The following is a 55,968-nucleotide window of genomic DNA, read 5'->3' as shown; positions in this document are numbered from 1 at the left end:
AACCGCGCCGAGGGCGCCGAATGGTCCCCCTTCCGCCTGCCGGGCTATGTCTGCCGCGACACCACCATCGCCGCCAACACCAAGGGTGTGGCCGGGGTGCAGGTGGTGCGCCGGGGGCAGGGTGCGCCGCAATGGGCCGCTCATGACACCGATATCCTGTTCACCTTCGTGATGAACGGCACTGTGACGCTAGAGGGCGAGGGGCGCGATCCGTACCCGCTGGAACAGGGCGATGCTTTTGTGATCCCGCCCGGCATGCGCACCCGGCTGTCCGACCCTTCCGACGATGTCGAACTGCTCGAGGTCACTTTACCCGGAACCTTCACCACCACACTGGGCTAAAGCCGCTTCATTTCGCCAAAAATACTCCGGGGGAGTCCGCAGGACGGGGGCAGCGCCCCCTTGCCCGGCGGTTCCCCTCGCGCGCGGATACGGGATGGGGTATGCATTTCCGACCAGATGATCAAAAACCGGGGAATCGCTATGAGCCTCAAATCCGCCGCCCTTTCCGTTCGTGAAAACGCCCACGCGCCCTATTCCCGGTTCAAGGTGGGCGCGGCGATCCGGGCCGCCTCGGGCGCGGTCTATGCCGGCTGCAACGTCGAAAACATCGCCTATCCCGAAGGCACCTGTGCCGAAGCAGGCGCCATCGCCGCAATGGTCGCCGCCGGCGAGACCCGCCTGACCGAGGTCTATGTGGTCGCCGACAGCCCGACGCCGGTGCCGCCCTGCGGTGGCTGCCGCCAGAAACTGGCCGAATTCGGGAATCCGGATGTTGTCGTGACCCTGGCCAATCTGGACGGCGTGGAAACCGCGATGACCATTGGCCAGCTTCTGCCCGGTGCCTTTGGCGCCGCCCATATGGACAAAAGCTGAGCCATGGATGCCCGCGCCATCATTGCCCGGCTCAGGCGACACGAGGTGCCCGGTGCGGATGAGTTGACCTGGTTTGCCCAGGGCCTTGCCGATGGCAGTGTCAGTGATGCCCAGGCGGGCGCCTTTGCCATGGGCGTTTGCATGGGGAGGCTTGGCCCCGAGGGGCGCGCGGCGCTGACGCTGGCCATGCGCGATACCGGCGATGTGCTCAGCTGGGATTTTGACGGGCCGGTGATCGACAAGCATTCCACCGGCGGGGTGGGCGATTGCGTCAGCCTGGTGCTGGCGCCCGCGCTTGCCGAATGCGGCGCCTATGTGCCGATGATCTCGGGCCGGGGGCTGGGCCATACCGGCGGCACGCTCGACAAGATGGAAGCGATCCCCGGCGTCACCACCCAGCTCGGGCCCGACCGGCTGGCGCAGGTGGTGCGCGACACCGGGGCCGCCATTGTCGGCGCCACCGCCCGCATCGCACCCGCCGACAAGCGGCTTTATGCCATCCGCGATGTGACGGCCACGGTCGAAAGCCTCGATCTGATCACCGCCTCGATCCTGTCCAAGAAACTGGCCGCCAGCCCCGATGCGCTGGTTCTGGATGTGAAACTGGGCAGCGGCGCTTTCATGAAATCCGTTGAAGAGGCGCGCGCCTTGGCCCGCGCCCTGACCGAGACCGCCAATGCCGCCGGGTGCCGGACCTCGGCCCTGATCACCGATATGAGCCAGCCGCTGGCGCCCAGCCTCGGAAACGCGCTCGAGGTGGGTGAGGTGATGCGGGTGCTGACCTCTGGCCGTGCCGACGACCCGCTTACGCAACTTTCGGCGGAACTGGGCGGTGTGCTGCTGGCGGACGCAGGGCTGGCCCCGGATGCGGCCAGCGGGGCCGACCTAATCCGGGCCATCATCGCCGACGGGCGCGCGGCCGACCGCTTTGGCCGCATGATTGCCGCTGTCGGCGGGCCGGTGCAGTTCGTCGAGAACTGGCAGCGGTTCCTGCCCGAGGCGACCGTCATCCGCGAGGTTCCCGCCCGCGCCTCAGGCTATGTCACCGCCATCGACGGCGAGGCGCTGGGCCTTGCCGTTGTGGCGCTGGGCGGCGGGCGGCAGGTCGAAAGCGATACCGTCGATCCTTCGGTCGGCCTGTCCCGGGTGATCCGTCTGGGCGCACCAGTCAGCGCAGGGACCCCGCTCGCCACCATCCATGCCGCAAGGCAAGAGGCGGCAGAGGCCGCCGAGGCAACCCTGCGCGCGGCGATCACCATCGGGGCCGAGCCGGTGGCCGCGCCACCGCTCATCCATGAAAGGATTACGCCATGACCCGCGCCTTTCTGGTGGTGATGGATTCGGTCGGCATCGGCGGCGCGCCGGATGCCGATACCTTCTTTAACGGCGAGCGGCCCGATACCGGTGCCAACACGCTGGCCCATATCGCGCAGGCCTGTGCGCGGGGCGAGGCGGAAGAGTGGCGCAGCGGCCCGCTGCATCTGCCCAATCTCGACCGGCTGGGGCTGGGTGCGGCCACCCGGCTCGCCTCGGGCGCGGCCACACCGGGGCTGGCGGCGGACCCTTCGGGCCTCTGGGGTTGCGCCCGCGAACACAGCCGGGGCAAGGATACGCCCTCGGGCCATTGGGAACTGGCGGGCCTGCCAGTGCCGTGGGACTGGCACTATTTCCCCGACACAACGCCCGCCTTTCCGGATGATCTGGTTCAGGCGGTAGCCGAGGCCGCCGGCAGCGACGGCATCCTGGGCAATTGCCATGCCTCGGGCACGGTGATCATCGACTGCCACGGGGCCGAGCATATGCGGACGGGCCGACCCATCTGCTATACCTCCGCCGATAGCGTGTTCCAGATCGCCGCGCATGAAGAGACCTTTGGCCTCGACCGCCTGCTGGCGCTGTGCAAGGCCATCGCGCCGCGCCTGCATGCGATGAAAGTCGGGCGGGTGATCGCGCGGCCCTTCGTCGGCACGCCTGAGGCCGGGTTCACCCGCACCACCAACCGCAAGGATTTCGCTATCACCCCGCCCGCGCCGGTGCTGACCAACTGGGCACAGGATGCGGGCCGCCGCGTGCATGGGGTAGGCAAGATCGGCGATATCTTCTCGATGCAGGGGATCGACGATGTGGTCAAAGGGTCGGATGCCGAGCTGATGACCCATCTCGCCCGGCTGGTCGCCACCGCCGAAGAAGGCAGCCTGACCTTCGCCAATTTTGTCGAATTCGACAGCCTTTATGGCCACCGCCGCGATATCAGCGGATATGCACGCGCGCTGGAATGGTTTGACCGCGAGATCGGGAAAATCCTGCAAAGCCTGCGCCCCGGCGATCTGATGGTTCTGACCGCCGATCATGGCAACGACCCCAGCTGGTCTGGCACCGATCACACCCGCGAACAGGTGCCGGTGCTGGTCGCCGGGCGCGGGGCAGGGCAGATCGGACAGGTGAATTTCGCCGATATCGCCGCCTCGGTTGCGGCGCATCTGGGTATTCCGGCACAGGGACCGGGGAGGAGTTTTCTGTGAGCGAAGAACAACCCCCGGTCGCCGACCTGCCCAAGGTCGAATTGCACCTGCACCACGAAGGCGCCGCACCGCCGGCCCTGATCCGGCAGATGGCACATGAGAAAAAGATCGACCTGCGCGGCATCTTCAACCCGGACGGCTCCTACGATTTCCGCGATTTTGCCCATTTTCTGAGCATCTACGAGGCCGCTTCCTCGGTGTTGACCGGACCCGAGGAATTCCGCCGCCTGACCTGGGCCATCCTGGAACAAAGCGCCGAAAACGGGGTGGTCTATTCCGAGACCTTCCTCAGCCCCGATTTCTGCGGCGGCGGCGATGTCGCCGCCTGGCGCGATTACCTCGCTGCGATCCGCGATGCGGCGGACGAGGCCGAGGCGAAACTGGGCATCACCCTGCGCGGCATCGTCACCTGTGTGCGCCATTTCGGCCCAGATCAGGCCAGACGCGCCGCCCGCTGCGCCGCCGAGACGGCGGGCGACTGGATCGTCGGGTTCGGCATGGGGGGCAACGAGGGCGTGGGCAAACAGGGCGATTACTCCTGGTCTTTTGACTGCGCGCGCGAGGCGGGGCTGCGGCTCACCACCCATGCGGGCGAGTTTGGCGGGCCGGACAGCGTGCGCGACGCGGTGCGCGTGCTGGGGGTCGAACGCATCGGCCATGGCGTGCGCGCCATCGAGGATCCCGATCTGGTACATGAACTGGCCGACCGGGGCATCACGCTCGAGGTCTGCCCCGGCTCGAACGTGGTGCTGGGCCTCTACCCCTCGTTTGCGGCCCATCCCATCGCGCGGCTGCGCGATGCGGGCGTCCGCGTCACCGTATCCACCGACGATCCGCCGTTTTTCCATACCACGATGCGGCGCGAGTATGAGATGCTGGCCCGGGCCTTTGGCTGGGGGGCAGAGGATTTCGCCGACCTGAACGCCATCGCGCTTGGCGCGGCATTCTGCGATGAAGACACCCAGAGCCGGGTTGCAAAGAGACTGGAGACATCATGAGCCAACATCTGACCGTCGTCGACCACCCGCTGGTGCAGCACAAGCTGACGCTCATGCGGGACAAGGGCACCTCGACCGCCTCTTTCCGCCAGCTTCTGCGCGAAATCACCCAGCTTCTGGCCTATGAGGTCACGCGCGAGATGCCGCTGACCACCCGCACCATCGAAACCCCGCTGGAAGAAATGGACGCCCCCATCCTGGCGGGCAAGAAACTGGCGCTGGTGTCGATCCTGCGGGCGGGCAACGGCATGCTGGATGGGGTGCTGGAATTGATCCCTTCGGCGCGGGTCGGCTTTGTCGGGCTTTATCGTGACGAAGAAACGCTGCAACCGGTGCAATACTATTTCAAGGTGCCCGAAGGATTGCAGGACCGCCTGGTGATCGCTGTCGACCCGATGCTGGCCACCGGCAACAGTTCGGCCGCCGCCATCGACCTGTTGAAACAGGCGGGTGCCACCGATATCCGGTTCCTGTGCCTGCTGGCCGCGCCCGAAGGCGTGGCGCGGATGAAAGAGGCGCACCCGGATGTGCCGATCGTCACCGCCTCGCTCGACCGGGCGCTGAATTCCAAGGGCTATATCATGCCCGGCCTGGGCGATGCCGGGGACCGCATGTTCGGCACGAAATAGGGCGAAACTGCGGCAAGTGCCGCTTTACTATCAATGGGTTTTGCGGCATCCTGCCTTCCATATCTTGTGGGGGCAGGCATGAGAGTTACCAGAATTATTGCAGTTTCGGTCATTGGGTTGAGCATCGGCTTCAGCTCGTTGAACGCTCAGACCCTGCGCGTTGCCACGCCTCCGGCCGAGTACCCGCCCGCGTCCTACAAGGGAAAACAATATGTTGACAGCCGCGGCTGCATCTTCATCCGGGCCGGTATCGACGGCAATGTGACCTGGGTGCCGCGCGTGTCGCGTGAACGCAAGCAGGTCTGCGGGTTCCAGCCGACCGCCGTGGCGGGCAGCACCACCAGCGCCCCGCGGCAAGCCGCGCCTGAGCTCATCACGCTGGATCAGCCGTCGACTGCAACCGCCTCGGCCCCGCCCCCGAAACCCAAAACGGCCAAGGCGCAACCTCAGGTCCGCACCGTGGCGGCCCCGGCCCCCCGGTCGGCGCCACAGGCGGCCAAGCCGGTGGCGGTGAAACCGGTTGTGGTTCCCTCCACGCGCACCACTACGGCCCGCCCGGTCCCGGTCCCGGTCGCGCCGGTCACCACCTCTACGCCCAGCCAGGTCACCCCCCGCACCGTCGCTCCGACCGCTGCGTCGACGTCGAACGGTGGCTGCCCGGATGCTTCGGCGCTCAGCCAGCGCTACATCAACCAGACCGGCGTTCGCTGCGGCCCTCAGCCCGAGCCGCCGATCACCTATGGCCCCTTGCGCAAAAACTCGTCTCTGGATACCGGAAAGCCCGGCTCGGGCAAGACAGGCGTGCCGGTTTCGCTGGAAACCCGGATCGTGCCGAAACATGTCTATGACAAGCGCCAGAACACCACCAACGTTGTCGTTCCGGCCGGGTATCGCAGCGTGTGGGCTGATGACCGCCTGAACCCGCACCGTGCCGAGCGCACCCTGCGGCCCGCCATCATCCAGAGCACCTATGTCACGCCGCAGGGGTTCCGCCCCGTCGATCGCAAGGATGGCCGGTTGAACCCGATGCGCGGTGTTCGCACCGCCGAAGGCGATGCTCAGATGAACGCGCTCTGGTCGAACGATCTGCCGCGAACTTTGTTGCCGGTGGACACCGCGCCGCGGACCATCACGGTGACCCATAGCGAACGGTCTTATCGGAGCATTGCCAAACCACCGTCCCATATCCGGCTGTCCACCCGCAATGCGCCTGGCGCCGTCTATCAGCCGACGCAGACGCCGAAACGTCCCAGCCGCTGATATCAACCGGGTAGGGGCCCCTTTGGCGGCCGATGCTTCGTCAACTGCCGCAGATGCCCTGCAACCGCACCCAATCGCGGTCGGCCAGCACCGGTTCCAGCGTGCGGCCGGTCATCGGGTCGGCCTCGATCAGCCCCAGAACCGACTCGCCGGTGATATCCCGGGCATAGGCATAGGGCGAAGATGGGATCGCGGCCTGCGAAAAGATCGCCAGCAGATCCTCGTCAGGCACATCCGGGCGCGGCTCGGCCAGAACGCGCTCGGCATAGCTGTCCAGGATCTCGGGCGTCAGCCCGCCCGTGGTCAGCAACCGGAACGAGGCCATCGGCCCCGCCCGGTACAAGAGCTCGTCCATCGGATCCCGCGCCAGTGCGCGGGACCGCTCAGCCAGGATGAATCCGGCAACAACCGAACTGTCCTCGAAATCCTCGATCAGGGTGTGGTTCAGAACGACGATGCCACCGGGCAGATAGAGGCTGGCCGCCAGCCCGCCGGGCACCACCACCAGGCGACGCACGCCGGTGCGCTGGGCCAGCTTGGCCAGCACCTGATCGGTCTCTTCGTTGCCACAGGTCCGCCCGGTCACCCGCTCGATCCGGCCCAGCACCGAACGGCCGATGTCCTGCCGCTTGATGTCGGGCACGACCGAGACGACATGCCGGCGCATCGCGCCCGGCAACCACAGCGTCAGGACAGCCAGAACCACCGCCACGACCACCCCGACCGAGATCCAGCGGATCCGCCCCGGATGCGGGCGCGCGGTCTCGATCGCGCGTTGCAACCGGTCGATAGCGGCAATCATCGTCGTTTCCGTCTCGGCCAGTTCCAGCGTCTCGCCCGGGTCGCCATCGGGGTTGTAGACCGCCGGGTATTCACCGGGATTGCGCCGTTCCAGCGCGGCCAATGACCAATGGGTCAGGGCGCGATCATTGAAGTCCGAGATCGTTAGAGTCGCTTCGCCGATCGACACCACGACTTCGCGGCGCTGTTCGTCCGGAGCCGGCCGCCACAACCCGGTGGCTTCGATCCGCTCGTATTGCTTGAGGGCTGTCATGCAGGGGTCTGGGTTGCTCGTCTTTGTTTTTTTGCAGAGTACACGCAAGCTGCGCCAGCATCAAACGCCTTGCGTCACCCGGTGGTCGCAATTCCAGAGCGGATGTCGCTGGCGGGCAAGTTCCGCAGACCATCTCTGATTACTCCATGAAGATGCAGGCAGAATCCCCATCCGCTCCGATTGCCGCGGCCTTTCTGATGGTTGCGGCAATGTCGATCATCGGCGTGATCGACAATTATGTGATCCGTCTGGCCGAAACCATCGGGCTGTGGCAGTTTCATTTCACCCGGGCCGCGATGATGCTGCCGCTGGTACTCCTCATGTCCATACTGGGGCTGGGCACCATGAGGCCCCTCCGGATGAATTGGGTGATCCTGCGCAGCCTGCTTCTGACCGTGGCGATGCTGTTCTACTTCAGCGCACTGTCGTTGATGTCCATCGCCCAGGCACTGGCGGGTCTCTTCACCTCGCCGATCTTCGTTCTTCTGATCACCGCCTTTGGTTTGCGCCAGCGGATCGGTCCCTGGCGGATCATCGCCGTTGTGATCGGCTTCGTGGGTATTCTCTTTGTCCTGCAACCGGATCCGGCGACATTCGACGCCACCATTCTGGTGCCCGTCGCGGGCGGTTTCTTCTATGCCCTCGGCGCGGTGGTGACACGGGCCAAATGCGCGCAGGAAAGCACCGCCGCGCTGTTGGGGGCGATGGTCACTGCGTTGGGCCTGACCGGGCTGGCGGGGCTTGGCTGGCTGGCACTGTTCCCTGCCACGGCGGCAGAGGGCGCGGCGGGATTTGTCACGCGCGGCTGGGTCTGGCCGATGACCGATGCATTGCCCTGGGTGGTGATGCAGGCGGTCGGTTCGGCCACCGCCGTATTCATGCTGATCAAGGCCTACCAACTGGGCGAGCCGTCTTATGTGTCGGTCTTCGAATTCTCGGTGATGATCTTCGGGCCGCTCTTTGCCTGGTTAGTCTTCGGCGTAGGGCTTGGCCCATGGCAGATCCTCGGGATCGGCCTGATCGTGGTGGCGGGCGTGATCATTGCGCTCAGATCGGGTTGAGCGCCGCCGTCCACCCGGCTAGCGTGACGCCATGATCATTTCACCCGGTCGCGGCTATATCTTCGTGCATATCCCCAAGACGGGTGGCACTTCGCTGGCCATTGCGCTCGAAACGCGCGCGATGAAGGACGATATCCTGATCGGCGATACGCCCAAGGCGATCCGGCGGCGTGGTCGCCTGAAAGGGGCGCAGACACGCGGGCGGCTCTGGAAACACTCGACCCTGGCCGATATCGATGGGTTGCTCGCACCCGGGGCCTTGGAGGGGCTGTTCGCCTTTACCCTTGTGCGCAATCCCTGGGACCGGGCGGTCAGCTACTACCACTGGTTGCGGGGGCAGCGGTTCGACCATCCTGCGGTACATCTGGCAAAACAGCTTTCGTTCGACCGCTTCGTGACCGACCCGGCCACGTTGGCCACATTCGCCGCCAATCCGGCGGCCAGCTACATGCGCCGCGCCGACGGGGTCGAGCAATGCGCGGCCTATGTCCGCCTGGAACACCTGTCCGAGGATCTGGCGCCGCTCACCCGCCATCTGGGCTTCGCTCTGGACCTGCCGCATGATAACCGCTCGGATCGGGCGGCGGACTATCGCAGGTACTATACCGAGGACAGCGCCGCAGTGCTGGCGCGGGCCTGCGCCGAAGACATCGTCCGGTTCGGCTATGCTTTTGGGTGAGTTGGTGGGCTGTTGCTCGCCTGTCATCAATCCCGCCGGGCCGACAGGAATTACCCGGACAGCGCCGGACAATGCCCGCGTATTGCCCCGTTCCCGGCCTTTTTAGATCGTTCGAATCGGATTTCCTGTCTGGGCAACATGGTTAATCCGGCAAGCGAAGATCTTGCTGCTGCCACAACAAGGATGGGCGCGCGTGTTCGGATGGAAGACGAAAAGACCGGGTGAAAGCCCGGCAATGGTCGAGTCGATTGCGGCTCTGGATGGATTGCTCATAACCGGGCATTCGGGGTTGCTGGCTGGAACCTGCATCGCCTCGACGCTTGGCTGGAAGCCTGTCGAGATGCTCAGGGTCGGCGACAAGGTGCTGACCTTCGACAACGCGATGCAACCGATCGCCGATATTCAGCGCGAAAGCCTTGTCGTGCCCGATACCGGCCTGCCGCCACGCTACCGGCCCATGCGGGTGCCCGAAGGGGCCCTGTATAACCGGCGCGACATCTGGCTGATGCCAGACCAGGGGATGCTGATCGAATGCGAGGCGGCTCTGGATACCTGCGGCGATCCCTATGCCGTTGTTCCCGCACGCTGCCTGCGCGGTTTTCGCGGTATCGCAGCCGGCATTCCCCCCGGCACGTTCGAGGTGACAACGCTGGCGTTCCGCCAGGACGAGGTAATCTATGTCGAAGGCGGGCTGCTCGCCTATTGCCCGCAACCGCGGCAGCTGCTGGAGGATTTCGGCTCGGGTCGCGGACAGGTGTACGACACGCTTGTCGGCCCGGCGGCGCAGTTTCTGGTCAATTGCCTGATCGACGACGATGATGGTGATGCGCTTGGCGGCAATCCCGCAGATGTCCCGGGACTGCCCCGGGGGCCGATCCGGCCCGGCCGCCCGATGGCCCCGAACCCGTTCGGCTGATCGTCGGACCCGTGGCCGCGCGGCGAATTGTTGACCGGCGCGGCAACCGATGGCATCCCATTCTTTAGCGCAGGCAATGCGCCGGACCGATGCACAGGGAGCGCGAGAGTGACAGAGACCGCCAAAGCCACCGTTACAGCCGCCGATGCCGCACAGGTCAGGGCCTGGCTGGATGAGGACAAGATCCTCCTGGTCGATGTCCGGGAAACCTCGGAGTATGAGGTTGAACACATCTCAGGCGCCCTGCTGCTGCCCCTGTCCAGCTTCGACCCCGAGCTTTTCCCCTCGGTCCCCGAGAAAAAGGTCGTCCTGCATTGCGCGGTCGGCAAACGGTCCGAAGCGGCAGGAAAGATGCTGCTGAAAGAGGGCCATCGCGATGTCGTCCATATGGAGGGCGGTATCGAGGCGTGGAAGGCCGCAGGCTTTGCCACCGAAGTGCAGATCCTGCCGCCTGACGCGCAAAAACCGAAACCCGTCTTCATGTGCCCGCCGCCGGGGCGCGTCCTGCAAGAGGAATACCTCGATCCGCTCGGAATATCGCCCCGGGAACTGGCGCTGGCCACCGGCCTGCTCGAAGGCCGGGTGAACGACCTGCTGGCCGGGACCTCTCCGATCGGGGTCGAGGCCTCGTTGCGGCTGGCCCGCTATTTCAGCACCGCTGGCGATTTCTGGGTCCGCTTGCAGCTGGAACACGACATGGAGCGCGCCCGCCATTCGGTGGGCGAACAGATCCGCCAGCAGATCACGCCGCGCACCGCCGCCATGTAACGGCCAATGGGGCGGGGGACGATCCGGAGGAACGGAAATCAACTCCCACCCCTTGGATCAGTGCTTTGTGATATCGCATTTCGGGACTAACCTGCGGGCATGACCGGCAACCTCGAGAAAAGACGAGCCCTCTTGGCTGAGTATTTGGCGGGCGTGCAGTCCATGGACCCGGTGCGTGCAATGCGTGCCGCCGCGCCCGGCTATCTCTGGTATGATGGCATGGTCCCCGAGCCGATAACCAGGGAACGCTTTGCGGATTACCTGCTCAGCTGGGAGGATCGCATGAAATCCATAGGTGGCACGGGCCGTTACGAAGTTTCCGACGAACTTGCCGCAGATCGTGACGGATACATTCTGCGTTGGGCCTGGTGGAAATTCGTCGGCACGGACGTGGGCGGATCTGCCCTTCTCAAGGTCGGCGACGAAGGCGTGATCTATGAGAAGATCGCCTACTTCAAGCCGGTTTGACTCCCCCTGACTTACCCGTAATGCAAACCGGCGCCCCCTTGCGGGAGCGCCGGTCATGCTAGTCATCCTGACAGATCAGGCCGCCGATTTTGCCTCGGGGTTGAAACGTCCGTAAAAGGTCTGGCCCTTGTCGGCCATCTCGCGCAACAGCGGCGGGCAGGCGAAACGCTCGCCGTATTTCGCTGCCAGCTGGTCACAGCGTTCGGCCGCATAAGGCGTGCCGATGATGTCGATCCAGCTGAGCGGGCCGCCCGACCAGGGGGCAAAACCCCAGGCCAGGATGGCGCCCACGTCGCCTTCGCGGATGTCTTCCAGCACGCCTTCTTCCAGCGCGCGGACCGCTTCCAGCACCTGCGCGAACATCAGCCGTTCCTGAACCTCGATCAGGTCGGGCTGCTCTTCGGCCAGCGGGTACTTGTCCTGCATGCCTTTCCAGTAGCCGGTGCGCTTGCCCTTGTCGTCATAGTCGAAGAAGCCCGCATTGGCCTTGCGGCCCATCCGCCCCAGCTCTTCCATCCAGAAGATCAGGTCGTCCGCCGGGCTTTCGGGATAAGCATTGCCCATCGCCGCCTTGGTCGCCCGCGCGATCTTGGCGCCGAGGTCGATCGAGGTCTCGTCGGTCAGCTGGATCGGACCCACCGGGAAACCCAACTGCCGCGCCGCATTGTCGATCAGCACCGGCGACACGCCTTCGGTGATCATCCGCGCACCTTCGTTGACATAAGGGATGATGCAGCGGTTGCAGTAGAAGAAGCGCGCATCATTGACCACGATCGGGGTCTTCTTGATCTGACGCACGTAATCCAGCGCCTTGGCCACCGCGCGTGGTCCGGTTTCCTTGCCTTTGATGATCTCGACCAGCAGCATCTTTTCGACCGGCGAAAAGAAGTGGATGCCGATGAACTGCTCAGGCCGCACGCTTGCCTTGGCCAGACCGGTGATCGGCAGGGTCGAGGTGTTGGAGGCAAAGATGCAATCCTCGGGGATGATCGCCTCGACCTTCTTGGTCATTTCGGCCTTCACGCCCGGATCCTCGAACACCGCCTCGATGATCAGGTCACAGCCTTTCAGCGCGTCCAGATCCGGGGTGGCGGTGATCAAGCCCAGCATCGCCTCTTTCTTTTCGGCGGTGACCTTGCCGCGCTTCATCCCCTTGTCGAGGTAGGCCGCGGTATAGGCCTTGCCCTTGTCGGCAGCGGCCTGATCACGGTCGATCAGAACGACCTCCATGCCGGCCTGCGCGCTGACCAGCGCGATGCCCGCGCCCATCATGCCCGCGCCCAGCACGCCCAGCTTCTTGACCCGCTGGTCGGGGATGTCCTTGGGCCGCACCGCGCCTTTCTCCAGCGCCTGCTTGTTGATGAAGAGGCTGCGGATCATGGCCGAGGAAGAGGGGTTCATCAGCACATGGGTGAACCAGCGTGCCTCGATCCTGAGCGCGGTGTCGAAATCGACCAGCGCGCCCTCGTAGATGGCGCTCAGCAGTGCCTTGGGCGCGGGGAAGGCACCTTGGGTCTTGCCGTTGACCATGGCGGCCGCGCCGACAAAGGTCATGAAGCCCGCCGGGTGATAGGGTGCGCCGCCGGGCATCTTGTAGCCCTTGGCGTCCCAGGGTTTCACCAGATCGGCATCCTTGGCGTTCAGCACCCATTCCTTGGCTGCGGCGACCGGATCGTCCGACACCGCGTCGACCAGCTGCGCACCCTTGGCCTTGGCCGGGTCCATCATCTTGCCTTCCAAGAGGACCGGGGCCGCCGCCATGGCGCCCACCATGCGGGAATAGCGGATGGTGCCGCCGCCACCCGGGAAGATGCCCAGCAGGATCTCGGGCAGGCCGATCTTTGCCTTGGGATTGCTGGTCATCACCCGGTGATGACAGGCCAGCGCGATCTCGGTGCCGATCCCGGCGCAGGTGCCGTTGATGGCGCAGGCAACCGGCTTGCCGCCCTTCTTGGTCTTCGCGTCCATGCCCGCCAGTTCCAGCTTGCGCAGGATGCGGTGGCCGCCCATGACAAAATCAAACAGACCCTGAGCCGGGTTGTCTCCCGCTTCCTCGCGGATCACCGCCAGCGTGTTCAGGTCCATGCCCCCGGCAAAGTCGGACTTACCGCTGGTGATGACGATACCCTTGACCGCGTTATCGGCCAGCGCCTGATCGACCAGCCCGTCGACCAGCTCAAAGGCTTCGCGGGTCATCACGTTCATGGATTTGCCTTCGGCGTCCCAGGTGATGAAGGCGACGCCGTCCGCGTCTACGGAGTATTTGAAATCAGCCATGTGTTCTCTCCTTACACGCGTTCGATGATGGTGGCCGCGCCCATGCCAGACGCAATGCAGAGCGTTGCCAGACCGGTTTCCAGATCACGACGCTCCAGCTCGTCCAGCAGGGTGCCGATGATGATCGCACCCGTGGCGCCCAGCGGGTGACCCATGGCGATCGAGCCGCCGTTGACATTGACCAGTGCGGGATCGACATCGAACGCCTGCTGGAACCGCAGGACGACCGATGCAAAGGCTTCGTTCACCTCGAACAGGTCGAGATCGCTGATCTTCATGCCGTTATCGGCCAGGATCTTCTCGGTCACCGGCACCGGGCCGGTCAGCATGATGGTTGGATCGGTGCCGATCTTGGCGGTGGCCTTGATGCGCGCGCGCGGCTTCAGCCCATATTTCTCGCCGAATGCCTTGTTGCCGATCAGCACGCCAGCAGCACCATCGACGATGCCTGAGGAGTTGCCCGCATGGTGGATATGGTTGATCCGCTCCAGATGCGGGTACTTCAGCATCGCCACCTTGTCGAACCCGGGCATCTGCTCGCCCATCATCTGGAAGGCGGGGTTGAGGCCACCCAGCGACTGCATGTCGGTGCCCGGACGCATGTATTCGTCATGATCGAGGATCGGCAGGCCGTTCTGGTCGCGCACAGTGATGACCGACTTGGCAAAGCGGCCCTCGTCCCAGGCCTCCTTGGCGCGACGCTGGCTCTCCATCGCCAGCGCGTCGGCCTGGTCGCGGGTGAAGCCGTATTCGGTCGCGATGATATCGGCCGAAATGCCCTGCGGCACGAAATACCGGTCCATCGCCAGGGTCGGATCGACGGCAATGGCGGCACCGTCGCTGCCCATGGCCACACGGCCCATCATCTCGACCCCGCCAGCGATATAGGCATCACCGGCGCCGCCCTTGACCTGGTTGGCGGCCAGGTTGACCGCCTCCATGCCGCTCGCGCAAAAGCGGTTGATCGCCAGGCCCGGAATACGCTCATCCAGGTCCGAGGCCAGCACCGCCGAACGGGCAAGGCACCCGCCCTGTTCCATCACCTGGGTCACGTTGCCCCAGATCACGTCCTCGACCGCGTGGCCTTCGAGATTGTTGCGCTCTTTCAGCGCGTTCAGCGTCAGCGCCGACAGACGCACCGAGGTCACCTCGTGCAGCGCGCCGTCCTTGCGGCCCTTGCCGCGCGGCGTGCGCAGGGCGTCATAAATGTAAGCTTCGGTCATAGTGGTCTCCTCAAGCTCGATCCGACGGATTGCCGGGCATCAGGTCATAGGGGTGTTTCCAGCCGGGCAGGGCAGAGATACGGCCCAACCAGGCGTCGATATGGGGCCAGTCGGCACGGTCGAAACCGAAAGGCTCGGGATAGTAGAGATAACCGCAGCAGCTGAGATCGGCATTGGTGACGCCATCGCCCACGATCCAGTCGCGGCCTTCGAGATGGGCGTTCAGCGTGGCATAGGCGGCCTTGAGCCGACCCTGGTTAAACGCGATCACCTCTTGCGGGCGCTTGTCCTCGGGCAGGAAGTTCATCAGGAACCGGGTCAGGCCGGCCATCGAGCTGAGCTTGTGGTTGTCCCACAGCACCCAGCGCAGGATGTCATAGTTCTCCTCGCGGGTCTTGCCGCCGAACCGGCCCGATTTTTCGGTCACATAGGCCTGGATACAGCCCGACTGGCTGGTGTGGAAATCGCCATCCACCAGCACTGGCGCCTCGCCCATCTCGTTGACGGTGGCGCGGTACTCGGGCGTGCGCGTCTCGCCCTTGAAGAAATCGACAAACACGGGTTCCCAATCGAGACCCGAGAGTTGCAGCGCCAGCGCCGCCTTGTAGGAATTGCCGCTTTCTCCAAAGCAGTAGAGTTTGATCGTCATCGAAGCCTCCCTTTGGCCAGTGTCAGAGCGGGGGTTTCACACCCCCGCACCCCCGTGGAGTATTTCCGGCGAAATGAAGCAAGGGCCTCTTTACCGGGCATTAAGGTTAATCTTGTCTGTTCCCGGCTGCGGTACAGGCTGGAGAGCCGATGACCGTGCGAGGTGAAGCCCCGCCGTCCCGCCTGCGTTCCGCCCGGCGGTCGGGCCGGATGGCGGGGTGGACGCCCATGGTCTTCATCTCGCTGCAAATACTCTCGCCGAAGGCGTCTTCTACCGCTTGCGGTCGTCGAGTTCGGCATTGAAAAGGCGCAGCCGGTGGATCAGGTTCTCCTCGTTTATCACGCTGTTGAAATTCTCGAACAGGAAGGACAGCGCCTCGCCTTCATCGAGACCGGCCTCCTTGCTGAACGCCTTGAGGCGGCGAAAGCCGTCTTCGGTCATGGCGACAGTGAAGCGGCGGGTCAGGCGAAAGCGTTTGGGCATCCGGGTGCTCCCATCAAGGCGGGGTAGGGTGGGCATTCCTGCCCACCGCTGGCTCAGAAGTTGGCGGCATCCAGTGCCATGACCGTGTCGGCGCCGGTCTGGATGCGGGCCAGGTGCAAGGCCGTGGCCGGCAGACGGCGTGCCATGTAGAAGCGGCCTGTGGCGATCTTGGTCTCGTAGAACGCGGTGTCCGAGGCGCCTGCGGCCAGCGCGGCACGCGCCGCCTTGGCCATCTGAGCCCACATCAGGCCCAGGCAGACATGGCCGAACATGTGCATGAAGTCATACGAGCCCGACAGCGCGTTGTTGGGGTTCATCATGCCGTTCTGCATGAAATACATACCCGCTGCTTGGAGGTCCTTGGAGGCCGCCTTCAGCGGTTCGATGAAGGCCTTGTCATAGGCCTCGTCTTGGCCCGCGTTGTCCTTGCAGAAGCTTTTGACCAGCTCGAAGAAGGCCATCACGTGCTTGCCGCCGTCCTGGGCGAGTTTGCGGCCCACCAGATCCAGCGCTTGCACGCCATTGGCGCCCTCATAGATCATCGCGATGCGGGCGTCGCGGGTGTATTGCGACATGCCCCATTCCTCGATGTAGCCATGGCCGCCATAGACCTGCTGCGCCTGCACGGTCATGTCATAGCCCTGATCAGTCAGGAAGCCCTTGATCACCGGTGTCAGCAACGACACCAGCCCATCGGCATCCTTGTCGCCGGCGCGATGGGCCGCGTCGATCATCGTGGCGCCCCACAGGATGAAGGCGCGTGCACCCTCGGTGAAGCTCTTCTGGTCCATCAGGTTGCGACGGATGTCGGGGTGTACGATCAGCGGATCGGCCGGGCCATCGGGGTTCTTGGCCCCGGTCACGTCGCGGCCCTGAAGCCGGTCCTTGGCATATTCCAGCGCGTTCTGGTACGCCGCATCGGCCTGAGCGAGGCCCTGCATGCCGACGCCCAGCCGGGCCTCGTTCATCATGGTGAACATGGCGCGCATGCCCTTGTGTTCCTCGCCCAGCAGATAGCCGGTGGCGCCGTCATAGTTCATCACACAGGTCGAATTGCCGTGGATGCCCATCTTTTCCTCGATCTTGCCGACCGAGACCGCGTTGCGCGCGCCCAGGCTGCCATCCTCGTTCACCATGAACTTCGGGACAATGAACAGCGACACGCCCTTGATGCCTTCGGGGCCGCCCACGATCTTGGCAAGCACCAGATGCACGATATTGTCGGCCATGTCGTGATCGCCCGACGAGATAAAGATCTTCTGCCCGGTGATCTTGTAGGAGCCATCCGCCTGCGGTTCGGCCTTGGTGCGCATCAGGCCCAGGTCGGTGCCGCAATGGGGCTCGGTCAGGTTCATGGTGCCGGTCCATTCGCAGGACACCATCTTGGGCAGATAGGTATCCTTCTGCTCGTCCGTCCCATGCGCCAGGATCGCCGACGCGGCGCCATGGGTCAGGCCCTGGTACATGGTGAACGCCTGGTTCGAGGCCGAGAACATCTCGCCCACCGCGGTGCCGATCACATAGGGCATGTTCTGGCCGCCATATTGCTCGGGCATGTCGAGCCCGGTCCAGCCGCCTTCCTTTACCTGCTCAAAGGCGTCCTTGAACCCGGTCGGGGTATAGACCACGCCGTTTTCCAGCCGGCAGCCCTCGGTATCGCCAACCGCGTTCAGCGGGTGCAGCACGTTCGAGGCGATCTTGCCGGCTTCTTCCAGCACGGCGCCGGTGAATTCGGGGTCCAGTTCGGCATAGCCGGGAATGTCGGATTCCGAGACCTTGAGCACTTCGTGCAGGATGAACTGCGAATCCTTGGTCGGCGCGGTATAGATGGGCATGTAACGGCTCCCTGAAGTCGTAAGTCGGATATCTGTGGTCGGAGAAGCGGCGGGTTATTCCGCCGCCTTCTTGGCGTCTTTCATCGAGGCGATCACCTTCTCGCCCCAGCGCAGCTGCTCCCTGAGGTCTTCGATCGCCTCGGTCAGCTCGTCGCGCTGCGCTTCCAGATCGGCCAGGCGCTCGCGTGCAATGTCATAGGTGCGGCTCAGCTGCATGTGCTGCTGGTCGCCGATGTGATAAAGGTCCAGCAACTGCCGGATCTGTTCCAGGCTGAAGCCGAAGCGCTTGCCGCGCAGGATCAGCTTCAGCCGCGCGCGGTCGCGTTTGGTGAACAGGCGTTTCTGGCCTTCCCGGATCGGGAACAGCAATTCCTTGGCTTCGTAAAACCGCAGCGTGCGCGGGGTTACGTCATAGGCATCGCACATCTCGCGGATGGACATGAGGTCTTCGGTCATCGGTTCAAACTCTCATCGCTGGCGTCATGGCGTCGATTTGGACAGCTTGCAGACCGTTTACAACATTCAGTTGACGTTTACGTAACTCAAACGCTACGTCACTTTGTGGCGTGACGTGGGATCAAATCGAATTGAGCGCGGGACTGGTCAAAACCATGACCCGGCCGCGCGAAACGCGCATGCGGCCGACCGGGGTTTCATCGTCCGGTCGCCCCGCCGCGCGGCCCCTGGTACCGGGCACGTTTGGCCTCGCGTTCCGCCTGGACCTGGCGATCCCAATCCGCCTGCGACACGCCGGGCGGGGCGGTGCCATAGCCGTTTGGGCCTACGTCGCAGGCCGAAAGGCCGACAAGGGAAGAGACAAGAAACAAGAGACGGAAACAGGCGGTCATGCGGCTTCTCCGGTCAACGGAACCGGACATGCCGGTTCCTTGCCGGGTCAGCTTGCGCGCTCTGCCGGTCGCAATCAATGGCCGGACAGGGCGCCTGACGAAAAGTTCATCGCGGGGTCACCCGATACTGCGGATCGCCTGCTCGCGCAGTTGCTGCAACTCGGTCATGGCCTCTTCCAGCTGCATCTGCTGCTGGCGCAGCTCGTTCATCTGCCGGTCGGCCATCTCGACAAAGGCCGCCATCTGCGCCTGGTTGCCCTCATCCTCGTAGATCAGCAGCCACTGGCGGATTTCTTCCAGCGGAAAGCCGAATCTGCGGCCCCGCATGATCAGTTTCATCCGGGCGCGTTCGCGGGCCCCGTAAAAGCGCGCGCGGCCCTCGCGGTCGGGCTGCAACAGTTCAATGTATTCGTAATATCTCAAGGTGCGCGGCGTCACGTCGAACTCGGCGCACATCTCCTTGAATGACAAACGCGTATCGGTCATGGCCAATCTCCTCGCCCGCAACCTAGGGGCTTGCGAATAACAGCGCAACAGGCGGGCTTGCCCTTTATGTCGCGGCCTGATCATAAAGGACCAGACCCAAGGCAGGATCTGTAAGTCATGACCGACAAGGCAAAACTCGCGCGGCAGTTCATTCAGGCGATACCGCACGCCAAGGCGCTGGGCCTCGATCTGACCCATATCGCCGAGGGAGAAGCTGTCATAACCATGCCCTATAATGCCGATCTGGTGGGTGATCCCCGGACCGGCGTCATCCATGGCGGTGCGGTTTCGGCGATGATGGACACCTGTTGCGGCGCGGCGGTGATGAGCCACCCGGCCGCCCCCGGTGGCACCGCGACAATCGACCTCAGGATCGACTACATGCGCGCGGCCACGCCCGGGCAGGCGATCACCACCCGGGCCACCTGTTATCACATCACCCGCAACGTCGCCTTTGTGCGCGCCGTGGCCACCGACGACGATACCGACCGGCCGGTGGCCACCGCCGCCGGGTCCTTTACCGTGGAGGGGCGCTGATGACCCGCAAACGTCCCGAACCGATGCAGGTGGTCAAGCAGCGCCGCGATGCGGCGCTGAACGCGCTGGTCAGCGGCGTGCCCTATATCCGCTTTCTCAACATCACCTTCGACCGGCGAGGGGACGAGCTGACCGGGGTTCTGAATTTCGACGAAAAGCTGATCGGCAACCCGTTCCTGCCCGCCATCCATGGTGGGGTGACGGCGGCGTTTCTTGAGGTGACGGCGGTCATCACCCTCAGTTGGTCGCATCTGTTCGAGCGGATCGAAAGCGGTGATCTGGCGCCCGAGGATATCCTGGGCGATGAGAGTGTCCGTTTTCCCAAGACCATCGACTTTACCATCGACTACCTGCGCTCGGGCCTGCCGCGCGATGCCTATGCGCGCGCCACGATCAGCCGGGCCGGGCGGCGCTACGCCTCGGTCCGGGTCGAGGCATGGCAAGATCACCACGACAAGCTTTATGCGCAGGGGAGCGGGCATTTCCTGATGCCGCAGGACCCCAACCCCGAAAGCTGAGCGGCGCATGTCCGAGGCCGCCCCGATCACGCACCGGCGGGTTCTGAAGATCGCCGTTCCGATCATGCTGGCCAACATGACCGTGCCGATCCTCGGTGCGGTCGATACCGCCGTGGTGGGCCAGATTCCCCAGGCTGCGCCCATCGCCGCTGTTGGCGTCGGCGCGATCATCCTGTCGGCGATCTACTGGATTTTTGGCTTTCTGCGCATGGGCACCGCCGGGCTGACCGCGCAGGCGCACGGCGCAGGGCACGAGGGCGAGGTTGCGGCCCTGCTGACCCGCTCGCTGATGATCGGCGTGGCGGGCGGCGTCGCACTCATTCTACTGCAACTGCCGATCTACTGGGGCGCGCTGGCCATCAGCCCGGCCAGCGCCGAGGTCGAGACGCTGGCGCGCGGCTACATGTCCATCCGCATCTGGTCGGCCCCCGCCGCCATCGCGATCTACGGCATCACCGGCTGGCTCATCGCGCTGGAGCGCACCCGCGCGGTGCTGGTGCTGCAACTGTGGATGAACGGGCTCAACATGGGTCTTGACCTGTGGTTCGTCCTTGGCCTCGGCTGGGGGGTAAACGGGGTTGCCTTTGCCACTTTCCTGGCCGAGTGGACCGGGCTCGCCTTTGGCCTCTGGCTCTGCCGCGATGCCTTCCTGAACCCGCGCTGGCGCGACTGGGCGCGGGTGTTCGAGGCCGCCCGCCTGCGCCGCATGGCTGTGGTCAACACCGACATCCTGATCCGCTCGATGCTGCTCCAGGCGATTTTCGTCAGCTTCCTGTTGCTTGGCGGGCGGTTCGGCGACGTGACGCTGGCCGCCAACCAGGTGCTGCTGCAATTCGTGCATATCACCGGCTATGCGCTGGACGGCTTTGCTTTTGCCGCGGAATCCTTGGTGGGTCAGGCCTTTGGCGCCGGAGCCGTGGCCCGACTCAGGCGCGCGGCCTGGATGACCAGCCTCTGGGGGCTGGTGCTGGCGCTGCTGCTGGCGGTGGTGTTCTGGGCACTCGGCCCCTGGCTGATCGACGTGATGACCAAGGACCCTGCGGTGCAACTGGCGGCGCGCGGCTATCTGGCCTGGATGGTGGCGGCGCCGCTTTTGATCCTGGCGCTGGTGATGTTCGATGGCATCTTCATCGGCGCCACCCGCTCGGCCGACATGCGCAACATGATGGCACTCTCTGCGGCGATCTATTTTGCCGCTGTCTGGCTGCTGATCGAGCCATACGGCAATCACGGCCTGTGGATGGCGCTGACGATTTCCTTCATCGCGCGCGGCATCACGCTGGGCCTGCGCTATCCAGCGCTGGAGCGCGCTGCGGTCAGTCCAGCAGGCTGAGCAGATCCTCGGGCGGGCGACCGATCACCGCCCGGTCTCCCTTGATCGCCAGCGGCCGTTCGATCAGCAACGGGTTTTCGGCCATGGCGGCCAGCAGCACGTCGTCGGGGTCGCTCTTGCTGAGACCCAGTTCCTTGAACCGCGCCTCGCCCGTGCGCATCATGTCGATAGCCGGAACCCCCAGCGCCGCCTGCGCTGCGCGCAATTTCTCCAGGCTCGGCGCCTCCTCCAGATAACGCCGGACGTCGATCTCGGCGCCGCGCTCTTCGAGCAATGCCAAGCCCTGCCGCGATTTCGAGCAGCGCGGATTGTGCCAGTATTCGATCACAACCAGTCCTCTCTATTGGTTCCCACCGCCTCGGCGACCGAGGCGAAGCCGTCGCGCGCCAAAATCGCATCAAGCCCGTGCGCGATCTCAGCCGCCAGCGCCACGCCGCCATAGACCATCGCGGTATAGAACTGCACCACCGAGGCGCCGGCGCGGATCTTGGCATAGGCCTGTTCGGCATTGCCGATGCCGCCGACGCCAATCAGCGGGATCGTCCCTTCGGTCAGCGCCGACAGCCGCGCCAGAACGCGGGTCGATTTGTCAAACAGCGGCGCGCCTGACAGCCCGCCCGCCTCGCCTTTGTGGGCGCTCAGAAGACCCTCGCGCGACAGGGTGGTGTTGGTGGCGATCACCGCATCCACACCCGTATCGCGCGCCACAGCGGCGATATCGGCGATTTCGGCCTCGTTCAGATCCGGCGCGATCTTCAGGAACACCGGGATCGGGCGGGCCAGCGCATCGCGCGTCTCGATCACGCCAGAAAGCAGCGCCGTCAGCGCCGCGCGCCCTTGCAGGTCGCGCAGTTTCTCGGTGTTGGGCGAGCTGACGTTGACCGTCGCGAAATCCAGATGCGCGGCGCAATGCGCCAGCACGCGGGCGAAATCGGCGGGCCGGTCGGTGCTGTCCTTGTTGGCCCCCAGATTGAGACCGATGACCGCATCGCGGGGGCGTTTGGCCAGCCGCACGGCAATCGCCTCCATCCCCTGATTGTTGAACCCGAACCGGTTGATCGCGGCGCGATCTTCGGTCAGGCGGAACAGGCGCGGGCGCGGGTTGCCCGGCTGCGGGCGCGGTGTGGCCGCCCCCACCTCGATAAACCCGAACCCGGCGCGCGCCAGCGGCGCCAGCGCCTCGGCATTCTTGTCAAAGCCGGCTGCCAGCCCCACCGGGTTGGGCAGGTCCAGCCCCGCCACCCGCGTCCGCAAACGGGGCGAGGTTACCGGGCCGGGCAGGGGTACCAGCCCCGCTTTCAGCGCCTTGATCGAAATCCCATGTGCGGTTTCCGGGTCCATCAGGTGCAGGGCCGCCAGCCCCAATTTCTCGATCATCTTCATCCGAAGCTGGTGCCCCCTGTGCCGGGTTTGGTGCGGATCAGGCGCGAGGTTGTAACCGCTGCCTGCCGGTGAATCACCGCCTGACGATAGGCGGGGTCGGTCACCATCTCCAGAAACGCATGTCCGCTGGGATAGCGCGCGATGAACATCTCGTCCCAGATCTCGTCGCCCGGGCCGATCAGCACGGTCTGAAACGTGCCGCGCCAGACAATCGAGGCGCCCAGCCGCGCGATGATCGGTGCGGTGTCGCGGCCATAATTGCGATAGGCCTCCGCCCCGCTCAGCCCGGCATCGGCCAGCGCATGGCCTTCGGGGTACAAAGCCCGGTCGCGGAACCTGACAAGGTTCAGCATCTCGATCGGGTGGTCGCGGTCCAGCGCCTTGAACGCTTCGAACTGGGCGCGCTCGGGGTCGATGTAACCTGTCATGTCATCTCCTGCGGGAACTGATGCACGCCATCCACCAGCGGCAGCGGCTGCGACCAGGCCACATCCGACAGCCGCAATTCGCGGTAAAGATGCGGAAACAGCGCGCCACCGCGCGACACTTCCCATTTCAGCGCATCGCCCATGGCATCCGCCTCGCAGGCCAGCAGAACCAGCCCCTCGGCCCCGGCGAAATGCTTGGCCGCCGTTTCCGCCGCCTGCTGGGCGGTCGAGAAATGCACGAACCCATCAGCCAGGTCCACCGGCGCCCCGGCGCTCTGGCCGTCACGTGTCAGCGCCGCCCATTCGTCGGCCCGTAAAATCTTGTAGATCAGCATGGCCCGGTGATGCCTTGGGCAGGGGGAGGAATCAAGCGCGATTTCCCTCACGAGACCTTTGACTCCGTTCAATTCCGCGCGCACCATCGCGGGCAATAACAACAGGGAGCAATTCGATGATCACCCGTTTTCTGACTTCGGTCGCGGCGCTGAGCCTGACCGCGGGCATGGCCGCCGCCGACTACAAGCTGACCATTCTGCACACCAATGATTTCCACGCCCGGTTCGAGCCGATCAGCAAGTACGACAGCGGCTGCAAGCCCGAGGACAATACCGAGGGCAAATGCTTTGGCGGCACCGCCCGCCTGGTGACCGCGGTCGAGGCCGCCCGCGCTCGTGCAGGCAATTCCATCCTTGTCGACGGCGGCGACCAGTTCCAGGGCACGCTGTTCTATACCTATTACAAGGGCAAGGTCGCGGCCGAGTTCATGAACAAGCTGGGCTATGACGCGATGACCGTGGGCAACCACGAATTCGACGACGGCCCCGAGGTGCTACGCGGCTTCATGGATGCGGTGAATTTCCCCGTGCTGATGTCGAATGCCGATTACAGCGGCGAGGAGTTGCTCGCCACCAAGCTGCTGAAATCGACGGTGATCGAGGTGGGCGGCGAAAAGATCGGGCTCATCGGCCTGACACCCGAGGATACCCACGAACTGGCCAGCCCTGGCCCGAATATCTCGTTCTCGGACCCGGTGCCTGCCGTGCAGGCCGAGGTCGACCGGCTCACCGCCGAAGGGGTGAACAAGATCATCGTGCTCAGCCATTCTGGCTATGGCACCGACCAGCGGGTCGCGGCGGAAACGACCGGCGTCGACGTGATCGTGGGTGGTCATTCCAACACCTACCTGTCCAATGTCTCGGACAAGGCGTCAGGCCCTTATCCAACCGTGGTCAACGGCGTGCAGATCGTGCAGGCCTATGCCTATGGCAAGTTCCTGGGCGAGCTGAACGTTACCTTTGACGACGCCGGAAACGTGACCGAGGCGGTGGGCGAGCCGCTGATCATGGACGCCGCCGTGGCCGAGGATACAGCCACCGTCGCCCGCATCCAGGAACTGGCGGTGCCGCTGGAGGAAATCCGTAACAAGGTCGTGGCCAGCGCCGCCGAAGCCATCGAAGGCAATCGCGATGTCTGCCGGGTGCAGGAATGCCAGATGGGCAACCTCGTGGCCGATGCCATGCTGGACCGTGTCGCCGATCAGGGTGTCACCATCGCCATCGCCAACTCGGGTGGGCTGCGCGCCTCGATCGACGCGGGCGATGTGACCATGGGCGAGGTGCTGACCGTGCTGCCCTTCCAGAACACGCTGTCGACATTCGAGGCCACCGGTGCTCTGATCGTCGAGGCGCTGGAAAACGGTGTCAGCCAGGTCGAGGAAGGCGCGGGCCGCTTCCCGCAGGTTTCGGGCCTCACCTATACTTGGGACGGCGCCCAGGCTCCAGGCAGCCGCATCGTCGAGGTGATGGTCGCCAGCGAGGACGGATATGTGCCGATCGACCCGGCGGGCAGCTATCTGGTGGTGACCAACAACTATGTCCGCAACGGCGGCGACGGCTATGCGATGTTCTCGGGCGACGACAAGAACGCCTATGACTTCGGCCCCGACCTTGCCGATGTGACAGCGGAATATCTCGCTGCCAACGCGCCCTACCAGCCCTATCTCGACGGCCGCATCGTCAAGAAGTAACGGTCAGGCCCCGGCTCAGCCCAGCTCGGGCCAGAGCCGGGGATCGAGCCCCGCGAGAAACGGCGCAAGCAGGACCGCATGCTTGCGCCATTTGCCGACCGAGCGCGCGTGCACCGGCTGGCGCAACTGATTGGCACTCAGCGTCAGCACCTGGCCCGCCGCCTGATCCGGCCGCGCCATTTCGGGCACCCAGTCCAGCCCCAGATGCGCCGCCAGCCGACGGCTGGCGCCCTCCACATCCGCCACCAGGTCCTCATAGGCCAGATCCAGGATCCGGCCCGGGAACACCGCATGCCAATGCGCCATCATCCGGGCGTAAAGGTTGAACCGATGCGCCATGGCCCGCAGGTCATAGGCATAGTTCAGCGCCGATCCTGCCAGATGCGCCTGCCACAGCGACAGCGCCACATCGCGCGGGTCGCGCCGCAGGTGGATCACCCGCGCATCCGCCCGTGCCGCCAGCAGAAACCCGGCCAGCCGGTAATTCTCCGGCATCTTGTCGGTGTAGAACCGGGTGCCCTCGGGCAGGGCGGGCAGGCTCTCGGCCTCGCCGTGCCGGAATGCCGCTCGTGCGCCTGCATCAAACGGCAGCCCGCCGTCGATCAGCGGCGCCAGCAACCGCCCCGGCGCGATCCGCTCGCCCAGGGGGCGCACCGCCGGATGCGCGCCCAGCATCGCCTCGGTCAGCGAGGTACCCGACCGGGGCAGGCCCAGCACATAGACCGGCGCCACTCCGTCGCCCGGCCCGTCGCCTTCCGTGCCGGGCTCGAACCGCGCCATCAGCGCTTCGCTCAGCCGCGTATCGGCCCCGGCGTCATAGGGCATCAGCCGCGCCATCACCGCATTGGCCCGGGTCAGGTGTTTGGCAAACCCGTCCTCGTCACCCGCTTGCCCGGCAATCCGGGCCAGCGCAAAATGCAACTGCCCCCTGGCGGGTCCGTTGTCATCGACGTTCTTCAGCGCCGACAGCACCTGCGGGGCCAGCACCGCGTTTTCCGCGCCTGAATTGATCTGCGCCAGTTGCTCCAGCGCCTCGGCCTGTCCTGGCGCGATCTCCAGCACCGCCCGGTACTGTTCCTTTGCGGCCTCGGTCTCTCCCTGTTCCACCAGCCGCATCGCCAGCACCAGCCGGGCCGGAACATGCCCCGGGGCCAGTGACACCGCCCGTTCCGCCGCCGCGCGCGCCGCATCGGGCCGGTCGACCCGCGCCAGCGGCAGCGACAGCGCGATCTGTGCCTCGACATTGCCCGGTTCCAGCTCTGCCGCCCGTTCCAGATCGGCCAGCGCCGCCGCCTCCTCGCCCACCTGTCCCAACAGCCGCGCCCTGAGCAAATACCCGCGTGCCTGCCCCGGATGCAGGGCTATGACCCGGTCCACCGCCGTCCGTGCCGCCGCACCATCACCCCGCGCCATCTCGACCTGTGCCAACAGGGCCCAGGCGACATCGTCCTGCGGGTTTGCCTGAGTCATCCGGTGCAAATGCCCCACCGCCTCCTCGGCTCGCCCCAGCAGCAGCAGCGTCTGCGCCAGATTGCGCCGCGCCTCGTGGAAATCGGGCGCCAGTTTCAGCGCCAGTTGGAAATGCGGCAGCCCCGCCTTGGGCCGTCCCATGCCGCATTCGGCGATTCCGGCGATGTTCATCCAGCCGGGATGCACCTTGTCAGCCTTCAGCCCCTTGCGGGCCAGCCGCTGCGCGGTGCGGAAATCGCCGCTCTGAACGGCGCGCAGCGCCTGCGAGATGTCGTTTTGCATCGAAACCTGCCTCTGATGCGGGATGGGCACAGGTTTACGGTGCAAGACGCGGCGCCGCAATGGCCGCACGCCCCAGGGACAAGCGGGTTGACGCAGGGCAGGGCGATAGGGTAATTAACAAAAGGGTTAAATAAAAGGTGCCCCATGAAACTGCATGTCTTTCCCCCGTCTCCGAACTCCCGCAAGGTGCTTGTGGTCAACGCCCATCTGGGTCTGGACCTGCCGCTTGAAATGGTCAACCTCGCCACCGGCGAGCAGCACGCCCCCGGCTTTGTCGCCCTCAACCCCAATGCCAAGGTGCCGGTGCTCGAATATGCGGACGGCGGCACGCTGTGGGAATCGAACGCCATCATGGCGCGGCTCTGTGCTGAGGTCGACACGCCGCTCTGGCCGAAATCCGACATCCGCTATGACATCCTGCGCTGGCAATATTGGGAGACGGCACATTGGACGCCCGCGCTCTCGCCCTTCATCAGCCGCCATATCTTTGGTCAGATGGATGCCGATCTCGACACTGCCGCCACGCAGACCGCCAAATACGGGGCGGTGCTCGACACCCATCTGGCCGGGCGCGACTGGTTGGTGGGCGACGGGGTGACGCTGGCCGACATCTCGGTCGTCTCTATCCTCAGCCTGCGCGCGCAGTGCCACTATCCGCTGGACGGCTTTGCCAATATCCAGCGCTGGATCGCCGCTATCGAGGCGCTGCCCGCCTGGCAATCCGCCGAACGGATCGTGCAGGCGACGCTGGCCAAGGTGCAGGCGGCCTCGTAATCTGGCGTCCATGTGCGGACGTTTTGCCATCACCCTGCCCACCGACGCAATGGCGCGCCTGTTCCAGGCGCGCCCTGCCAACGACCTGCCGCCGGTGCCCAATTACAACGTCTGCCCGACCAATCAGGTGCATGTCATTCGCTCAGTCGAGGGGGGCCGGGAGCTTGTACAAAACGGTTGGTCCTTCCTTCCGCACTGGTACAAAACGGTCAATTCGGGGCCTTTGCTGATCAATGCACGGGCCGAGACCCTGGCCGAGAAACCGGCATTTCGCGACGCCTGCCGCCACCGCCGCTGCCTGATCCCGGCGACCGGTTTTTATGAATGGACCAAGGATGCCGAGGGCAAACGCCTGCCCTGGTATATCCATCGCCGTGACGGTGCGCCCATCGCCTTCGCCGGCATCTGGCAGGACTGGGGTCAGGACGAAGACCGCCGCCCCACCTGCGCCATCGTCACCACCGCCGCCAACCGGCATTTGGCGCAAATCCACCATCGCATGCCCCTGATTCTCGAAGCCGCCGACTGGCCGCTCTGGCTGGGCGAGGCAGGCCACGGCGCCGCCCGGCTGATGCAGCCGGGGGGTGAAGAAGTATTGCAATTTCATAGAGTTGGGGTGGAGGTCAACTCCAATCGCGCCAGCGGCCCGCAGTTGATCGAGCCCATTTCGACCTGACCTTTCGGATTTGTACAAAGCGCGTTAAACGGGGGCATGGCTCTCGAATTCACCACGCTTCCCCAGCTTTATGCGCACGGCTTCGACACCGTGATCGACGTCCGCAGCCCGGCCGAACATGCCGAGGATCACCTGCCCGGTGCAATCAACCTGCCGGTACTGGACAACGAGGAGCGCGCCCGCGTCGGCACCATCTACAAACAGCAGAGCCCGTTTCTGGCGCGCAAGCTGGGCGCGGCGCTGGTGTTCCGTAACGCCGCCGCGCATGTCGAACAAAGCCTCAGCCACCACGACGGCGCCTGGCGCCCCCTGGTCTATTGCTGGCGCGGCGGCCAACGCTCCGGCTCCTTCACCTGGGTGCTGCAACAGATCGGTTGGCGCGCCGAGGTCATCGCGGGCGGCTATCGCACCTATCGCCGTTTGGTGAACCGCTATCTCTACGATGATCCGCTGCCGCATCGGCTGGTGGCGCTTGACGGGTTCACCGGCACCGCCAAGACCGAAATCCTGGGCCATCTGCCAGACCATGGCGTACAAGTGCTTGATCTCGAAGCACTTGCCAATCACCGTGGCTCGCTGCTGGGCGGCCGTCCCGGCGGGCAGCCCAGCCAGAAAGCCTTTGAATCAAGGCTCGCTGGTGCACTCTGCGCGCTTGACCCGGCCCGCCCCGTGGTGGTCGAGGCGGAAAGCTCCAAGATCGGCGAGCGGATCCTGCCACCCAGTCTCTGGTCGGCCCTCTGCGCCGCGCCCCGGATCGAGATTGAGGCCCCGATCGCGGCGCGCACGGCCTATCTGACAGCGGCCTATGACGACATCCTGTCGGACGCTGAGACGTTGATCGCCAAGCTCGACCCGCTGCGCTATCACCGCGGTCACGAGGTGGTGGACGGCTGGTTGCAGCTCATCGCCGCGGGCGACAAGGCGGGCGTGACCCGCGCGCTGATGCAGCAGCATTACGACCCCGCTTACCTGAAATCCCGCCGGTCACACGAAACCGACCACCTGGCCACCGTTTCTGCGAGATCGCTGGATGTTGAGGGGATCGCCCAGGCGGCCAGTGACGTTGCTCAGGCACTGAACCGAACCCCGTCACTACACGCAGTATAACCCCTTTATTTCGCTAGAAATACTCCGAGGATGCGCCGTAAGGCCATGGCGGCGGCGGCGCCTCAGGACTTGAGCCGCAAACCCGGTGCCTCGGACAGTTGCCCGATGATCGCCGCCGGATACCCTGCCACCTGCAATTGCTCCAGAAGCGGGGTCGCCTCTTCCGGCGTGACAGCGGCCAGCAATCCGCCTGCGGTTTGCGGGTCGAACAGCAACGCCGCCTTGCCGGTTGCGGGCAATTCCGGCACCAGCATCCGGTTTTCACCAAAGATCGACGAGCGCACCCCCGCCTGCGACAGTTCCAGCGCACCCTGCATCACCGGCACGGCTTCCAGGTCGATCTCTGCTCCGGTACCAGACATCTCGCAAATGCCATGGAGATGTCCGGCCAGGCCAAAACCGGTCACGTCGGTCATCGCATGGGCACCGCGCAGGATCTGCGCGGCCTGTCCCTGTCCCTGTGTCATCCAGCCATAGGCGGCCGCTACATCAACGCCCGCGGCCTGTCCGGCCATCTCACCCGCCATCAGCACACCACTGCCCAAGGGTTTGGTCAGGATCAGCACGTCACCCGGTCGCCCGCCGGCAAGTGTGATCGGGTCGCGTTGGCAAAGCCCGGTCAGGGTAAAGCCGATGGTCAACTCGTCGCCGACGGAACTATGGCCGCCGACGATTTCCGCCCCGGCGTCGCGCATCACTTCGGTCGCGGCCGCCATGATCTCGGTCAGGCTGCGCTGCTGTAATTCGGGCGATAGCCGGGGCAGGATCACCGTCGCGGTGGCCGCCTGCGGCTCGGCCCCCATGGCCCAAATATCGCCCAGCGCGTGATGGGCCGCGATCCGGGTCATCAACACCGGGTCCTCGGTCAGCCCGCGCAGATGGTCCGACGTCATGACCTGGCGCACCCCACCCGTGGTCAGCAAGGCCGCGTCGTCGCCGGGCAGGGGCGTCACGTCGCCCCGAGTTGCGCCGGGCAGCGGTGCAAGGGCCGCGCGCAATGCCGCTCGTCCGACCTTGGCGCCGCATCCGCCGCAGAGCGGCTTGTCCCCCAGCGCTTCGATCAGACCTTGGGCATGGAGTTCTGGCAAGGCAGGCTGGCCCATGCGCGGCAGGTCACGGAAACGCTCCATGAAGGTTTGGTCGATCCGGTCCTTCCACCGCCACATCAGAGGCCCTGAGAACACCATGCCCCATTTCTCGGCCAGGGCTGCCTTGCTGCCCAAAGATATCAGTTTCAGATAATCCCTTTGTGGCCGATAGGGGCGCATGTTACCCGCGCCAAAGGCGGCGCGCAGGTTATCGTAGAGCACCGGCGCCTCGCGCACGGCATAAACCCCCGCCTTGGGCCGGGGGCTGTCCAACAGGTGGGCGCAATCGCCAGCGGCGAAGATGGCCGGATCGCTGGTTTGCAGACACGCATCGACGGCGATGAACCCGTCATGGGTGGCCAGGCCGCTATCGGCCATCCATGGATAGGGGCGTGCCCCGGCGGCGCCAGTCACGAACCGGGCCGGGATTATCCGGCCATCGGCCAGTTCGACCCCCTTTGCCTGCACCTGCGCGATCTCCGTCCCCTCGACCAGGGTCACGCCAAGGGATTTCATGGCCTGCCGCACCCGTGCGGCCGCCTTGTCGCCCATGGCGCCCAGAACCCGGAAATTGTCGATCAGCGCCACTTCGGCCGTGCGGTTGCGGGCGCGAAGGGCGTGGGCCATCGCCATCACCAGTTCGGCCCCGGCCACACCACCCCCAATCACCGCCACCTGCGCCGGGCCTTCGCCGGCAAGGTACTCGGCCCAGCGAGCGGCGAACGGCCCCAGCGGCTTGGCGGGAACACCATGCTTCGCGAAACCGGGCAGGTCCGGCATCGCCGAGGTAATGCCGACGTTGACCGAGGCGATATCAAAAGCGACCGGTGGGCGCCCAGGCACCAGCACCTCGCGCCGGTTCAGGTCGATGCCCTGCACCTCGCCCAGAATCACCCGGGCCCCGGCGAACCGGGCCAGTTGTACAAGGTCGATATCCAGATCGCCGCGCGCATAGTGGCCTGCCACAAAGCCGGGCAACATGCCGGAATAGGGGGCGGTGGGGCCGGGATTGATCACCGTCACCCGGACACCCGCCAGCGGCATCATCCCCCATTTGCGCAGCACCAGCGCATGGGTGTGCCCGCCCCCGATCAGAACAAGGTCGCGGGTGCGGGGCAGGGGAGGGGTGTGCATTTACTCAGGTCGCCGTGTGGTCGGGTATCTCTTCGTCGGTCTGTACCGCATGGGTTGCCCATTTGCCATCCTCGCCCGCATTGGGCAGGCTGTCCGGCGTTTCATGCCGGTGAATGTGCCATTTGGCAATGAACAGGGCTGTGACCGGCGCCGTGAGGAACAGAAACAGCGTGATCAGCAACTCGTGCAGCGACAGCCGATGCTCCAATGCGAGCGAGTGGAGGATAGAGGCGATCAGCACGCCGCCCACGCCCAGTGTGGTCGCCTTGGTCGGTGCATGCAGGCGCGACATCGGATCCTTGAGCTTGATCATCCCGAACGAGCCGACAAAGCCGAAGATGCCCGAAATGATCAGGAAGAAGGCGATGACGATTTCCCAGAATTCTGTCATGTCGCCCTCACTCGATGATGTTGCCGCGCAGCATGAAGCGCGCATAGGCGACGGTCGAGACAAAGCCCAGCATGGCAATGATCATGGCCGCCTCGAAAAAGATCTCGGTTCCCAAGAGCAGGCCGTAGAGAACCATCAGGGCGATGGTGTTGATTACCATCGTGTCCAGCGCCAAAACCCGAGTGCCAACCCCGTCAGCGGTGATGATCCGCCACAGGCACATCATGACGGCCGCCCCGAAACAGGCAAAGGTGAAGTAGATCGCATAGTCCATGATGATCATTCGAAAATCTCCTTCAGGCGGCGTTCATAACGGTGCTTGATCTCGTCGCGCACCGCGTCGGGATCGGGGGCGTCCAGGCAATGCACCAACAGGTTGTGACCTTGTGCAGACAGGTCGCAGCTGACAGTTCCTGGGGTCATGGTGATGGTACCCGCCAGCACGGTAATCGCCTCGGGGCTGCGCAGTTCGAGCGGGACGCAGACCCAGTTCGGCTGCCGGTCGGCATCACGTTTGAACAGGATGATTCGGGCGACGGTGAAATTCGCCACCACGATGTCCCACAGAACGACCAGGATGTACTCCACCACCATCGGCCAGTTCCGCAGGATCGGGCGGTCTGGCCAATAGGGCTGGGTGATGAACGGGATCACGATCCCGAGGATCAGGCCGAACACGACCGAATTAAGCGACGGCGCGTTTGCCAGCAGCACCCAGACGATCGTAAGAAGGATGGTGAGATGCGGGTGCGGGAACACCCGGCGCAACAGTTTCATTGCTCGCCTCCCTTCAGGACTGCGTCGATATAGTGGTCCGGCGTATAGAGCTGTTCGGCCATTGAGCTTGTGTATTCCATCAAGGGGCCGGCAAACAGCGTCAGTCCGATCAGCCCGGCAACCAGCCCGAAAACGGCCGAAAAGGTCAGGACCGGCATCGGTTCGGGGGGCGGCAGGTGGATCACCTTGTCCTCGTTTTCTGGGTCAGGTTCGTTGTTGTGGCGGGCATCGTGGCTTTGCCAGAAGATGAGCGATCCGGCCCGCGCGAGCCCGACGATGGTGATGAAGGAACTGACCAGAATCACCGCCCAGATCGCGGTGAAATCGCCTGCGTCACGGGCAGCGTCCATCACCAGCAGCTTGCCGACGAACCCCGACAGGGGTGGCATGCCCGCCAGCGCGATGGCCCCGATGAAATAGAGCGTGGCGATTAGCCCGCTTTGCGGCATCGGTGTCATGCCGTCGATGCGGCCGCCCTGGCGTTCGATTACCAGATCGGCGATCAGGAACATCAGCCCGGCGGCGAGTGTGGAATGTACGGCGTAGTATAGAGCCGCCGCCGTGGCCTGGGGTGTGAACAGCGACACCGCGATCAGCAGCGTGCCCATCGAGGCGATGGCGGCAAATGCGACCATCCGTGCGATATGCTGCGTGCCCAGGATCCCGACTGCGCCGATGGCGAGCGTGACGAGCGCCGCTGGCAGCAGCCAGTCTCCGGCCAGCCCCTGGGTGATCGCCACATCAGGCCCAAAGGCCAGCGTGTACATCCGGAGGATGGAATAGGCGCCCACCTTGGTCATGATCGCAAAAAGCGCAGCCACTGGCATCGGCGCAAGGGAATAGCTGGCCGGCAGCCAGAAATGCAGCGGCAGAACCGCAGCCTTGATGCAGAAAACCAGCAGCAAAAGCACAGCGCCGACCCTGAGCAGGGCGGTATCCTCGGTCGGCAGGTCGGCCACCCGCACCGCCAGATCGGCCATGTTGAGCGTGCCGGTCACCGAATAGAGCGTGCCGAGCGCGAACAGGAACAGGGTCGAGCCGAGCAGGTTGTAGGTGACATATTGCACCCCGGCCTTGAACCGGACGGGGCCACCGCCATGGATCATCAGACCGTAGGATGCGATCAGCAGTACCTCGAAGAACACGAAAAGGTTGAACGCATCCCCGGTCAGGAAGGCGCCACAAACCCCCATCAGTTGAAATTGGAACAACGGGTGGAAATGGCGCCCGCGCTTGTCCCATCCCGATCCCATGGCGTAGAGCACCACCGCCAGCGCCAGCAGTGAGGTCAGCAGAACCATCAAGGCCGACAACCGGTCGAGCACCAGCACGATGCCAAAGGGCGCGGGCCAGTTACCCAGTTCATAGACCTGAATTTCGCCGCCTGCGGCCTGCGCCGTCAGGGTCAGCGCGATCCCCACCAGGCCGACGGTTCCCGCGACCGAGAAGATACGTTGCAGGTCCAGGTGATAGCGCAGGACCATGATGATGAAGGGCGCCAGCAGTGCGGGCAACACGATCGGGGCGATGATCCAATGGTTCATGCGTCCTCTCCCGGTGCGGCGTCGACGCTGTCATGCGCCTTCATGTCGATGCGGTCGTCCTTGGACGACAGATAGGCGCCGAGCGCGATCATCACGATGACGGCGGTCATCCCGAACGAGATCACGATCGCCGTCAGCACCAGCGCCTGCGGCAGCGGGTCGGTATAGGCAACCTCTTCGTATTTGTTCAGGACCGGCGGTGCATTCAGCGCCAGCCGCCCGGTGGCAAAGAGAAAGGCGTTGACCGCATAGGTCAGCAACGACAGGCCGAGAATGACCGGGAAGGTCCGGCGGCGCAGGATCAGGAAGATGCCGGCGGCAGTCAGGACACCCACGGCAGAGGCAAGGAGCGCTTCCATGTCAAGTCTCCTTTCCCACGGGGATTACGGTATCTGGTCCGGGTCCGGGCACCGGCGGTGCGTCACGCTGCGGGTTGATGTCCATCGGGTATTCCTGCTGTATTCCGGGCTGCCAGGCAAAGCGCGACAGGCTGTCGAGCGCCAGCAGCACGGCCCCCAGGACGGCAAGGAACACACCAGTGTCAAACAGCATCGCGGTCGCCCATTCGAACTCTTCCAGCGGCGGCCAGTGCAGATAGCCGAAATCGCTGGTCAGGAAGGGCATGTCGTTGAACCAGGCGCCCAGACCGGTGGCGGCCGCGATCAGCACACCCCAACCGATGGTGGCATGGTAATAGAACCGCTGGCGCTCGATCGTCCAAGTATAACCGCTGGCCATGTATTGCATCAAAAAGGCGATGGCGACCACCAGCCCGGCGATGAAGCCGCCGCCTGGCTGGTTGTGGCCGCGGAAAAAGATATAGGCCCCTACCATCAGCGCGATGGGCATCATCACACGGGTCACCACCACCATCATCAGCGGATGTGCGTCGCCCGACTGCGGCCAGTGCGGCTTGCGGTTCAACAGATAGGCGCGCACGTTGCTGGACAGGACCGATTCCGCCAGCGCAAAGATCACCAGCGCGGCAATACCCAGCACGATGATCTCGCCGAAGGTATCGAAACCACGGAAGTCCACCAGGATCACGTTGACCACGTTGGTGCCGCCGCCGCCCTTATAGGAATTGGCCAGATGATAGCCCGAGATGGTGGGAAAGGCGAAGTCCCGCAGCATCAGCGCATAGATCAGTCCGCCCGCGCCCAGACCCGCGACGATCGAGATCGCCGCATCCCGCAGCTTGCGCGCCTTGGTGCTGTCCACCGGCGTCTCCGTCGGCATGAAGTTCAGCGACAGGAGCAGCAGGATCATCGTCACCACTTCGACCGAGATCTGGGTCAGTGCCAGATCCGGGGCCGACAGGTAGTTGAAGGCCATTGAGACGATCAGGCCCACCACCCCGATCAGCACCAGCGACAGCAGACGGTTGCGGTGGAACCACATGATGGCCAGCGTCGCGACCACCAGGCAGATCCAGCCGATGATCGGAATGATCGGCGCCTCCAGCGGCACGCGGGTTGGCAGTCCGGTCGTTCCGGTCGCATAGGCGTAATAACCGATGCCGACGGTGAACGCGACCATGATCGCGGCGTAGCGGCTGATGACCCCGTTATGCAGCCCGTCGGTGATCGTCCGCGACAGGCGCGTCAGCGCCTCGATTACTGCATCAAAGATCGCCTTGGCCTCGGGCCGGGGCAGGTTATTCCAAACCCGCTCCAGGTGTCCGTGCAGGGCCAGCAACAGCAAGCCGCCCAGAACGGCCACGATCGACATGTAGAGCGCCGGGGTGAAGCCATGCCAGAGCTTGAGCTTGAATTCGGGCAGCTCGCCGCCGACCACCGCGCCGGCTGCGGCTTTGACGATCGGGCCGGCAACCGTGGCCGAGTTGAGGCCGATGATCACGACCAGAAAGACCAGGATTGCGGGTGACAGCCACAGGCCCGGACCGGGATCGTGCGGCGCATGGGGATAGCTCTCGCGCTCGGGCCCGAGGAATGTATGAGCGATGTAGCGAAAGGAATAGGCCGCCGAGAACAACGCTCCGATGATCGCCAGTGCCGGCACGACCAACTGGCTGTCCAGCCACACGGTGTGAATGGTCTCTTCCAGCATCATTTCCTTGCTGATGAAACCGTTGAGCGGCGGAATACCCGCCATTGATAGACCCGCGATCAGTGCAATGCCGAAGGTGATCGGCATCATCCGCCGCAACCCGCCCAAGAGCTTGATGTCACGCGTGCCAGTCTCATGGTCGACGATGCCGGCGCTCATGAACAGGGCCGCCTTGAATGTCGCGTGGTTGACGATGTGGAACACCGCCGCAACTGCCGCGATCTTGGTGCCAAAACCCAGGAGCATGGTGATCAGCCCCAGTTGACTGACGGTGGAAAAGGCCAGCAGTGCTTTGAGGTCGTCCTTGAAAAGTGCGATGACAGCGCCCACCACCATGGTCACCAACCCGGTGGTAGCCACGATATAGAACCACTCAGGCGTGCCCGCCAGCACCGGCCACATGCGGGCCATCAGAAAGAGCCCCGCTTTGACCATCGTGGCCGAGTGCAGATAGGCCGAGACAGGCGTCGGGGCTGCCATCGCATGCGGCAGCCAGAAATGGAACGGAAATTGCGCCGATTTGGTGAAACAGCCCAAGAGGATTAGCAGCAGTGCGGGCAGGTACCAGGGAGAGGCCTGGATCGCCTCCTTGTTCTGAAGGATCACACTCAGGTCATAAGATCCCACGATATGGCCCAGAATAAGCATGCCCGCGATCATCGCCAACCCGCCCGATCCGGTCACCGCCAGCGCCATCCGCGCGCCTTGGCGGCCTGCGGGCAGGTGCTTCCAATAGCCGATCAGCAGGAATGAGCTAAGCGAGGTAAGTTCCCAGAAAACCAGCAAAAGCAGGATGTTGTCGGACAAGACGACGCCCACCATCGCGCCCTGGAACAACAGGAGATAGGTATAGAACTGCCCCATCGGATCATGCCGGGACAGATAGAACCGGGCATAGAGGATGATCAGCATGCCGATCCCAAGGATCAGCGTCGCGAACAGGAACCCCAGCCCGTCCAGCATGAAATTGGCGTTCAGCCCCAATCCGGGCAGCCAGTCGAACCTTGCGGTCACCACGCCGCCCGACAGAATCGTCGGGGCATGGATCATCAGACCGGTGAAGGCCAGAAAGCTGGTCAGTCCCGCCGCCGAAGCCGAGGCGTTGCGTCCCGCCCGGATCAGCAGGGCAGGGAAGATCGCCCCGAGAAAGGGAAGGGCGGCGATGAGGAAGAGGGACACCGTCGATTTCTCCGCTGTTGGTTTTTCTTGTTTCCGTTTTGCAGCGATAATTTATGTCCTTGCCCGGTATTGCAAGGTTGCAAAGGTCAGAGATTTGTTGCGACAGAGTGTAACATGCATTTTTGGCTGACGAATTGTTGATCGCGCCCGGCCTGTTGGGGTCAGGCGAAGCTTGGCCGGACGTGATAAAACCTGTTTCCGGTTGAATGGTGCTCTGCACAATTGCGGGAGGGGACATGTCCCAGAAAATATCGCGTCGGGTTTTGCTTGGTCTCGCGGTGGCGATGGTCCTCGGCTTTGGCCTGCGGCAGTATCTGTTGACGCCTGAAGATTTCGCCGGGGGCGCGCTCACGGTGGCCGAAGCGCATGCGCAGGCGACCGAAGGCAAGGTCTTGCTGATTGACATCAGGCGCCCGGACGAATGGCGCACGACAGGCATCGGCGAAGGGGCTCATCCGCTCGACATGCGGCGCGAGGATTTTGCCGAGGCGCTGGCGGGCCTGGCTGAGGGCGACTGGAACCGGCCGATTGCCCTGATCTGCGCGCGCGGGGTACGCTCGGCCCGGCTTGCAAACCGATTGAGCGAAGCCGGTTTCGGCAATATCATCGATGTTCCCGAGGGTATGCTGGGATCGCGCGCGGGGCCCGGATGGGTGCGGTCGGATCTGCCGGTGACGGCCTATGAGGAGCGTGGATGATGATCCGGAGCATATCTGCGGTTCTGGCACTGGCGGGATCGGTGACAGGGGTTTCCGCCGGTTGTGCGGACGAACAGGCTCCGTGTGAAATTTCTGGCGGAAGTTATCACATCGTCTTGCCCAAGACCGAACACCCCCCGGTTCTGGTGTTTCTGCACGGGCATGGCGGAGAAGGCGCGGGACCGATCAACAACGAGCGGCTCGTCGCCCCCTTGCTGGCCCGGGGCTGGGCGGTGATCGCTCCGGATGGCGCGATCCGCCCCGCTGGGACGGGCAAGCGCAGCTGGAATTTCTTTCCCGGTTGGGAGGGGCGGGACGAGGCCGCCTTTCTGAATGCGGTAACCGAGGACGCGGTCGCCCGGTTCGGGCTGGACCAAAATCGCGTGGTACTGGGGGGATTTTCGGCGGGCGCCTTCATGGTAAACTACCTGGCCTGCGCCACGCCCGATGCCTATTCCGCCTATGTACCGGTCTCGGGCGGGTTCTGGCGCCCGCAGCCAGCGGCATGCAACGGTCCGGTGCGACTGTTGCACACGCATGGCTGGAGCGATCCTGTCGTGCCGCTCGAAGGGCGCATCCTTGGGGCCGGCCGGTTTCAGCAGGGTGATATCTTTGCCGGTCTGGAAATCTGGCGCATCGCCAACGGGTGCCTCGATCACAAACCCGACAGCTATTCCCTCACCGGACCGTTCCAGCGGCGTGCCTGGACCAGCTGCGATCCGGACGGGGTGATTGAATTCGCGCTGTTTCCCGGCGGTCACATGGTTCCCGAAGGTTGGGCCGACATGATGATCGACTGGTACGAGGCGCTGGGCGATCCTTGATCGCCCAGCACCGGGTTTATTCGGCCGGGCGTACGCCTGTGCCGCGTTCCAGAAGCGATTTCAGTTCGGTCCGGTAAGACCGCGCCGCCCGCGTGATCGCCGGTTCGCGGTATTCCTCGCGCATCCCGATCAGCCGCCGCGCGGCGCCAGCCGATACACCCGACAGGGCGGACAGCGGCACCGCAAGGGCGAGGCTGAACGCAATCGGGGCCAGCCAGACCGAGACCAGCCCCAGCGCGATACCGGCGCTGAGCGCCAGCCCGCTGACGGTTTCGAGCGCATGACAGGTGATCAGCGTCGTCAGGCCATAGGTGCCGCCGTCGCGGGCCTGCGGCGACCACCCCTTCTGGATGCCCAGCATGGTGCGGAATACCGCGATCATCTGCTGGACCATCAGGATGGGGGCGTAAAGGATCGACAGGATCACTTCGGAAAGGAACGACAGCAGGAACCGGCCCGCGCCGCCGAAGTCGGAGTAACGGGCGCCACTCAGCGGCAGCGCCGCGATGCCCAGCAACTTGGGCAGCAACAGCATGGCGTACATGACGACGATGATCACCACATGGCGTCCCTCGGAGATGTCCGGCCATTGCGGGAACAGCGGGTTCTCGGGGCTGAAATACTGTAGAACCGAACCGTCCTCGCCGTGGCCGATCAGCGCCCACATCACCAGGAGCGCGAACCAGATCGGTGACATCAGGTAACCGATGGCACCATGGAACATGTGGAACCGCGAGATCGAGCGAAAGCCGCGCGCGGTCAGCAGGTTCAGGTGTTGCAGGTTCCCCTGGCACCAGCGGCGGTCGCGCAGCACATGGTCGATCAGGGTCGGCGGCGTCTCTTCATAAGAGCCCCGGATGCGCGGCAGGAAACGCACCGCCCAACCGGCCCGGCGCAACAACCCCGCCTCGACGAAATCATGGCTCATGATCAGCTTTTCACGCCCCGACAGCGAGCGCAGCTTGGGCAGGCCCGCGCAATTGGCGAAAGCGGCGGTGCGGATGATCGCGTTATGGCCCCAATAGTTGCCCTCCTGTCCGCACCAGCGGGCCATGCCCTCGGCAAAGGCGGCGCCATAGACGCCGTTGGCGAACTGCTGCATCCGTGCAAAAACCGATTGTGCGCCGATCAGTTGCGGAAAGCTCTGGATCAGCCCGGCGGCGGGGTCGCGGGCCAGCGCGTCGGTCAGGCGCGCGATCGCGCGACCGGTCATCAGGCTGTCGGCGTCCAGCACCAGCATCGCATCCCAGGCCCCGCCCCAGGTGCTGACCCAATCGGCGATGTTGCCGACCTTGCGGTCAGTGTTCTGTTCGCGGCGGCGGTAGTATAGTGCCAGATCGGGCGCCAGTGTTGTCCGCAACGCCTCGACACTGGCCTGTTCCTGCGCGGCGATGGCGTCGTCGCGGGTGTCTGACAGGATGAACATGGCGTATTCATGCTGGCCACCGCGCGATTTCAGCTCTTCGAGCATGGTGCGTGCGTTGCCAAGTACATACCACGGCACTTCGTTGTAGACCGGCATCAACAGGGCCACGCGCAGGCGCTGCACCTTGTCGCCGCGAACCCGCGGACCCTGCCGGGACAGCGAGATCATGCCCAAGAGAACCGTACTGACCGCAAAGGCGATCCAGAAGAAGTTGAAGGCGATCAGGGCCAGAAGGATACCTTCGACCAGCGAAATCCCGGCATCCGAAAACCAGTCTCCCATCAGCCAGAGCAACCCCAAGGTGGCCGCCATCGCCGGTGAGAACGCCAAGACCCGCCAAAGCGCGACACCTTGTGTCGCCACCTCCTGCGGAGCCTGAGCGTCACGGAACCCCGTATTAAAATCCTGCGCCTCCATCGGAAGCGGTGCGGGTTCCGGCATGATCCTCAGTTCGTGTTCCATCACGCAGTCCACCTGTAAAGCCAGACTTCGGAGGCGGGTTCACTGTCGCGGCGCAATTGAGCGCGCAGTTCGACCAGTTCGGTTTCGCCGGGGACAAACGAGAACGCCAGACGTGCGCCCCCGGTATCCGGATTGCGTTGCAGGATCGGCGGAGCGACCTCGGCATGGGGCGACTGCACCACCGGCTCAAGTGTCTCCAGATCGTCAAACAGCGGGCTGGCCTCGAAATCGACGACCACCAGCCGGCCTTCGCCAAAGGTCTTTTCCCCCATTGCCGTCCGGATCACGCGCGGCAGCGGTGTTCGATAGGGTTCCTCGCCCCATGTCAGCCGGTAGCCGAGGGTGACCTCGCTGCCCGCCGCATAGGGTTCCGCCGGTCGCCAATAGGCGACGATATTGTCATAGATCTCCTGATCGGCGGGAATCTCGACCAGGGTGACCGCCCCCTTGCCCCAGTCGCCCATCGGCTTGACCCACAGGCCCGGGCGGCGGTGATAATTGGCCTCGAGATCAGCGAAATCAGAAAACTCTCGTGCCCGCTGCATCAGGCCAAATCCTCGCGGGTTCTCGTCCACAAAGGACGACACCTGAAGCGCGCGGGGATTGGCCAGGGGGCGCCAGATCACTTCTCCGGCGCCGTTCCGGATCAAAAGCCCGTTGCTGTCATGCACCGCAGGGCGGAAATCGTCAAACCGGATATGGTTGCTGGCATCGAACAGGAACATCGAGGTCAGCGCGCCCAGGCCCGCATGGGTCAGGTCCTCGCGCGGGAACAGCGTTGCCTCGACCTCCATCACGCAATCCTCGCCTGCGGTGATGTCGAACCGATAGGCACCCGCCACCGAGGGGCTGTCCATCAAGGCATGCACGATCATGTTGCGTTGCCCCGGCACGGGGCGTTCCAGCCAGAACCGGATGAACTCGGGAAACTCTTCGCCATCCGGATCGCCGGTTTTCAACGCAAGACCCCGCGCCGACAGACCGTAGTTCTCGTTCAACCCGATGGCGCGGAAGTAACTCGCACCCTGGAACACACAGAATTCGTCTGTCTCGCCGGGCCGATGCATCTCCGTGCGCAGCCGCAGGCCCGAGAAACCCAGGTTCTCGTCGGCGGGCAGCGCGGGAACTTCGGGCCCTTTGTCGAACATCGACAGGTCGAACCCCACCAGACGCGCCATCCCGTTCTCGACCGAATGGATCTGCACCGCGCGCGGGAAATAGAGCCCGGGCGCAAAGAAATCCACGCTGAACGGGGTCTCGGTTCCGGCCCAGAGCCCGTGGTCGATGCGGAACCGGATCGAACGGTATTCCTCATAGGTCAGTGCCTTCCACGCGTCGGGCACATCCGCGCGCATCTGATACGGGCGGCTGGCCAGATCGCGGGCCATGGACTTGACCATGGCATGATCAAAGGGTTCGGCCGGGGTGGCCGCAAAAGCCCCCGGCACCAGAGCGAGCAGCGAGACCGAGGCCAGAAAGGAACGGCGCGTAAGGATCATTTCCGAGATTTCCAGGGATGAGATTTGAACCAGGCAGCGGTGTAGGCGACGCCGGTGATCAAGATGAAGCCGATGAGATTGACGAACAGAACGGGGAGAGGGTCGCGGCCCCAGATGTCGAGCAGTACACCCAGCAGACGCGCGACAGCCATGGAGAAGACAAAGACCGCCAGCGACTGCTGGCCGACCTTGACGATTATGTTTAGCGCCTGTTGCCAGAGCTGCGCGGCAGTGCCGTCTCCGGTGGGCAGCAGGCGTGCGCCCTTGTCGCCGGCAACGACCCAGCCGAGATAAGCCAGCGACAGGAAATGCATATAGCGCAGCAGGCCGAACTCGGTCTTGTCGCGGAACTCTCCGGTCAGCGGCCAGGTTGCGCGGATGTCATCGGCTACGGCCGGATTCCAGGCTTCGACCCACAGAAAGACTTTCCACGATCCGAATGGCGCCGACAGGACGACGAACAGAATCGCCGCCCAGATCAGCACCTTGCTGACGGGCGGCGCGGGAATCCAGCCGCGCATGAAGGCGAAACCGGTGAAGAACAGCAACTGCCAGCCAAACGGGTTGAAGAACCATTGCCGTTCCGACCAGGGCTCGGCCGGCAGGGCAAGCGTGCCTGTCTGCGCCACGGCCCAAATCAGGACCGAGGCCAGCGCCATTGCCCAGAACCCAAGCTGTTTCAGCCCCATCATCAGCGGCATCATCGCCAGAACGACCAGATACATCGGCAGGATGTCGAAGTAATTGGGAACGTAGGTGAGCGTAAACAAGCCCACGATCTGCGGTACCGGATCGTCAAAGAAATGCTGGAGGTTCAGCGCGTCGACATAGCTGCGGTCGAACCATCCTGAAAGGTCCAGCGCGGCCATGCACATCGCGGTGAAGAAGAACAGCCCGATATGCGCCCAATAGACCTGCCAGATGCGGAACAGGGTGCGCGCGCTGCCCATCACCCAGCCCTTTTTCAGGAAGGCGCCGCCGAATGCGATGGCCGAGGCCATGCCCGAGCAGAACACGAAGATTTCGGTCGCGTCGGAAAACCCAAACCGGGCGGGAATCCAGTTTGCCCAAGGGTTGTCGCTGATATGAGCGACCAAGATGATAAACATCGCGATCCCGCGATAGAAATCCAGCCGCAGATCGCGCGTAGAGGCGGGAGCCGCGACACGGGTCGTGGCCGGTGCAAAATCCGATGCGGGCGAAATGGTCGCCATGCGTATTTGGTCCTTCTCAATCACGTCATTCGGCGGGCACGCTGTGCATGCCACGCTCGCCTCTGCCCGCCTCGATCAGGGCGCGACGGGCAAGGGCATAGTTGTCTTCATGTCCACCACGTTTGGCGCGGCGGTCGTCCAACACGCGTTCCACCGCGTCCAGGCGACCGGCCCGCAGCCCGGCGTCTATCGTGATCCGTTCGAACACATCGCGCTGGGCATGGCTGCCTCCGGCCAGTTGCATGTTGCCGCGGGCGGCAAGCAAGAGGTCGAAGGCCCGTCCATGTTCTCCATCGCCAAAGGCCTCAAGCCCCAGCGCGGCATTCATTCCGGGATCGGCCATGCGACGGGTCACATCGCAATTGGCCTTGTCTGCATCGCGTTTAATCCGCTGCAGCATTCGCGAGATGGCGTCTTCGCGGGTGTCCCCGGTCAGGGCCAGCAGGTAATGCAAGTCTGCGAAGATCAGGCTTCCGTCTTCGGTGCGCGCGGCACTCAGGTCGGCCAGTTCTTCCCAGCGGTGTCCGACATTTACGCCTTCAAGCTCGAGCCGCGACAGCAGCGAGGTGGCGTTCGAAATATCACGATAGTCGTCTGTCTTATCCTTGCGAATCGCTGAATCGTAGAGATCGAATACCTGATCAATCTGGCCTTGGTCCAGATGCATCAGCGCTTTGTGCCACCAGACGTGGTAACGGAAATTGTTGCAATGCGCCCAGGCCGCCTCGCGCCCGGCCAGCCATTCCAGACCTTGTGCGGATTGTCCTTTCATTTCATGCACATGTGCGACCGCATGCAGGCCCCATGCATCGTCCGAGACCATCCACAGCGCCTGCCGCCCGGCAATCTCTGCCTTGTCGTATGCGCCGGTTTCTTCCAGCGCGAAGGCATGGCACCCCAGCAGATAGCCGCGCCCGGCATGATCGGGGGCGTAGGCGGGCATCACCCGCTCGATCGAGCGGCGCATTCCGGCCGGATCGCCCAGCACAAACCGGGTGGCATGGCTCAGCTTCATTGCCAGGGTGTCGTCGGGATGGGCGTGCAGAATAGCCTCGAATTCCTGCACCGCAGAACTGGGGTTGCCCGCCAGCCAGTGGCGCAAGGCTGTCAGGTAATGCGCCTCACGCGGTGTCACCGGATGCGCATCGGCGGCACGCTCGGCGGCTGCCATCGCCTCGACCGCAACGGGGGTCATCTCGCGCCGGCCCAGAAGCAGCATGAACAGGCCCTTGATGGCATGGCCCAGCGCGAAATCCGGCTCCAGCTCCAGCACCCGCGCCAGATGCTGCGGGGTGATCGCGGCGTGGGCCATGAAGCCCAGCAGCACGCCATCCCACGCCTCGGCGCTGTCCGCGCGGGTCAGGCTGTTGGTCTGTCCAAAAACATCGTCTCTCATACCGGGTCCGTTCCTTGCAAAGGGGAGGCAGTTCGCGCCTTTGCCAAGTCTATTGGAGCCCCGTATCAGGATCGACGCCGCTCGCGAATTGGTGAAAACGCGTGTGCGGAAAATGGGGGAAAAGCCGCCGAAAGCCTCTGTTGTTTCAGCAATTTGCCGCCCAAAGACAGGTGATGTTTCAGTCCGTGAACGGATCGTCTGACGAGAGCACGGATTCGGTGTCCTGACCGCAGCGCGGCGGTGCCCTGCGATAGGTCACGGGCGTGCGCGACAGCTTGAGCGGATTGCCGATCAGGTGCACCGGGCCGGGCTCGGCCTCCATGTCGATCTGCATCTGTCGGGCCACCACCTGATCGCTGGAAAACACCTGGTCCAGCGTCTGCACCGGCCCCACCGTGACCTTGAGCGCCTCCAGCCCGGTGATCACTTCGGCCATGCTGCGCGCCTCCAGCGCCGGTCGCAGCAGCGCGTCCAGCGGGGCGCGGTTTTGCAGCCGCGCCTGGTTGGTGGCAAAGCGCGGGTCGCCCGCCAGTTCGCCAAGCTCCAGAAAGTCGCAGAAGCGTCTGAACTGGCCGTCATTGCCCACCGCCAGCACAACATGCCCGTCCGAGGTGGCATAGACGTCATAGGGCATGATGTTGGGATGGGCATTGCCGCGCCGCTGGGGCAGCGCGCCGCTGGTCAGATAGTTCACGCCCTCGTTGATCATCCAGGCCACCTGCGCATCGACCAGCGCCAGGTCGATATGCTGGCCCTCGCCGGTGCGCTCGCGGTGATGCAGCGCGGCGAGGATACCCACGGTCGCATACATGCCGCACATCACATCGGCGATGCCCACGCCCACCTTCATCGGCGCGCCATCGGGTTCCCCGGTCAGCGACATGATGCCACCAAACCCTTGGGCCATCAGGTCATAGCCCGGTTTCGAGGCATTGGGGCCGGTCTGACCAAAGCCCGAGATCGAGCAATAGACGAGGCCGGGAAACTCGGGCCCGAGGCTGGCATAGTCCAGTCCGTATTTGGCCAGCCCGCCGGGTTTGAAATTCTCGATTAGGATATCGGCATGGGCCGCCAGACGCCGGATCTGCGCCTGCCCTTCGGGGGTCGAGATATCCAGCGCCACCGATTTCTTGTTGCGGTTGGCGGCCATGAAATAGGCGCTCAGGTCGCTGGAGTTGCCCTCGGAGTCGGTCACATAGGGAGGCCCCCATTGCCGCGTGTCATCGCCACCCGAACCGGGGTTCTCGATCTTGATCACATTGGCGCCCAGATCCCCCAACAGCTGGGTACAGGTCGGCCCCGCCAGAATGCGGCTGAGGTCCAGCACGCGCACCCCATCGAGTGGCCCCTTGGGTTGTTCAGATCCGGCCATCGTAATCCCCTCGTGCGATTTCGGCCGCGATCACCGTGAACCGGTCCGCTGCCTGCGCTGCCTTTAGCGCCGCGCGCAACTCTGCCCGCGAGCGCACGGTGTGTCCATGCCCGCCAAAGGCACGGCCGATGGCGGCAAAGTCGTGATGCCCGAAATCGACGCCGCGATTGGGCAACTGGCGGCCCCGCTGCTTCAATTCGATCAGCGACAGGCTGGCATCGACAAAGACTAGAAAGATCGGGTTGCCGCCCATTTCGGCGGCGGTCGACAACTCTCCGGCGACCATCAGGAAACCGGCATCGCCGGAGAAACTGATCACCGGGCGGTCGGGTTCGGCCAGTTTGAGGCCAATCGCCATCGGCAGGGCGCAGCCCATGGTGCACAGGCCCGAGGACTGGATCAGCCCGCGTGGCTCGTCACAGCGCCACATCTGGCTGAGCAGGATGCGGTGGGCACCGCTATCGGCGGTGGCCAATGTGCCTTGGGGCAGGGTGGCGCGGGTTTCGGCGATGATGGCGGCGGGGCCCCACTCTTCATCCTGCGGAAAGGCGCGGGCAAGGGCGGCGCGGGCCGCCTGCGGTTCGCCCCCGACCCAGGTGGCGTGCCCGGTTGTCCCCTTGGCGATAGCCTCCAGCGTGGCGCCGGTATCGGCAACGATATTGATCCCGGCCTGATGCATGTAGTGGTCGTTGACCACCGCCGAGATGTCTATCACCCGCTGGTTTTCGGGGTCCCAGACCTCGCGCCAGCCGGGGCGCATCTCGATCGGGTCATAGCCCAGGCACAGGATCAGGTCGGCGGCCTGCACCAGCTGTAAAAGGTGGCTGTCAGCCAGCGGCGACAGGCCAGCGCCGCCGAGGCACAGGCGGTGATCCTCGGGCAGGATGCCCTTGGCCTTGTAGGTGGTCACAAAGGGAATTTCGAAATGTTCCAGAAAGGCTTGCAGGACACATTTCGAGTTATCGGCCAGCACGTCGAGGCCGATCACCGCCAGCGGGCGGCGTGCCTCTGCGACCCAGCGCCGGGCGGTTTCCAGACAGATACCACCGGGTGCCACGGGTGCCGCCGGGGTCAGCCGCCGCCGCCGCAACTCGCGTACCGGAGTATCGGCCACGCCAATCGGCACGTCGATATGCACCGGGCCGGGGCGGAGTTGCATCGCCAGCGACACCGCCTTGTCGGCGATGATATCCGAGCCTTCGGCGGTCAGGTGGAAACTGCCCTTGGTGATCGGGCGGAACACCTGCGCATGGTCCATCACCTGATGGGTATAGGTGAGCGCCTCTTCAGCATCGACACAGCCGGTCAGCACGATCATCGGCACCCGGTCCTGCAACGCATTGGCCACCACATTGACCCCGTTCATCGCCCCCGGCCCCAGCGTCGCCAGCAGGATCGCGGGCGCGCCGTCGCGGTGATGCACCGCCTCGGCCATGAAGCCTGCGGCATTCTCATGCTTGGCCAGGTGAAAGGCGATCCCGGCCTTGTCCAACGCATCGACCAGCGTCAGCACCTCGCCGCCGGGCATGCCAAAGGCATGGCGGCAGCCTGCCTCGTACAGCCGCCGGGCCAGCAGGTCGGCGGCGCGGGGTAGGGGGTCTGACATGATGAGGCTCCGTTACAGGGGTCGCTTCTGGCCGAGATTGCGGAGCCTGCGTCCGAAGGCAAGGGGGGTCACGTCACTGTGAGGCGATTGCCTGGGCCGCCACCGCCGCAAACCGCGCGTCCAACTCGGCGGAAATGGCTGCCAGCTCTGAGCCGCCTTCGCCGAGATAGGGCGCAAAGACCTGCGAGGGCAACTTGTAGCCCAGTGTGGCGGTGCCATTAGCGTTCTCGCTGACATAGAAGCGGATCGGCGCCTCGATCATCGCGGCGGTCGACAGCGCCAGTATCCGCACCGCGAAATCGTTGTTGAAGGCGCCGATGACCCGGTTGCCGGGAATGGTGATACCGCGCCGGGCGGCGGCCTCGGTCGGGCCTGCCTGGGTAACGATGCCCAGCCCGTTTGCGGTGATGGCGGCGCGGGTGTCCTCGACCAGTTGCGCGTGGGTTTTGGCGGTAACGTGCACTGCCCAGCCCGGGCGCGGCGTCAGATCGCCAGCGAAGGCGGGCAGGGCAAGACAGGTGATCAGGGCGAGGGCGGCAAGGCGCATGGTGGCTTTCTCCTTTGCTGGACCCTTGATGCCAGATTTCACCGCACCCCCGTGCTCACGTTATTGTGCACCGTTTACGTGACGCCGCGCGCCGCCTAGGCTCGCCCCAATTGCGAGGAGTGAGGGTGATGAGCGAAATGAACGGCGCCGAAAGTCTGGTGCGCAGCCTGCTGAACAGCGGGGTCGATACCTGTTTCACCAATCCCGGCACGTCCGAGATGCATTTTGTGGCGGCGCTCGATCAGGTGCCGGGCATGCGCTCGGTCCTGGCGCTGTTCGAAGGGGTCGCGACCGGAGCGGCGGATGGATACTACCGGATGGCGCGAAAGCCGGCGGCGACCCTGCTGCATCTGGGGCCGGGACTGGCCAACGGTATCTCGAACCTGCACAACGCCAAGAAGGCCGGGTCGGGTGTCGTCAACATCGTGGGTCAGCACGCGGCCAGCCATCTGGAGCTGGATGCGCCGTTGACGGCGGATATCGAGGGGCTGGCGCGGCCGGTGTCGCATTGGGTCGAAACCTCTCTGTCGGCGGCGGATGTGGGGCGCGATGCCGCCCGCGCGGTACAGGCTGCACGCAGCGCGCCGGGGCAGGTGGCGACGCTGATTCTGCCGTCTGACACGGCCTGGTCCCCGGGCGGTCAGGTGGCATCCGCCTTGCCGGTGCCTGCGCGGGCGCCGGTTGAGGCCGAGACACTGGAACAGGCGGCTGCCGCGCTGAGCGGGCCGGACAGCCTGTTGCTGTTGGGTGGCGAAGCGCTGACCGAGGAAAACCTGGAACGTGCTGGCCGCATCGCGGCGGCAACCGGCTGCGCGCTGCTCTCGGAATGGGCAAATGCGCGGATGGAACGGGGCGCGGGTCGGGTGCCCGTGGCCCGCGTGCCCTATCCGATTGACATGGCGCTGGAGGCGCTGTCGCGGTACCGCCGCATCGTTTTGCTGGGCGCGCGGCCGCCCATCGGCTTCTTTGCCTATCCAGGAAAACCTGCCGTCCTGACCCCTCCAGAGGCCGAGATCATCGCGCTGGTCGATTGGGCCGCCGATCTGGATGGTGCGCTGGCGGGGTTGGAACAGGCGGTGGGCGGCGCTGGCACCGTTCCGGTGCTCGCGCCGCCTGTCGCGTCGGGATCGGTCAGCGGCCCCTGCACGCCCGAGACTGTCGCTGCCGTGCTGGGCCAACACATCCCCGAAGGCGCCATCGTGCTGGACGAGTCGGTGACCACCGGCCGCGCCTTTCACGGCGCCACCCTGGGCGCCGCGCCGCATACATGGATCAACAATTGCGGTGGTTCCATCGGCTATAGCCTTGCCGCCGCCATCGGGGCCGCCATCGCCTGCCCGGACCGCAAGGTGATGACGCTGACCGGCGATGGCTCGGCCATGTACATGCCACAGGCCTTGTGGACCATGGCGCGTGAAGCTCTGGATATCACCGTGGTGATCTGGGCCAATCGCAGCTATCGCATCCTGCTGGGCGAATTGTCGGGGGTGGGCGTGATGAACCCCGGCCCGCGCGCGCTGGACATGCTGAGCCTGGAACGGCCCGCCATCGACTGGGTCGGGCAGGCGCAAAGCCTTGGTGTCCCTGCTGCCCGGGTTGAGCGGGCAGAGGATTTTGCGCTGGCGCTGGAGCAGGGATTTTCCGAGGCAGGGCCAAACCTGATCGAGGTCGTTCTATAGCCCAACCGGGGCAGGGGGCGCTGACCCCGCCGCGCCTTGCGCGACTCCCCCGGAGTATTTTCAGCGAGATGAAGGGTCAGAGGCGCAGCCCGCAGGCCTCGAAGGCAGCGCGGGTGGCGATTTTTTCTTCTTCGGTCAGTTCCTGCATGGGAAAGCGCACGCGCCCGCCGGTCTGTCCCAGCAGCTCTTGCCAGTATTTGCCATGCGCCTGGGGCTTGCCGCCCGGCTTGGTCGATTTGATCGCCTGGCGCACCGGGTCGAGGCTGTCTCGGATCGCGCGGGCCTCGTCGATGCGGCCGGCAAAAGCCAGCTGGGTATAGTCATGCATGCGCCGGTCGCGGGCGGTCTGTAGCTGGTAGGGCGGCGAAGAGCAGAGATAAAGCCGCCAGCCAAGTTCGACGATATTGTCGAACCACTCCTCCTCGGAGGCGGTGGAGACCTGGATCTTGTCACCCGCCAGCTCGGTCAGGCGGGCATACATCTCGCGCGGGACGGAATATTTGATCGCCACCACATTGGGCAGGTCGGCGATGCGCGCGCAGAGCTCGGGGCTCATCAGGTAACCGCTGTCAGGGTGGCTCCACATGGCGATGCCGATATCGACCGCCTCGCTGATCGCCTTGTAGTATTCGTAGAGCAGCGCGTCGCTGTCGTGTACAAAATGCAGCACCGGCGCGTGCACCACGATATAGTCGGCACCCACATTCTGGGCATGGCGGGCGAGCTCCAGAACGGTGTCGAAATTCTGGTCCGAGACCGACATCATGATGCCTGCGCGCCCGTCGCATGCCTCGACTGCAACCTCAAGGTTGCGCTTGCGCTCCTCCAGCGACATCGAGAAGAACTCGCCCTGTTTTCCGCAGATGAAGAGGCCCTCGATCCCCAGATCATCGACCCAGTGGCGGATGTTGCGGCGAAAACCGGCCTCGTCAAACGACAGATCCTCGGCAAAGGGGTTCAGCGCCGCGGCCCAGATGCCGCGCAGATGTTCGCGGGCATAGTCCTTGGCCTCGCTCTTGGCATAGTTCATGTCTGGGGTTCCTTGCTTGCATCGGTGATCGCCTGCCAGAGCGACAGGCTGGTAAGCGGCATTTGCAGATCGGTCACGCCCAGCGGCGCCAGCGCGTCCAGCGCGGCGTTCAGGATCGCCGCCGGGGCGCCGATGGTACCGGCCTCGCCGATCCCCTTGGCGCCGAGCGCGTTGGTGGTGGCGAGCGTCTCGGTCTTGTGAATGGTGAGCGGCGGGAGGTCAGCCGCGCGCGGTATCGCGTAGTCCATGAACGAGCCGGTGAGGAGCTGGCCGTCGTCGAAATGCAGCGCCTCCATCATCGCCTCGCCCAGCCCCTGAGCAAAGCCACCCATCACCTGGCCCTCGGCCAGCAGCGGGTTGATCAGCCGCCCGGCATCGTCGAGGCAGGCCATATGCGTCACGCGCGGGGCGCCGGTGTCGCGGTCGATCTCGATGGCGGCAAGGTAGCAGCCATGGCCCCAGGCCTCGCCCGACGCAGTATAGACGGTGTCGGCGGTGATCGGTTCACTTTCGCCCGCGTCGCGGCGGCGGATGATCTCGCGGCAGGCCTCAAGCACGGCGCTGGCGCCGATGGGAGTGCTGCGGCTGGCCAGCGCGCCGATGCCTGCCGGACAGGTGGCGGTGTCGCCATGAACCACCGTGATATCGGCGGGCGTGAGCTCCAGCGCATCGGCGGCGATCTGGGCCAGCGCGGTTTCGCGCCCGTGGCCCTGGCTGCTGCCGCCAAATTCCACCGTCGCGCGGCCCGCCTCAAGGGTGACGCGGGCGCTTTCCCACCCCTTGCCCGAGGGTTCGACGTAAAAGCCGAGGCCGATCCCGGACAATGCCCCCTCGGTGCGCCGAGCGTCGCGCCGGGCGCGCCAGGCGGGGTAATCGGCCAGTGTCAGGAAATGGTCGAGTGCTGTGGCATAATCGACCCCCTCGACTCGGCCCGCGGGCAGGCCACGCGGGCCGTTCAAGCGGTTCAGGTTGCGGCGGCGGATTTCGGCAGGGTCAAGGCCGGTGGCGCGGGCGGCGGCATCGGCCAGACGCTCCATCAACGCGCAGGCCTCGGGGCGGCCTGCGCCGCGATAGATGCCGGTGGGCGCGGTATGGGCGCGTCGGGCGCTGGTGCCCAGATCGGTCGCGGCGATGTCATAGGGGCCGGGCAGGATGCGGGCGGCGTTCCAGGCCGGGATCAGGGCGGAATTGGGCAGCCAGTGGCCCAGCGGTGCGGCAACCCGGGCTTTGAGAGCCAGAAAACGCCCGTCGGCGTCGATGGCCAGTTGGCCTTCGGTTGTCAGTCCGCGACCATGGGTAGCAGACAGGAACTCTTCGCTGCGTGTGGCGGTCCAGCGCACGGGGCGGCCCAGATGATGCGCAGCCCAGACCGCCAGCACCTCCTCGGGGTAAAGCGAGGCCTTCATGCCAAAGGCGCCACCCACGTCGCGGGCGATCACCCGCAGATGGGCCGGATTGAGCGACAGGATGCGCGCTAGGTCGGCACGTGCCCGGTGCGGCGTCTGCGTCGAGAGCCAAACGGTCAGTCCGCTGTTGTCGGGCAGGACGGCGATGGCGCGCGGTTCCATCGGGCTGGGGGCAAGGCGCGGATGCGCGACCCGGACCGCAACCACATGGGCGGCGCGGGCGAACCCCGCCACCGTATCGCCGCTTTGCCAGTGTTGCATGGCCAGAAGTTCGGGAGGCGGGGCGGGGGTCTCGCCGATCTCTGCCGAGATCTCCTCGACCGCGTCAAGAGCCTGACCCGGCGTCTCGGCCAGTACCGCCGCGATGGGCTGACCCACCGCCGAGACCGTGGCATCTGCCAGAATCGGATAGGGTGTCGCATGATCGAGCGGCAGCACCGGGTTGACCTCTAGCCGGCCCAGCTCCCCAAGATCGGCGGCGGTCAACACTGTCGCGACACCGGGCATGTTCCGCGCGGCGGAGGTGTCGCAGCAAACGATCCGCCCGCGGGCATGGGGGCTGCGCAGAAACGCCAGATGCAGTGCGCCGGGCAGGCCGATATCGCCGGCATACAGGCCCTCGCCCCGCAACAATCGCGGGTCCTCGCGCCGGGGCATGGGGCGTCCGGTATATGGCGGTTTCTCGGTCAATTCGGGTCCGGTGAAAGTTTGGCTTACTGCCAACCCTGAACGCCCTTTCCACCGCAGGGCAAATCGAGAAAATGCATCCGGGTATCTGCAAACAGGATATCAAATAGCGTCGGGTATGTGAAATATCGCCATCAACGGGCCAGAGGGACAAGACATGAAGATTGCACTGATCGGCCATGGCGCCATCGCGGGACATGTGGCGGCAAATCTGCCGATCAACACACGACTGGTCGGCGCGTTATGCAGACCCGGTCGCGAAACTGCGGCGCGCGCGGCGCTTTCGGTTGGTTCTGTCCTGGCGGTCGCGGACCTGCCCGAGCGCCCCGATCTTCTGGTCGATTGCGCCGGTCACGCGGGGCTTCGTGCGTATGGCCCTTCGGCGCTCACTGCCGGGATCGAGGTTCTGTCCGTTTCGGTCGGCGCACTCGCCGATGCCGGGTTCTGTGCCGAGCTGGAGGCCGCCGCGCGGGCGGGCGGTACCCGGCTCTGTCTCGCCTCGGGCGCCATTGGCGCGCTCGATGCGCTGTCGGCGGCGGCAATGGGCCAAGGGCTGGCGGTCACCTATACCGGGCGCAAACCGCCGCAGGGCTGGCGCGGCAGCCGCGCCGAAGAGGTGCTGGATCTGGATACGCTCACCGCACCGATGACCCATTTCACCGGTACCGCGCGCGAAGCGGCGCAAGCCTACCCCAAGAACGCCAACGTGGCCGCCGCCGTGGCGCTGGCCGGAGCCGGGCTCGACGCCACGCGTGCCGAGTTGATCGCCGATCCGGGCGTCACCGCCAATATCCACGAAGTTGCCGCCGAAGGCTCATTCGGTCGTTTTCGGTTCCAGATCGAAGGTATGCCGCTGCCCGGCAATCCCAGGTCTTCGGCCCTGACCGCCCTCAGCCTGCTGGCAGCCCTGCGGCAACGGCAGGCCGCCATCCGGATATAGTTTTGACGAATATCAATCCACCGTGATATCGCAAAAACCATGAGCCGTACCCAGATCCGTATCGTCGAGCGCGTGTTGACGCGCCTGAAACTCAAACAGCTCCGGCTGCTGGTGGCAGTGGGTGAACAGCATTCCATCCTGCACGCGGCGCAGGCGTTGAACATGTCGCAGCCCGCGGCGACCAAGCTGATCAAGGATCTCGAGCTTGATTTCGACGTGCAACTCTTCGACCGCACCAACCGGGGCATGGTGCCCACCGTCTTTGGACAGGCGCTGATCCGCCACGGCAAGCTGATCCTGGCGCAGATTTCCCATGCCGCCCAGGAGCTGGATGACCTGAACGAAGGCAACGGCGGCCGCGTGGTCGTGGGCACTCTGCTGGCGGCCTCGGCCGATTTCCTGCCGCGTGTCCTGCACCGGCTGGTGGTGGAAAAGCCCGGTCTGGTCGTCAAGCTGGTCGAGGGGACGAACGAAGTGCTCATGCCTGCGCTGCGCTCTGGCGACGTGGATCTGGTGGTGGGACGGTTGCCGATGCATCGGCATCGCGCCGAGATCGAACAGGAACGGCTGTTCGACGAAGAGGTGATCTGCGTTGCCCGCGCCGATCATCCCCTGACCGGCATCGAGGCTCCGGACCTGGCGGATCTGATGCGCTTCCCCTGGATCCTGCCACCGGCGGAAACGACCCTCAGACGGCAGCTCGACCAGGTTTTTGTCGATCTCGGCGGCGGTGCGCCTGCCTATGCGGTGGAATCGGTTTCGTATCTGGCCAACCGGGGTCTTCTGGTGGGTTCCGACATGCTGGCGGTCATGCCCGCCCATGTGCCGCGCCACGACATCGGCACCGGCGCGCTTGCGCGGGTGAACTGGCAGGTACCGATCCCGATCGGCCCGGTCGGTGTCTCCATGCGCCGCTCGGCCAGCCTGTCGCCCTCGGTCGCCGGGTTTCTCGCGGCGCTGCGCCGCGAGGCGGCGGAAATCCCCGCCTGAGGCTTGCCAGCGTCGGGGGGATCGGTCACATCTGCGCCAATGATCCTGAGCATGCCATGACCGACATCCTGCTTTCCCTTTGTTCCAGCTGCGCAGGCGAGCGCGACATCGAGGCCGAGCGTGCCGCGCTGCAAGTGGCACTTGACCGGACCGGTCTGTCGGCGCGCGTGGCGCTGGCCGAACACCCCTGTTTCGGGGCCTGCGAGGCACCGGTCGCCATTGCAATGCAGGGGCAGGGCCGGGCGACTTACGTCTTCTCGGATCTCGATCCGGTGGGCGATGCCGCAGATATCGCTGCAACCTGCCGCCTGTATCTGGACAGCCCGGCGGGCTGGATCGAAGACGCCCGCGACTGCGGGCGGCTTCGGCTGTGTCTGCGCGCGCGGATTCCCGCCCTGTCCTCCTGAAAGGACGGGCAAGGCATAACAGCCTATTCGACCTCG

56 protein-coding genes (2 of these 56 cut by a window edge) are annotated in these 55,968 nt (G+C 64.7%); 25 read left to right on the top strand and 31 right to left on the bottom strand.

Annotated elements, in window-relative coordinates:
• The 7 genes from G0P99_RS18715 to G0P99_RS18685 form a co-directional block, all read left to right on the top strand.
• Nucleotides 1-342: the final stretch of a cupin domain-containing protein gene (locus G0P99_RS18715; RefSeq protein WP_164132002.1), read on the top strand. The gene continues 744 nt to the left of window position 1, outside the view; 342 of the gene's 1,086 nt are visible here — the last part of the coding sequence; the start codon falls outside the window, past its left edge; the stop codon is at nt 340-342.
• 117 nt (nt 343-459) lie between these two features.
• Nucleotides 460-876, top strand: coding sequence for a cytidine deaminase (locus G0P99_RS18710; RefSeq protein ID WP_255455797.1), 417 nt, complete (start codon nt 460-462; stop codon nt 874-876).
• 3 nt (nt 877-879) lie between these two features.
• Nucleotides 880-2,190, top strand: coding sequence for a thymidine phosphorylase (locus G0P99_RS18705; protein ID WP_164132000.1), 1,311 nt, complete (start codon nt 880-882; stop codon nt 2,188-2,190).
• Nucleotides 2,187-3,398, top strand: a complete 1,212-nt coding sequence (locus G0P99_RS18700; RefSeq protein WP_164131999.1) for a phosphopentomutase — start codon at nt 2,187-2,189, stop codon at nt 3,396-3,398. Before G0P99_RS18705 ends, G0P99_RS18700 begins: the two co-directional genes overlap by 4 nt.
• A complete protein-coding gene (locus tag G0P99_RS18695; protein ID WP_164131998.1) occupies nt 3,395-4,396 on the top strand; it encodes an adenosine deaminase in 1,002 nt (333 codons plus the stop codon). The genes G0P99_RS18700 and G0P99_RS18695 overlap by 4 nt, the downstream gene beginning before the upstream one ends.
• On the top strand, nt 4,393-5,025 hold the full coding sequence (gene upp, locus G0P99_RS18690; RefSeq protein ID WP_164131997.1) for a uracil phosphoribosyltransferase: 633 nt from the start codon (nt 4,393-4,395) through the stop codon (nt 5,023-5,025). Before G0P99_RS18695 ends, upp begins: the two co-directional genes overlap by 4 nt.
• A 78-nt stretch (nt 5,026-5,103) precedes the next feature.
• Nucleotides 5,104-6,285 carry an SPOR domain-containing protein gene (locus G0P99_RS18685; RefSeq protein ID WP_164131996.1) on the top strand — a complete coding sequence of 394 codons (1,182 nt, stop codon included), beginning with the start codon at nt 5,104-5,106 and terminating at the stop codon, nt 6,283-6,285.
• A gap of 40 nt (nt 6,286-6,325) precedes the next feature.
• On the opposite strand, the gene G0P99_RS18680 is transcribed toward G0P99_RS18685, so the two are convergent.
• Nucleotides 6,326-7,339, bottom strand: a complete 1,014-nt coding sequence (locus tag G0P99_RS18680) for a hypothetical protein (protein ID WP_164131995.1) — start codon at nt 7,337-7,339, stop codon at nt 6,326-6,328.
• Between the two features lie 146 nt (nt 7,340-7,485).
• On the opposite strand from G0P99_RS18680, the gene G0P99_RS18675 reads away from it, so the two are divergent.
• From G0P99_RS18675 to G0P99_RS18655, 5 genes are all read left to right on the top strand, one after another.
• On the top strand, nt 7,486-8,400 hold the full coding sequence (locus G0P99_RS18675) for a DMT family transporter (protein WP_239059867.1): 915 nt from the start codon (nt 7,486-7,488) through the stop codon (nt 8,398-8,400).
• 31 nt (nt 8,401-8,431) lie between these two features.
• Nucleotides 8,432-9,079: a sulfotransferase family 2 domain-containing protein gene (locus tag G0P99_RS18670; RefSeq protein WP_164131994.1), complete on the top strand. Its 648-nt coding sequence runs from the start codon at nt 8,432-8,434 to the stop codon at nt 9,077-9,079.
• A gap of 193 nt (nt 9,080-9,272) precedes the next feature.
• The gene (locus G0P99_RS18665; protein WP_164131993.1) at nt 9,273-9,995 is read left to right on the top strand and encodes a Hint domain-containing protein; all 723 of its coding nucleotides are present in this window, start codon (nt 9,273-9,275) and stop codon (nt 9,993-9,995) included.
• A 108-nt stretch (nt 9,996-10,103) separates the two neighbouring features.
• The gene (locus G0P99_RS18660) at nt 10,104-10,763 is read left to right on the top strand and encodes a HigA family addiction module antitoxin (protein ID WP_164131992.1); all 660 of its coding nucleotides are present in this window, start codon (nt 10,104-10,106) and stop codon (nt 10,761-10,763) included.
• A 132-nt stretch (nt 10,764-10,895) separates the two neighbouring features.
• Nucleotides 10,896-11,231, top strand: a complete 336-nt coding sequence (locus G0P99_RS18655; protein WP_164131991.1) for a hypothetical protein — start codon at nt 10,896-10,898, stop codon at nt 11,229-11,231.
• A gap of 75 nt (nt 11,232-11,306) precedes the next feature.
• Here the strand turns inward: G0P99_RS18655 and G0P99_RS18650 are convergent, their stop codons facing one another.
• From G0P99_RS18650 to G0P99_RS18615, 8 genes are all read right to left on the bottom strand, one after another.
• Nucleotides 11,307-13,508, bottom strand: a complete 2,202-nt coding sequence (locus G0P99_RS18650) for a 3-hydroxyacyl-CoA dehydrogenase NAD-binding domain-containing protein (protein WP_164131990.1) — start codon at nt 13,506-13,508, stop codon at nt 11,307-11,309.
• Between the two features lie 11 nt (nt 13,509-13,519).
• Entirely contained in the window at nt 13,520-14,731 is a 1,212-nt protein-coding gene (locus tag G0P99_RS18645) for an acetyl-CoA C-acetyltransferase (protein ID WP_164131989.1), read from the bottom strand.
• 10 nt (nt 14,732-14,741) lie between these two features.
• Complete coding sequence (locus G0P99_RS18640) at nt 14,742-15,380, bottom strand: glutathione S-transferase family protein (RefSeq protein ID WP_164131988.1); 639 nt, start codon at nt 15,378-15,380, stop codon at nt 14,742-14,744.
• 270 nt (nt 15,381-15,650) lie between these two features.
• Nucleotides 15,651-15,863, bottom strand: coding sequence for a hypothetical protein (locus G0P99_RS18635; RefSeq protein WP_164131987.1), 213 nt, complete (start codon nt 15,861-15,863; stop codon nt 15,651-15,653).
• A 53-nt stretch (nt 15,864-15,916) separates the two neighbouring features.
• The gene (locus G0P99_RS18630) at nt 15,917-17,698 is read right to left on the bottom strand and encodes an acyl-CoA dehydrogenase C-terminal domain-containing protein (RefSeq protein WP_164131986.1); all 1,782 of its coding nucleotides are present in this window, start codon (nt 17,696-17,698) and stop codon (nt 15,917-15,919) included.
• A gap of 54 nt (nt 17,699-17,752) precedes the next feature.
• Nucleotides 17,753-18,154: a MerR family DNA-binding transcriptional regulator gene (locus tag G0P99_RS18625; RefSeq protein ID WP_164131985.1), complete on the bottom strand. Its 402-nt coding sequence runs from the start codon at nt 18,152-18,154 to the stop codon at nt 17,753-17,755.
• A gap of 197 nt (nt 18,155-18,351) precedes the next feature.
• Nucleotides 18,352-18,546 (bottom strand): hypothetical protein, encoded by a 195-nt coding sequence (locus G0P99_RS18620; protein ID WP_164131984.1) that lies wholly within the window; start codon nt 18,544-18,546, stop codon nt 18,352-18,354.
• Nucleotides 18,547-18,663: 117 nt separating this feature from the next.
• Entirely contained in the window at nt 18,664-19,032 is a 369-nt protein-coding gene (locus tag G0P99_RS18615) for a MerR family DNA-binding transcriptional regulator (RefSeq protein ID WP_164131983.1), read from the bottom strand.
• A 117-nt stretch (nt 19,033-19,149) separates the two neighbouring features.
• Between G0P99_RS18615 and G0P99_RS18610 the strand changes: the two genes are divergently transcribed.
• Genes G0P99_RS18610 through G0P99_RS18600 form a run of 3 tightly spaced genes read left to right on the top strand, consistent with a single transcriptional unit; the run spans nt 19,150 to nt 21,420 of the window.
• A complete protein-coding gene (locus G0P99_RS18610; RefSeq protein WP_164131982.1) occupies nt 19,150-19,569 on the top strand; it encodes a PaaI family thioesterase in 420 nt (139 codons plus the stop codon).
• Nucleotides 19,569-20,087: a PaaI family thioesterase gene (locus G0P99_RS18605; RefSeq protein WP_164131981.1), complete on the top strand. Its 519-nt coding sequence runs from the start codon at nt 19,569-19,571 to the stop codon at nt 20,085-20,087. Before G0P99_RS18610 ends, G0P99_RS18605 begins: the two co-directional genes overlap by 1 nt.
• Before the next feature lie 7 nt (nt 20,088-20,094).
• Nucleotides 20,095-21,420, top strand: coding sequence for an MATE family efflux transporter (locus G0P99_RS18600; protein WP_164131980.1), 1,326 nt, complete (start codon nt 20,095-20,097; stop codon nt 21,418-21,420).
• Here the strand turns inward: G0P99_RS18600 and arsC are convergent.
• Genes arsC through G0P99_RS18580 form a run of 4 tightly spaced genes read right to left on the bottom strand, consistent with a single transcriptional unit; the run spans nt 21,404 to nt 23,566 of the window.
• Nucleotides 21,404-21,748 carry an arsenate reductase (glutaredoxin) gene (gene arsC, locus G0P99_RS18595; protein ID WP_164131979.1) on the bottom strand — a complete coding sequence of 115 codons (345 nt, stop codon included), beginning with the start codon at nt 21,746-21,748 and terminating at the stop codon, nt 21,404-21,406. The genes G0P99_RS18600 and arsC overlap by 17 nt on opposite strands.
• Entirely contained in the window at nt 21,745-22,803 is a 1,059-nt protein-coding gene (locus G0P99_RS18590) for a quinone-dependent dihydroorotate dehydrogenase (protein WP_164131978.1), read from the bottom strand. Before G0P99_RS18590 ends, arsC begins: the two co-directional genes overlap by 4 nt.
• On the bottom strand, nt 22,800-23,231 hold the full coding sequence (locus G0P99_RS18585; protein WP_164131977.1) for a DUF1330 domain-containing protein: 432 nt from the start codon (nt 23,229-23,231) through the stop codon (nt 22,800-22,802). Before G0P99_RS18585 ends, G0P99_RS18590 begins: the two co-directional genes overlap by 4 nt.
• On the bottom strand, nt 23,228-23,566 hold the full coding sequence (locus tag G0P99_RS18580) for a DUF952 domain-containing protein (RefSeq protein ID WP_164131976.1): 339 nt from the start codon (nt 23,564-23,566) through the stop codon (nt 23,228-23,230). The genes G0P99_RS18585 and G0P99_RS18580 overlap by 4 nt, the downstream gene beginning before the upstream one ends.
• A gap of 116 nt (nt 23,567-23,682) precedes the next feature.
• On the opposite strand from G0P99_RS18580, the gene G0P99_RS18575 reads away from it, so the two are divergent.
• Nucleotides 23,683-25,257, top strand: a complete 1,575-nt coding sequence (locus tag G0P99_RS18575; protein ID WP_164131975.1) for a bifunctional UDP-sugar hydrolase/5'-nucleotidase — start codon at nt 23,683-23,685, stop codon at nt 25,255-25,257.
• A gap of 15 nt (nt 25,258-25,272) precedes the next feature.
• Here the strand turns inward: G0P99_RS18575 and G0P99_RS18570 are convergent, their stop codons facing one another.
• Complete coding sequence (locus G0P99_RS18570; RefSeq protein ID WP_164131974.1) at nt 25,273-27,009, bottom strand: tetratricopeptide repeat-containing sulfotransferase family protein; 1,737 nt, start codon at nt 27,007-27,009, stop codon at nt 25,273-25,275.
• A 144-nt stretch (nt 27,010-27,153) separates the two neighbouring features.
• Between G0P99_RS18570 and G0P99_RS18565 the strand changes: the two genes are divergently transcribed.
• Genes G0P99_RS18565 through mnmH form a run of 3 tightly spaced genes read left to right on the top strand, consistent with a single transcriptional unit; the run spans nt 27,154 to nt 29,566 of the window.
• A complete protein-coding gene (locus tag G0P99_RS18565) occupies nt 27,154-27,783 on the top strand; it encodes a glutathione S-transferase family protein (RefSeq protein WP_164131973.1) in 630 nt (209 codons plus the stop codon).
• A 10-nt stretch (nt 27,784-27,793) separates the two neighbouring features.
• On the top strand, nt 27,794-28,459 hold the full coding sequence (locus G0P99_RS18560) for an SOS response-associated peptidase (RefSeq protein WP_164131972.1): 666 nt from the start codon (nt 27,794-27,796) through the stop codon (nt 28,457-28,459).
• A gap of 36 nt (nt 28,460-28,495) precedes the next feature.
• Nucleotides 28,496-29,566, top strand: coding sequence for a tRNA 2-selenouridine(34) synthase MnmH (gene mnmH / locus G0P99_RS18555; RefSeq protein WP_164131971.1), 1,071 nt, complete (start codon nt 28,496-28,498; stop codon nt 29,564-29,566).
• 62 nt (nt 29,567-29,628) lie between these two features.
• On the opposite strand, the gene selD is transcribed toward mnmH, so the two are convergent.
• From selD to G0P99_RS18520, 7 genes are read right to left on the bottom strand one after another with little or no spacing between them, the layout of a single operon-like run.
• Nucleotides 29,629-31,788 carry a selenide, water dikinase SelD gene (gene selD, locus G0P99_RS18550; protein WP_164131970.1) on the bottom strand — a complete coding sequence of 720 codons (2,160 nt, stop codon included), beginning with the start codon at nt 31,786-31,788 and terminating at the stop codon, nt 29,629-29,631.
• 4 nt (nt 31,789-31,792) lie between these two features.
• Complete coding sequence (locus tag G0P99_RS18545) at nt 31,793-32,179, bottom strand: Na+/H+ antiporter subunit G (protein ID WP_164131969.1); 387 nt, start codon at nt 32,177-32,179, stop codon at nt 31,793-31,795.
• Nucleotides 32,180-32,186: 7 nt separating this feature from the next.
• A complete protein-coding gene (locus G0P99_RS18540; protein ID WP_203583158.1) occupies nt 32,187-32,462 on the bottom strand; it encodes a K+/H+ antiporter subunit F in 276 nt (91 codons plus the stop codon).
• Nucleotides 32,459-32,956, bottom strand: coding sequence for a Na+/H+ antiporter subunit E (locus G0P99_RS18535; protein WP_164131968.1), 498 nt, complete (start codon nt 32,954-32,956; stop codon nt 32,459-32,461). The genes G0P99_RS18540 and G0P99_RS18535 overlap by 4 nt, the downstream gene beginning before the upstream one ends.
• The gene (locus tag G0P99_RS18530) at nt 32,953-34,500 is read right to left on the bottom strand and encodes a monovalent cation/H+ antiporter subunit D (RefSeq protein ID WP_164131967.1); all 1,548 of its coding nucleotides are present in this window, start codon (nt 34,498-34,500) and stop codon (nt 32,953-32,955) included. Before G0P99_RS18530 ends, G0P99_RS18535 begins: the two co-directional genes overlap by 4 nt.
• Complete coding sequence (locus tag G0P99_RS18525; RefSeq protein ID WP_164131966.1) at nt 34,497-34,859, bottom strand: Na+/H+ antiporter subunit C; 363 nt, start codon at nt 34,857-34,859, stop codon at nt 34,497-34,499. Before G0P99_RS18525 ends, G0P99_RS18530 begins: the two co-directional genes overlap by 4 nt.
• A gap of 1 nt (nt 34,860) precedes the next feature.
• Nucleotides 34,861-37,749, bottom strand: coding sequence for a monovalent cation/H+ antiporter subunit A (locus tag G0P99_RS18520; protein WP_164131965.1), 2,889 nt, complete (start codon nt 37,747-37,749; stop codon nt 34,861-34,863).
• 236 nt (nt 37,750-37,985) lie between these two features.
• Here G0P99_RS18520 and G0P99_RS18515 point away from each other — a divergent pair, with 236 nt between their 5' ends.
• Both G0P99_RS18515 and G0P99_RS18510 read left to right on the top strand, forming a co-directional pair.
• Nucleotides 37,986-38,447 carry a rhodanese-like domain-containing protein gene (locus G0P99_RS18515; protein WP_164131964.1) on the top strand — a complete coding sequence of 154 codons (462 nt, stop codon included), beginning with the start codon at nt 37,986-37,988 and terminating at the stop codon, nt 38,445-38,447.
• Nucleotides 38,447-39,271, top strand: coding sequence for a PHB depolymerase family esterase (locus G0P99_RS18510; RefSeq protein ID WP_370462838.1), 825 nt, complete (start codon nt 38,447-38,449; stop codon nt 39,269-39,271). The genes G0P99_RS18515 and G0P99_RS18510 overlap by 1 nt, the downstream gene beginning before the upstream one ends.
• Nucleotides 39,272-39,287: 16 nt before the next feature.
• Here the strand turns inward: G0P99_RS18510 and mdoH are convergent, their stop codons facing one another.
• The 7 genes from mdoH to G0P99_RS18475 all read right to left on the bottom strand — a co-directional run bounded on the left by mdoH (nt 39,288) and on the right by G0P99_RS18475 (nt 48,793).
• Entirely contained in the window at nt 39,288-41,159 is a 1,872-nt protein-coding gene (gene mdoH / locus G0P99_RS18505) for a glucans biosynthesis glucosyltransferase MdoH (protein ID WP_164131962.1), read from the bottom strand.
• Entirely contained in the window at nt 41,159-42,658 is a 1,500-nt protein-coding gene (locus tag G0P99_RS18500) for a glucan biosynthesis protein (RefSeq protein WP_164131961.1), read from the bottom strand. The genes mdoH and G0P99_RS18500 overlap by 1 nt, the downstream gene beginning before the upstream one ends.
• A complete protein-coding gene (locus tag G0P99_RS18495; protein ID WP_164131960.1) occupies nt 42,655-43,872 on the bottom strand; it encodes an OpgC family protein in 1,218 nt (405 codons plus the stop codon). The genes G0P99_RS18500 and G0P99_RS18495 overlap by 4 nt, the downstream gene beginning before the upstream one ends.
• Nucleotides 43,873-43,897: 25 nt before the next feature.
• Nucleotides 43,898-45,268, bottom strand: a complete 1,371-nt coding sequence (locus tag G0P99_RS18490) for a tetratricopeptide repeat protein (RefSeq protein ID WP_164131959.1) — start codon at nt 45,266-45,268, stop codon at nt 43,898-43,900.
• Between the two features lie 178 nt (nt 45,269-45,446).
• Complete coding sequence (locus G0P99_RS18485) at nt 45,447-46,640, bottom strand: CaiB/BaiF CoA-transferase family protein (RefSeq protein ID WP_164131958.1); 1,194 nt, start codon at nt 46,638-46,640, stop codon at nt 45,447-45,449.
• On the bottom strand, nt 46,627-48,246 hold the full coding sequence (locus G0P99_RS18480) for a thiamine pyrophosphate-binding protein (RefSeq protein WP_164131957.1): 1,620 nt from the start codon (nt 48,244-48,246) through the stop codon (nt 46,627-46,629). Before G0P99_RS18480 ends, G0P99_RS18485 begins: the two co-directional genes overlap by 14 nt.
• Before the next feature lie 73 nt (nt 48,247-48,319).
• On the bottom strand, nt 48,320-48,793 hold the full coding sequence (locus G0P99_RS18475) for a DUF302 domain-containing protein (RefSeq protein ID WP_203583156.1): 474 nt from the start codon (nt 48,791-48,793) through the stop codon (nt 48,320-48,322).
• 128 nt (nt 48,794-48,921) lie between these two features.
• On the opposite strand from G0P99_RS18475, the gene G0P99_RS18470 reads away from it, so the two are divergent.
• Nucleotides 48,922-50,472 carry an acetolactate synthase large subunit gene (locus G0P99_RS18470; RefSeq protein WP_164131955.1) on the top strand — a complete coding sequence of 517 codons (1,551 nt, stop codon included), beginning with the start codon at nt 48,922-48,924 and terminating at the stop codon, nt 50,470-50,472.
• Nucleotides 50,473-50,548: 76 nt separating this feature from the next.
• Here G0P99_RS18470 and G0P99_RS18465 read toward each other — a convergent pair whose 3' ends face one another.
• Both G0P99_RS18465 and G0P99_RS18460 read right to left on the bottom strand, forming a co-directional pair.
• Nucleotides 50,549-51,502, bottom strand: coding sequence for a dihydrodipicolinate synthase family protein (locus G0P99_RS18465; protein WP_164131954.1), 954 nt, complete (start codon nt 51,500-51,502; stop codon nt 50,549-50,551).
• The gene (locus G0P99_RS18460; RefSeq protein ID WP_164131953.1) at nt 51,499-53,565 is read right to left on the bottom strand and encodes a xanthine dehydrogenase family protein molybdopterin-binding subunit; all 2,067 of its coding nucleotides are present in this window, start codon (nt 53,563-53,565) and stop codon (nt 51,499-51,501) included. The genes G0P99_RS18465 and G0P99_RS18460 overlap by 4 nt, the downstream gene beginning before the upstream one ends.
• A 187-nt stretch (nt 53,566-53,752) precedes the next feature.
• Between G0P99_RS18460 and G0P99_RS18455 the strand changes: the two genes are divergently transcribed.
• Genes G0P99_RS18455 through G0P99_RS18445 form a run of 3 tightly spaced genes read left to right on the top strand, consistent with a single transcriptional unit; the run spans nt 53,753 to nt 55,932 of the window.
• Nucleotides 53,753-54,535 carry an aspartate dehydrogenase gene (locus G0P99_RS18455; protein WP_164131952.1) on the top strand — a complete coding sequence of 261 codons (783 nt, stop codon included), beginning with the start codon at nt 53,753-53,755 and terminating at the stop codon, nt 54,533-54,535.
• A 39-nt stretch (nt 54,536-54,574) separates the two neighbouring features.
• Nucleotides 54,575-55,525, top strand: coding sequence for a LysR substrate-binding domain-containing protein (locus tag G0P99_RS18450; RefSeq protein ID WP_203583155.1), 951 nt, complete (start codon nt 54,575-54,577; stop codon nt 55,523-55,525).
• 56 nt (nt 55,526-55,581) lie between these two features.
• Entirely contained in the window at nt 55,582-55,932 is a 351-nt protein-coding gene (locus G0P99_RS18445; protein ID WP_164131951.1) for a DUF1636 domain-containing protein, read from the top strand.
• Between the two features lie 23 nt (nt 55,933-55,955).
• Here the strand turns inward: G0P99_RS18445 and G0P99_RS18440 are convergent, their stop codons facing one another.
• A protein-coding gene (locus G0P99_RS18440; protein WP_164131950.1) for a hypothetical protein crosses the window boundary here: on the bottom strand, nt 55,956-55,968 show its 3' end. Its footprint extends 482 nt past the window's final position; the window shows 13 of its 495 coding nt (coding positions 483-495); its start codon lies beyond the right edge, outside the window; its stop codon occupies nt 55,956-55,958.

This window comes from Ruegeria sp. PrR005 (assembly GCF_010500245.1).
Taxonomy (GTDB): domain Bacteria; phylum Pseudomonadota; class Alphaproteobacteria; order Rhodobacterales; family Rhodobacteraceae; genus Ruegeria_B; species Ruegeria_B marisflavi.
This window is presented reverse-complemented; position numbering and strand designations above follow the sequence as displayed.

Coding starts and splice junctions, on each gene's coding strand:
- G0P99_RS18650 (WP_164131990.1), bottom strand. CDS start 13,508: ATGGCTGATTTCAAATACTCCGTAGACGCGGACGGCGTCGCCTTCATC.
- G0P99_RS18455 (WP_164131952.1), top strand. CDS start 53,753: ATGAAGATTGCACTGATCGGCCATGGCGCCATCGCGGGACATGTGGCG.
- G0P99_RS18510 (WP_370462838.1), top strand. CDS start 38,447: ATGATCCGGAGCATATCTGCGGTTCTGGCACTGGCGGGATCGGTGACA.
- G0P99_RS18575 (WP_164131975.1), top strand. CDS start 23,683: ATGATCACCCGTTTTCTGACTTCGGTCGCGGCGCTGAGCCTGACCGCG.
- G0P99_RS18485 (WP_164131958.1), bottom strand. CDS start 46,640: ATGGCCGGATCTGAACAACCCAAGGGGCCACTCGATGGGGTGCGCGTG.
- G0P99_RS18465 (WP_164131954.1), bottom strand. CDS start 51,502: ATGAACTATGCCAAGAGCGAGGCCAAGGACTATGCCCGCGAACATCTG.
- G0P99_RS18590 (WP_164131978.1), bottom strand. CDS start 22,803: ATGAAGATGATCGAGAAATTGGGGCTGGCGGCCCTGCACCTGATGGAC.
- G0P99_RS18495 (WP_164131960.1), bottom strand. CDS start 43,872: ATGGCGACCATTTCGCCCGCATCGGATTTTGCACCGGCCACGACCCGT.
- G0P99_RS18605 (WP_164131981.1), top strand. CDS start 19,569: ATGACCCGCAAACGTCCCGAACCGATGCAGGTGGTCAAGCAGCGCCGC.
- G0P99_RS18705 (WP_164132000.1), top strand. CDS start 880: ATGGATGCCCGCGCCATCATTGCCCGGCTCAGGCGACACGAGGTGCCC.
- G0P99_RS18535 (WP_164131968.1), bottom strand. CDS start 32,956: ATGAAACTGTTGCGCCGGGTGTTCCCGCACCCGCATCTCACCATCCTT.
- selD (WP_164131970.1), bottom strand. CDS start 31,788: ATGCACACCCCTCCCCTGCCCCGCACCCGCGACCTTGTTCTGATCGGG.
- upp (WP_164131997.1), top strand. CDS start 4,393: ATGAGCCAACATCTGACCGTCGTCGACCACCCGCTGGTGCAGCACAAG.
- G0P99_RS18620 (WP_164131984.1), bottom strand. CDS start 18,546: ATGACCGCCTGTTTCCGTCTCTTGTTTCTTGTCTCTTCCCTTGTCGGC.
- G0P99_RS18470 (WP_164131955.1), top strand. CDS start 48,922: ATGAGCGAAATGAACGGCGCCGAAAGTCTGGTGCGCAGCCTGCTGAAC.
- G0P99_RS18565 (WP_164131973.1), top strand. CDS start 27,154: ATGAAACTGCATGTCTTTCCCCCGTCTCCGAACTCCCGCAAGGTGCTT.
- G0P99_RS18615 (WP_164131983.1), bottom strand. CDS start 19,032: ATGACCGATACGCGTTTGTCATTCAAGGAGATGTGCGCCGAGTTCGAC.
- G0P99_RS18670 (WP_164131994.1), top strand. CDS start 8,432: ATGATCATTTCACCCGGTCGCGGCTATATCTTCGTGCATATCCCCAAG.
- G0P99_RS18610 (WP_164131982.1), top strand. CDS start 19,150: ATGACCGACAAGGCAAAACTCGCGCGGCAGTTCATTCAGGCGATACCG.
- G0P99_RS18530 (WP_164131967.1), bottom strand. CDS start 34,500: ATGAACCATTGGATCATCGCCCCGATCGTGTTGCCCGCACTGCTGGCG.
- G0P99_RS18585 (WP_164131977.1), bottom strand. CDS start 23,231: ATGACAGGTTACATCGACCCCGAGCGCGCCCAGTTCGAAGCGTTCAAG.
- G0P99_RS18445 (WP_164131951.1), top strand. CDS start 55,582: ATGACCGACATCCTGCTTTCCCTTTGTTCCAGCTGCGCAGGCGAGCGC.
- G0P99_RS18500 (WP_164131961.1), bottom strand. CDS start 42,658: ATGATCCTTACGCGCCGTTCCTTTCTGGCCTCGGTCTCGCTGCTCGCT.
- G0P99_RS18570 (WP_164131974.1), bottom strand. CDS start 27,009: ATGCAAAACGACATCTCGCAGGCGCTGCGCGCCGTTCAGAGCGGCGAT.
- G0P99_RS18480 (WP_164131957.1), bottom strand. CDS start 48,246: ATGTCAGACCCCCTACCCCGCGCCGCCGACCTGCTGGCCCGGCGGCTG.
- G0P99_RS18540 (WP_203583158.1), bottom strand. CDS start 32,462: ATGATCATCATGGACTATGCGATCTACTTCACCTTTGCCTGTTTCGGG.
- G0P99_RS18625 (WP_164131985.1), bottom strand. CDS start 18,154: ATGACCGAAGACCTCATGTCCATCCGCGAGATGTGCGATGCCTATGAC.
- G0P99_RS18700 (WP_164131999.1), top strand. CDS start 2,187: ATGACCCGCGCCTTTCTGGTGGTGATGGATTCGGTCGGCATCGGCGGC.
- G0P99_RS18560 (WP_164131972.1), top strand. CDS start 27,794: ATGTGCGGACGTTTTGCCATCACCCTGCCCACCGACGCAATGGCGCGC.
- G0P99_RS18460 (WP_164131953.1), bottom strand. CDS start 53,565: ATGCCCCGGCGCGAGGACCCGCGATTGTTGCGGGGCGAGGGCCTGTAT.
- G0P99_RS18645 (WP_164131989.1), bottom strand. CDS start 14,731: ATGACCGAAGCTTACATTTATGACGCCCTGCGCACGCCGCGCGGCAAG.
- G0P99_RS18685 (WP_164131996.1), top strand. CDS start 5,104: ATGAGAGTTACCAGAATTATTGCAGTTTCGGTCATTGGGTTGAGCATC.
- G0P99_RS18450 (WP_203583155.1), top strand. CDS start 54,575: ATGAGCCGTACCCAGATCCGTATCGTCGAGCGCGTGTTGACGCGCCTG.
- G0P99_RS18710 (WP_255455797.1), top strand. CDS start 460: ATGATCAAAAACCGGGGAATCGCTATGAGCCTCAAATCCGCCGCCCTT.
- G0P99_RS18635 (WP_164131987.1), bottom strand. CDS start 15,863: ATGCCCAAACGCTTTCGCCTGACCCGCCGCTTCACTGTCGCCATGACC.
- G0P99_RS18490 (WP_164131959.1), bottom strand. CDS start 45,268: ATGAGAGACGATGTTTTTGGACAGACCAACAGCCTGACCCGCGCGGAC.
- G0P99_RS18475 (WP_203583156.1), bottom strand. CDS start 48,793: ATGCGCCTTGCCGCCCTCGCCCTGATCACCTGTCTTGCCCTGCCCGCC.
- G0P99_RS18640 (WP_164131988.1), bottom strand. CDS start 15,380: ATGACGATCAAACTCTACTGCTTTGGAGAAAGCGGCAATTCCTACAAG.
- mdoH (WP_164131962.1), bottom strand. CDS start 41,159: ATGGAACACGAACTGAGGATCATGCCGGAACCCGCACCGCTTCCGATG.
- G0P99_RS18680 (WP_164131995.1), bottom strand. CDS start 7,339: ATGACAGCCCTCAAGCAATACGAGCGGATCGAAGCCACCGGGTTGTGG.
- mnmH (WP_164131971.1), top strand. CDS start 28,496: ATGGCTCTCGAATTCACCACGCTTCCCCAGCTTTATGCGCACGGCTTC.
- G0P99_RS18545 (WP_164131969.1), bottom strand. CDS start 32,179: ATGACAGAATTCTGGGAAATCGTCATCGCCTTCTTCCTGATCATTTCG.
- G0P99_RS18630 (WP_164131986.1), bottom strand. CDS start 17,698: ATGCCCATCTATACCGCGCCGACCAAGGATTCGCAGTTCATCCTGCAC.
- G0P99_RS18600 (WP_164131980.1), top strand. CDS start 20,095: ATGTCCGAGGCCGCCCCGATCACGCACCGGCGGGTTCTGAAGATCGCC.
- G0P99_RS18675 (WP_239059867.1), top strand. CDS start 7,486: ATGAAGATGCAGGCAGAATCCCCATCCGCTCCGATTGCCGCGGCCTTT.
- G0P99_RS18580 (WP_164131976.1), bottom strand. CDS start 23,566: ATGCTGATCTACAAGATTTTACGGGCCGACGAATGGGCGGCGCTGACA.
- G0P99_RS18525 (WP_164131966.1), bottom strand. CDS start 34,859: ATGGAAGCGCTCCTTGCCTCTGCCGTGGGTGTCCTGACTGCCGCCGGC.
- G0P99_RS18515 (WP_164131964.1), top strand. CDS start 37,986: ATGTCCCAGAAAATATCGCGTCGGGTTTTGCTTGGTCTCGCGGTGGCG.